This window comes from Roseovarius sp. 217 (assembly GCF_000152845.1).
Classification (GTDB): Bacteria; Pseudomonadota; Alphaproteobacteria; order Rhodobacterales; family Rhodobacteraceae; genus Roseovarius.
The window spans coordinates 3,132,905-3,188,966 of sequence record NZ_CH902584.1 but is presented as its reverse complement, the minus strand read 5'-3'; the positions used below and the strand labels follow the sequence as shown (position 1 = coordinate 3,188,966).

The following is a 56,062-nucleotide window of genomic DNA, read 5'->3' as shown; positions in this document are numbered from 1 at the left end:
GGGGAAGTTCTGGCGTATTCGGCTTGAAACCGACCAACCGGGACGCCAGCAATGAACGACGTTACTTCCGACATTCTTACGGGTTTAGGTTTAGTTATCACTCTGATTGGTGCTTGGATAACTGCCCGCGCTGTTATCTTGAAGGAAGACGACGCAATTAACATTGGGCTTGCTAGGTTTTCCGGCGAAACACGGGAAGAAAATTTGGGCCTTCCAATGGTGCAAAACTTGCTTGCGTCGTCACGCGGGGCACGGCGCGGCTTGCTGTTTATCGCGGGCGGCACTGCGCTGCAAATTGTGCCTGTTGGTATCCGGCTAGTTTCATTGGCATTCGCATAAAAAAAGCCCCGGCGCTTCGCAGCAACCGGGGCAGTAGTTCCCAATTTGGCCCTTGGGATTTCAGAAACAGTTTTCCGGGATGCCCACAATTAAGCGGTCGGCGTCGGGATCAATGCCCGCAGCGACAGCCGCTTGGCGTAATGACTGGCCTTCGGTGACGCGAACCACATGACAGGCCGGGAAGCCCCGCAGCGGGTCGTGTATCGCGGCCCCTGACAGCCAAACAACATGCGCGGCCCGTTCGTCTAGGTTGGCTTGCCCCTCAATCGCTGCAAAGGTCGCTGCGGGCGCTTCGTGCGTGGTTAGCAAGGGCAGACAGCCCAAGGCGATAGCCGCAGACAGGTCGGGCGCAGGATCGTCAAGGGCGACGGTCACAAGCTGCGCGTAGTCGTCGTGCCGAATGAAGTCGTTCCCCAATGGGGATTTTTCATCCTGCGAACTTGCGACAATCCATGCCGACAGTTCTTTCAATTGCGTTTCGGCTAGTGTGGGCATGGTCATTCCCCCGTTGCCAGTGGCGCGTTTACGTCAACGTAAGTCGCCATGCCTTTTTCAATGTTACCGTCGTAAAAGCTGCGGGGCACTTCGGCGGCAACGCTGGCAAGTTTGCGGTCTAGTTCGCCGACTTCGGATGCAAGACGAACCCGTTCCGCAGCTTCGGGCGCATGGGCGACGGCGGCTTGTAAGCGAAGGGTTTGCAAGCGTTCTTGCGACATACCCGACAGCGCGGCGGGGGCTTCGAACAAGGCCGTTGCAAACCGTAGGTCGGTTTCGACAAGACTGCGAAGTTCTGCGGCAAATTCAGGTTCGCCCTTCTTCGACAGAACGAAGGCGCGGATTTCACTACGCATTACTTGCGCAGCCGTGCCAATGTCGGGGGCAAGCGCGGTGTTAATTTCGTCCATAGCTGCGGCGTTTTCTCTCTCAACCCAACTTTTAAGTTCGGCCCGTGTCTTGTTGATTTCCGCAACCGTTGCTTCGGCAATCTTGCGCCCTGCGGAATGTTGCTGCGGCGGGGTTCGCGTCTTATCCCATTCAAGGGCGCTTACACGCTTTACGGCGTCGTCAACGGCATGATGCAGCTTTGCAAGTTTCGTGCCCGGCGTAGTGTCGTATTTCGTCCAATCGCCCATCATGGCTTTGCGGCCTGAATCGGTTGAAAGGAATTGCATCGTTTGTAGTGCGTGAGTGGTATTCACTAGGGCCATTTGGTTAGTTCCTTTGTATTTTGATTTCGGTGCCGTCGCGCAAATGCACAAAGTTCGGCTGTTTCTGTCCCGGCTTTAGCGGCGCGGCGTCGTTCACAATGCCCACATTGGTCGGGGCTTTTGCTTGCGGTGCGTCGTCGCCCAAGATTGTGCGAAGTTCGGCTTGCAAGGCGTTCTGTTGACTGCGGGCATATTCGGCGAAGCCGCCCGGCGGTTCGGAAAACTTCAAATAACCGGGCTTGTCGGGGTCAACGATCAACCGACCGTATGCGCCCCCAATCGTGCCCTTCGGTTTCCCCGCTGCGGCCTTGTGTTTTGCTTCAAGCTTCAAAACGCGTGCTTTCAAAGCGGCGGTCATTGGGCCAAGCCTTCAAGCTGCGCTAACCGTTCTTCAAGGTCTGTTGCTTCGAAGGTCTTGCCGATCAACATAAGGATATGGGTTAGGCGGGATGCATCTTCGATTTTCAGCTTGCCGTTGCGGGCTTCGCGATAAAGCTTTGTCATTTCGCCCCTGCAATCCAAGACTGACGTAAGTTTGATCCGCTTTTGCGGGGGGGTGGGTGTCGGCGACTTCGGCCATGCGGGGCTTGGGGTTTCCATCGAATTACCATGCAAATTTGAACGTTTAAGGCGGGGTTAAGGGCCACTTAGGGCGGCTTGTTTCAAGCTGGCAAGGGGGCAAATTTGGGGCAGACAACGACAGACAAATGCGGACAAAAGAAAGTTTTCACAGTCTATTCCGCTGCCAATTTCAGCTTGCGCAGTTCCGCCCGGCGTTGCCGATACGCCAAGTTGCGGGCCGCGTCGCGTTCGGTGTCGTGCCTGCATTGACCCCCTGCATTTTCCAGCCGTCTGCGGCGCTTGTTTGCCTGCGCAGCATCCTTACCCATAGCGGCGACAAGCGCGGCAACGTCGTCGTCTGTGAGCGCAGCAGGGTTACGGAAGGCATTTGCGATACGGTCGTTCATGTCAGCCCCGCATGGTCAAGAAGGTCGGCCATTGTGTGAATGCCTGTCAATTCCCGCCAAGACAGAACTTCGGCCCATTTTTTCGCTTCGATTGTTTCGCCGGGTTTCAACCGTCCATCCGTGCCAGTGTGAAAGTATTGAGGCATAATGTTTGCAACGCGGTTCAATGCATAAACTTGGGCAATGCGGGGGATGTTGCGTTCGTAAGTTTCTGACCTGATTTCTTTCAAACGCTGCATATCGTTCAAGTATCGCGTGAAGGTCACGCTTGCCGCTTCTTCAAGATAAGCGCGGCCCATGACGACGACATAATCGCGGGGCTGAAAAAAGCAGTCACGTTCCATTTCAAGCATGACGTTCAAAGTCGGCCAAAACCGAACGCAAAGCGGCTTCAACGCTTCGGCGACTTTTTCGACTTCACGGGCCTGCATATGGCAAGCGCCATGTTTTTGAGAGCGGAAGGCGATCAGCTTCCCGAAGTTGTCGCGAACAATAGTTTCGCAAACGTCGTTTAGCAGGGCGTCGTGTTTTGCGGCGGTTGGCATTTCACGGCTTCGCGACAACAGCCGATTACACAAGTAAACGTCAAAGGTTTCGCCTACCATTTCGATAAGGTCTTCGGCTAGGTCGTCATACACATTACGATATTTCATCTGGGTTCCTTTCGTTTGTTTGCCCACATGGGGCGAATAAGGGGCGTAAGGTGTTTTCCATTGAACCGCCTTACAAGTTAAGTCTTTGTTTTTGTTTGTATAAATAGAGTATGTAAGTAGTAAGTAGAGTAAGTAGGTAGTAAGATTTCCAAGTTTTTGCGCTGATATGTGCTTTGACCTACTTACCTACTTACACGCCTTATTCTTGTGATTTCAGTGACTTAGCCAACTTACACCCGCCTTGCGCTACTTACAGGCCGAAGCTGCGGGGGTTGCCGATCATCCAACCTTCAACGCTGTGCCCTGTTTCCTTGAACATTTGCACTTTGTTGATTTCGATTAGGTCGCCTTTTTCCACCAAGACTTTGAGGCTATCGCGAATTAAATCGCGTGGCTCTTTGTAACCGTTCTTTCGAAACGGCGCGGTGTTCCCAAGCTTGTTATGCAGGTAGGTGAAAGCGACGATGCGTCGTTCATGTAGGTCGCTGCTTACGCGGTATCCTTTTGACAAAAGGTGATGTTCGGTCAGGACATAATCAGCGAAGGCTTTTGTGACGCGACCAAGCCTAACGTCTTCGGTGCTTTCGCCAACTTCGCCGCTTTCCATTTCGGCAAGAAGCTGTTCGACATTGTGCCGTTCTACTTTGATTGCCCAACGCATTACGTCGGCTTCAATATGTGGGCAGTAGGGGTTAATCCCCGCCGCAATCGACGCGGCAAGTTTCAAGGCTTTCAAATGGCTTCGGTTCCAAATGATACCTTCGGGGCGATCACCGCCCATATTCATCAGGTCAGTCGTTTCGCGGTCAAAACAATTGTGAAGGTCTTCGGCTTCGGGGGAAAATGTTACGTTTACCCCGCGCAACGGGTTTGAATTAGCCTTTGTCGCGCAATACCAACCCGCAAGCTTTTCGACCAAATACGGGTCAAGTCGCACTTCGCTTGCCGACGGGTTGTCGTATGGCCTATCCGCTTTAGTCATTACGATGAGAAATCGCGGCGTGAAGCCTTTCTTTACACTGTCATAGGCAAGAAGCGCGTCAACGGCCCCGAACGTGCTTTCAGTTACCAACGTGAAACATGGCGACGCGATTGACCCAACGCTTTCTTCGACCCTCGCTTTGCGATAGCCGGGCATCGACGCTTGAAAGCCCGATTTATGATACAGGTCTAGAAGTGTCTGCAAAACGTCCTGTTCGTTCTGCGAAGCCTTCGGGCTTGTGATACGGCGGAAAAGGTATTCGCCTTCGGCCTGTATCGAAAGCGTCGCGGGGAAGTTCTGCAAATGTTGCAAAATCGCTTGTGACGAAGCGAACCGACCTGACACTAAATTCCGTGCCTCTGGAACGGTTTGCGCTATGGCTTCAATAATCTTGCCAATCCCTTTTGAGATTGTTTCTTTCCCGCGCCCGGTTCCTGCGACAAGCAAGACGTATTGGTTTAAACCTTCGCCAGATACGTTAACGTTCCTGCCTACAATACCAGCCCAAAGGGCAATTGCCGCGACCGACGCAATGGTTAGGTTTTGGCGATGTGATTGCGCATATAGAAATTGCTGGATTTCATAGACTACGCTGTTCTTTGGTATGTCGTGAATTGGGTGCCATTCTTCGGGTTTTGGCGGTGCAAGCGTCTTGCCTTCGGTTTCGTCAAACGGGGTTATCAATTTCGCCATGATTTTGGGCCTGTTTGTTAATACGAAGTCATTAGAATGCGCTTCGATTGTATTTAGTGAATAATTTCAATGAAGTTTGGCGGACGGTATGACCGCCCTAGACGCAATTCTTGCGGGCTTCGGTCAGTTCAATGACCAATGCGCGAATTTGATCGTCGGTCGCACCGCGAACCCTAGCCGCATTAATTTGCGCAACTTCGTCTTTGGGCCAAACGGCAAGTTTGGGCGCAAGCTTGACGGGCCGAATGAAGGTGCCCTTCGCCATATGTTCGTATAGCGTCGGGCGCTTCATGCCAGTGGCGGCGCAAACGTCGGGGGTTTTCATAAGGATTTGCATGTGGGCACCTGTAGGTTTCTGTATTCGTTAGACCTACGGGCACCCGCCATGCAGAAACTAATGGGCTTTCTGCATGGCCGTTTGGGCAATATTATTCTGCGGTTCTTTTTCGGACTAAGTTGGCAAGCCCGTTGTTGGACATAATTTCTTGCATCATTTCGTTTGCGGCTCTGACTTCGGCAATGCGCTTTCGTGCTGTTCGTTCGCTAATCCCGTGTTCTTCCATAAGCCGCCCGGCCAAACGGTCTTCGTCGTTAGCCGACGCCTTTATTACGTCGATTGGACCAAGCTTGCGCGGGCGCTTCGCTTCGCCAACAATTCCCAAACATTCGCCAATGGTTTTTGCACGTTCTGAAAGGTCGGCTTGCGCCGTAGCTTCGAACGCCTGCGCCAAGTGGTTGCGAAGGTTTTCGGGCATTGCTTCGCCGTTGCGAAGGTAAGTCGCTGCAATTGCCAGCAATTCAATTCGGGCTTCGGGGTCGATACCGGGTCGCGATAGAAGCGCGTCAACTTTACGATTGTCCATTAAACTGCGCCCCGCATTGGCACGACGACGCCGCTTGCCATATCGCCGCGACAAGCCGCAGCCCAATCGGCCAACATTGCGCGACGACGTTCAAGCATGTCACTTCGACGGTAAGCGCGTTCGACTTCACTGCCCACATTATGCGCAAGACTGATTTCGGCCATATCCCGGTCAACGCCGCGTTCCGCCGTCCAGTCGCGGAAGGTCGAACGCAAACCGTGAGGCACCGCAGGACGGCCCGAACGCGGGTCAAGCCACCCCTTCCCGCCCTTGGTCGCTGCGGCTTCCTGCATACGGCGCATGACCGCCGATAGGCTCATATCGGACAGGGCACCGCCCCGCGCCGCAGGAAACACATAATCGGACCCGGCAACACGCGGCAAAGCCTTCAACAGCGCAATGGCTTCGGCGGTCAAAGGAACCCGGTGTTCGCGCTGCGCCTTCATGCGTTCTTTCGGGATAATCCAAAGCTGCGCTTCAAGGTCAATTTCCGACCATACCGCCCCGCGAACTTCGCCCGACCGGGCCGCGCAAAGGGTTAGAAATTCGACCGCCCGCGCCGAAATGCCGTCGCGTTTGCGAAGGGCTGCGAACCATGCCGGAAGATCGGCCAAAGCCAAGGCGGGGTGATTGTCTTTTGTCGCTACCTTCGACGGCTTCGGCAACAGTTCCTTTAAGTTGCCAGCCCAACGCGCCGGGTTGTCGCCCGTCCGATAGCCTGCGACTGTTGCCCAAGACATAACGTTTTCAATGCGACCGCGAAGGCGCGACGCCGTTTCGGTTTTCGTTGTCCAAATAGGTTCAAGAACGCGAAGAACGTCTTGCATGGTAATGTGGGCAACGTTCATTTCGCCGATAATTGGCGCGGCGTAGGTATCCAGCGTCGAACGCCATTGCTTGCGGTGCTTGTCGTTCCGAAATTCACCTTCCTTCTTCGCCAAGCACTTTTCGACGGCTTGCGCGAACGTAAGCTGTTGCTTGTCTTCAACGGTGTTTTTCAGGCGCAGTTCGTCGCGCTCGGCGATAGGGTCGCGGCCTTCGGCAACAACCTTCCGCAGTTCGCCAGACTTTTCGCGGGCTTCGGCTAAGCTGTAGGTATGGATTGGGCCTAGCCCCATGCCCCGCCGCTTACCGTTAACGGTGAACTTGAACACCCAAGATTTCGTTCCGCCGAACTGACTGACTTGCAGGTAAAGCCCGCCGCCGTCGCTGTAGAAGCCCGGCTTCGTTTCCGTCCGAACCTTCGCCGCCGAAAGCCTATGAATGCCTCTTGCCATGTCGTCACCTATACCCGTTCTATTGCCAATTATTGGCAGAACAAGGCAGGCGCGTAAAGCCTAATACAGACAGATAGCCAGAACAAACTGTTGATATAGCTTAACTAATGCAGAACCTTGCCGACCTATGCGGAACATACAATGGCGGCCTGTCTCTCCGCCAATTGCCTTTGTATTAATGGGGAATACTATTCTCACTCCAGTATTGCCCTACACCCAACACAAGCAAACCGATTGCGGGTGATTTGTGGCCATTGGGTTTCTTGCTTCAAGTTGACTGCGAGAAAAACTCTTTACCCACGTCGCCTGAACCTTGCCCACTATAGCTGGCTCGCCGTCTGACACATTCATGTGTTGCACCACCGCCGTTTGTTTGCCGCCCGGTCGATGCTCTTTCAGCGCCTAGACCTAGGCGGCAAATATTAGCGCCAGTTTGCTGACACCAGTGTAATGCGTCTGCTCCTGCGGGATGTTGTCAGGATGCCTAGGTCGCGGCTAGCTTAAACAGTTCGTTCTGTCGGTCACCTGCCAGAATTGGAACTCGGCAAGTCACTGCGGCGACTGGGGCGCGTGCCGGGGATTTCATGCGGCGGGACAGCCAAACACCTGTATGATGCCATAAAATCGCCGTCTTTGATTCTTTGGAGGTTAACATGCGTTTTCTGGTTGGCTGTTTTGCTCTTTTGGTCGCCACTCAAGCTCCGGCATCGACGCTCAGTTTCTCGGGTCAGGATGCTGCCGCACCTTCTTGTAATACCTATGCATTGGGCGGAAGCCTACTCTACGCTGAATCAGGGTTCCACTACTCAAACAACAATTACGCCCGTGATGATTTGGAAATCAGCCCTGACGGCGGAGAGATTTTTTCAGGCCTTGTCCACGAGACGTGCGGCACATTCAGCGTCTTGTCTATAGAAGGTGCCCACTATTACGAACAAGGGTTTACTGAACTTTTCAGCGGTTTGAACTTTGGCATTAACGGATATCGAGAAGGGAGCTTGGTTGCATCGCTCGCGCTGGAATTGCCGACGTATCCCGGCGCTTCGTTCGCATTCGGATCTATTTTCAGCAACATCGATATGCTCGAAATGGTCTTGCTTAATCCGAGATTCCAAGGTGATTTTGAAGAGGGCTGCTCGTTCGAAGGCCTTTGTTATAACGGTGTTGTAATTGACTCGATGAGCGTGATACCGCCAGCTCCTATCCCTCTGCCAGCCGCATTCCCTATGGTGTTAGGCGCACTTGGGGCTTTAGGGTTCTTCGCACGGCGCCGCATCTCGATTTAACTTGGGGACGCTATGATTTGGTGGGAAAAGTTGATACCCAACCGGCATTCTACCCAAAGCACAAAAAGCAAGCCACCGCCCGCGATCAGCGCCCCGCGCGCTCGATCTTTTCCCCGAACAGAACCGCGTCGCATGTGCGCTAGATAAGCGCTCCTCAAAGCCATCTCCGAACTACAATCCCTCCACACACCGCCAACACCCTCCACGTTACACCCCCGTTACAAATCCCACAAACCCATGTCACAAACGGCCTCTATCGGTTCCGGGCAATATTCCTAAACCCGGGTGGACCCTCCTATGGCCTATACGCTTCAACTTCTGCATGCCAACGATCTCGAGGGCGGCGTTGCCGCGCTGGACAACGCGCCGAACTTTGCCGCGATCGTCGACACGTTCGAAGATACGTTCGAGAACACGATCCTGCTCTCCGCCGGAGACAATTACATCCCCGGCCCGTTCTTTTCGACCGCAGCAGATTTCTCGATGGGGGCCACACTGACCGCCGCTTATGAGCGGTTCTACACCGAAGTCCTCGGGCAGGACCTGACCGGCGTGACGCTCGACATCACCGAAGGTCCGGGCCGCGTCGACATCACCATCATGAACATTCTGGGCTTTGACGCCTCGGCGGTTGGCAATCACGAATTCGATCCCGGCACCAATGCTTTCGCGGGCATCATCAATGCCGCTGGCGGCGATGGCACGATCGACTGGGTCGGTGCCCTCTTCCCCTACCTCTCGTCCAACATCGACTTTTCCGGCGACAACAGCCTTGGTCGCCTCTTTACCGATGAAATACTGACCTCGGATATCTTTGCGGAATCGCTGGCCGATCTGGCCGCGCGCAACATCGGCCCGGCCATCGCCCCGGCCACCCTGATCGAAGAGGGCGGCGAGTTGATCGGCGTCGTGGGAGCCACCACCCAGATCATCGAGACCATTTCCTCGACCGGCAGCACCAATGAGATCACCGGCGGGACCAACAACATGGCCGCCCTTGCCGCAGTCATCCAGCCGCAGATCGACGCGCTGATCGCAGCGGGGGCCAACAAGATCATCCTCACCTCGCATCTCCAGCAGATTTCGCTGGAAAAGGAATTGGCGGGCCTGCTCGACGGGGTCGACATCATCATCGCGGGCGGCTCCAACACGTTGCAGGCCGATGCCAATGACCGCCTGCGCGACGGCGATGAAGCCGCCGAAGGCTATCCCTTCCTGACCGAAGACGCGAGTGGCAACGCCGTGGCCATCGTCTCGACCGATGGCGAATACAGCTATCTGGGCCGCCTCGTGGTGGAATTCGACGATGCCGGCAACCTGATTGCTTCCTCCATCGACGACACCGTATCCGGCACCTTCGCCACGGATACTCAAGGCGTGCTCGACGTGACCGGGGCGGCCAGCCTCGATGAGGCGCTCACCACCTCGGCCAAGGCCAGCATCGTGCAGGACCTGACCGACGCGGTGCAGGTCATTGTGGACGAGGCCGACGCCATCGCCTTTGGCAACCATGACGTGTTCCTCGACGGACGCCGCGAAACCGTGCGTACCGAGGAGAGCAACCTTGGCAACCTGACCGCCGATGCCAATCTCGCGGCGGCCCGCGATGCCGATAACACCGTCAACGTCTCTTTCAAGAACGGCGGCGGCATCCGCGCCGAAATCGGCTCAGCCACCAACACCGGCACTGATGCAGGCGACGGCGTGCTCTCGCAGCTCGACCTGCAAAACTCGTTGCGGTTCAACAACGGCTTGGCCGTCGCCACTGTGACCAAAGAGGGCTTTCTCATGCTGCTCGAGCATGGCGTGGCCGATACGGACACCGAGGCAGGCAACACCCCCGGTCGGTTCTTCCAGATCGGCGGCTTCCGTGTCAGCTTTGACGAGACAGGCACCGCCCAGGAACTCGTCACCGACGAGAACGGCGATTACGTGGTCGATCCGGCCACCGACCGGCCGCAAGTGGCCGTCGCGGGCGACCGGGTCAAGACTGTTGCTCTGATCGACCCCGAAACCGGCGATGACATCGTGATTTTCCGCGATGGCGCCTTTACCGCTGAGGCTCCCGAAACCATCCGCATGGTCACGCTCGACTTCCTCATGCAGAGCAATGGCGATGGCTATCCCTTCCAGGAACTGATTTCGGACGTGCAATTCCTGACACCTGACGGGACCATCACCTCCGACACCGAGGCCGACCGCCTTGGTGAACAGCAGGCCTTGGGCGATTTCATGTCCGAGAACTTCCCCGACGAAGACAATGCGTTTGCCAACGCCGAAACCGATGTGACCAACGACCTGCGCATCGTGCAACTGGCGCGCAACGGCGGGAATGACCGCATTCTGCTGGACGAAAACACCTCAACGCTTGAGGTGTCCATCGCGGCCGAACTGCTCAGCGGCGAGACCGAGCTTTTCACCGGCGGCTCCGAGGTGGTTTCGGTCGACGCAGGCCGCGCCTATGTCACCAACGGCGCGCAAAACCGGATCGACGTGTTCGATGCGGCCACGGGCGCGAAACTCGGCGAATTCGATCTCGGTCAAGTTCAGGGCTTTGCCAGCGTGCAATCCGTCGCAGCCAAGAACGGCCTTGTCGCCGCCGCCCTCTCGGTCACACCGGCCGAGGCCAATGGCGTTGTGGCGCTCTTCGATCTTGAGGGCAATCTGCTCAACACCGTTGAGGTGGGCAACCTGCCGGACATGGTGACCTTCACCCCCGATGGCACGCGCATCCTCGTGGCCAACGAAGGCGAACCGCTGGACGCAACCGATCCGCTCGGAACCGTTTCGATCATCGACCTGAGCGGCGGCGCGGCCAATGCCACCGCCGTCACGCTCGACTTCTCCGCCTTCGACGGTCAAGAGGACGCGCTGCGCGAGGCGGGCGTTCTGATCCAGCCGGGCAATGCCGCCTCTCAGGATCTGGAGCCGGAATATATCACCGTCCTGCCCGATGGCGTCACCGCATGGGTCAGCCTGCAAGAGGCCAATGCCTATGCGGTCATCGACCTCGCGACCAACACGGTGACGGACATCCGCAGCTTCGGCCTCGTGGACCGTTCGCTTGCCGGTAATGAGATCGACGCCTCCAACCGCGACAATGCGATCAACCTGCAAAACTACGACAATCTCTTCGGCATGCGCCAGCCCGACTCGATCACCTCGATCGAAATCGGCGGTGAGACCTATATCTTCACCGCCAACGAAGGCGACGCACGCGATGCGACCGAGGCCCGGATCGGCAGCCTCACGCTCGATCCCACGGCCTTCCCCAATGCCGATATCCTGCAACTGAATGAGAACCTTGGCCGTCTCAATGTCCGCAGCGATCTGGGCGATACCGATGGCGACGGCGACTACGACCAGCTTTTCCATTATGGCTCGCGCTCCTTCACCATCTACAATGCGGCGGGCGAGATCGTCTATGACAGCGGATCGCTCTTTTCGCAGCTCATCGCCGAAATCCGCCCCGAGCTTTTCAATCAGGACGAGGGTGAATTCGATGGTCGCTCTGACGACAAAGGCGTTGAGCCCGAGGCCATCGCCGTCGGCGTGGTCGAAGGCAAGCCCTATGTCTTCATCGGGCTCGAACGCGACAGCGGTATCATGGTGTTCGACATCTCGGACCCTGCCAACCCGGTGTTCGACAGCTACATCGACAGCGAAGTCAACGGTAACATCAGCCCCGAAACCATCGCCTTCATCCCCGCAGAGCAGAGTGCAACGGGCTTTGCCCAGATCGCCATCGCCCATGAGGGCGACGGCAATACGGTGATCTACAACCTCGACAACCTCGGCGTGGACAACAGCTCGTCCGCACGCAGCGATGGCGACGACATCTTGATCGGCGGCGACGGCGACGATGGTCTTGGCGCAGGTTTGGGCAACGATCTGGTCAGCGGTGGCGCCGGAAATGACAATCTCGGCGGCGGCTTGGGCGACGATACCGTCAACGGCGGCCTCGGCAATGACACCATCGGCGGCGGTTTCGGCGACGATCAGATCAACGGCGGCGCCGGCAATGACGTGGCCAACGGCGGCTTCGGCAACGATCTGGTGCAGGGCGAGGGCGACAACGACCGCCTCGGCGGCGGTCAGGGCGCTGACACGATCGAGGGCGGCACCGGCGACGACAACCTCGGCGGCGGCGCAGGCACCGACCTGCTCGACGGCGGCGAGGGCAACGACAGCCTCGGCGGCGGTTTCGGCGACGACACTGTTCTGGGTGGCGCAGGCGATGACTTCCTGGCTGGCGGCGGTCGCGATGACGTGCTCGATGGCGGCGCGGGCAATGACACGCTCAACGGCGGTGACGGCAATGACCTGATGACCGGCGGCGAGGGTGTGGATGTCTTTGTCTTCAACACGCTCATCAGCGGCGAGGCCGACATCATCACCGATTTCGACAGCACTGCCGAGACCGTGATCCTGCGCAGCGTCGCCAATTTCGACGCGCTCGAGATCGCCGATACGGTTGCTGGTGCGGTGGTGACAGTGGACGGCCAATCCATCACCTTCGAGGCGGTTCTGGCGGCAGACCTTACCGTCGACAACTTCGTCTTCGGCTAAATATCGACTTAGACAAAACCTTCACCGGCCCCGGTCAACACCGGGGCCGGTACTTCTTATGACACAGACACCAACAGAAAAACGCCCCCGGTGCTGAACCGGGGGCGTTTTGTCTTGTCTGATCAGAAAGGGGCTGCGCGTCTTAATGCGCCACGGCACCCCGGCCCTCTTCGCCGGATTTCAGCGCGGCCTCGGCGGCGGCGGCCTCTTCGGCCTCTTCATCCCACTCCACCGGCTCGGGTGCACGCACCAGCGCCAGCTTGAGCACGTCCCGCACATGATCGACGGGAATGATCTTGAGCCCCGCTTTCACATTGTCCGGAATCTCGACCAGATCCTTTTCGTTCTCACGCGGAATGATCACGGTCTTGATCCCGCCACGCAGCGCCGCCAGCAGCTTTTCCTTGAGGCCGCCGATGGGCAGCGCATTGCCGCGCAGCGTGACCTCGCCCGTCATGGCGATATCCTTGCGAATGGGAATCCCGGTCAGCACCGACACGATGGATGTCACCATCGCAAGGCCTGCCGACGGACCATCCTTGGGCGTCGCCCCTTCGGGAACGTGGACGTGAATGTCCCATTTCTCGAACTTGGGCGGCTTGATCCCCAATTCGGGTGCGACAGAGCGGACATAGCTTGACGCCGCATCAATCGACTCCTTCATCACATCGCCCAGCTTGCCTGTGGTCTTCATCCGGCCCTTACCCGGCAGGCGCAGCGCCTCGATGTTGAGCAACTCGCCGCCCACGCTCGTATAGGCAAGCCCGGTGACAACACCGACCTGATCGCTCTCTTCGGCCAGACCGAATTTGTATTTCCGCACGCCAAGGAAATCATCAATATTCTCTGACGTGACCGTTATCGTCTTTTCCGCACCCTTGATGATCCGCGTCACCGCCTTGCGGGCCAGCTTGGCAATCTCACGCTCAAGGCTCCGCACCCCGGCTTCACGGGTGTAATAGCGGATGATGTCCGTCAAAGCGCCGTCCGTCAGGGTGAACTCACCCTTCTTGAGACCGTTGTTCTTGACCTGCTTGTCCAGCAGATGCTGCTTGGCGATCTCGCGCTTTTCATCCTCGGTATAGCCCGCCAGCGGAATGATCTCCATCCGGTCCAAAAGCGGTCCCGGCATGTTATAGCTGTTGGCCGTGGTCAGGAACATCACGTTACTCAGGTCGTATTCCACCTCAAGATAGTGATCGACAAAGGTCGAATTCTGCTCGGGATCGAGCACCTCGAGCATCGCCGACGCCGGATCACCCCGGAAATCCTGCCCCATCTTGTCAATCTCATCCAAGAGGATCAGCGGGTTGGTGGTCTTGGCCTTCTTCAACGCCTGAATGATCTTGCCGGGCATCGACCCGATATAGGTCCGACGATGGCCCCGGATCTCGGATTCGTCGCGCACCCCACCCAGCGAAATCCGGATGAATTCGCGCCCCGTGGCCCGTGCCACAGACTTGCCAAGGCTTGTCTTGCCCACACCCGGCGGGCCGACAAGGCACATGATCGGGCCTTTCAGCTTCTGACTGCGCTGCTGCACGGCCAGATATTCGACGATCCGTTCCTTGACCTTTTCCAGACCATAGTGATCGTCATCCAGCACGTCTTGCGCCTTGTGCAAATCCTTCTTGGTGCGGCTCTTCACACCCCACGGAATGCTCAGCATCCAATCGAGATAGTTGCGCACCACCGTGGCCTCGGCGCTCATCGGGCTCATGTTCTTGAGCTTTTTCAGCTCGGCCTGCGCCTTTTCGGCGGCCTCCTTGCTCAGCTTGGTGGCCGCGATCCGCTCTTCCAACTCGGCAATCTCGCCCGCGCCATCCTCGCCATCGCCCAATTCCTTCTGAATGGCCTTCATCTGCTCATTCAGATAATATTCGCGCTGCGTCCGTTCCATCTGGCTCTTGACGCGAGTCTTGATCTTCTTCTCGACCTGCAAGACGCTCATTTCGCCCTGCATGAGGCCATACACCTTCTCCAGCCGCTCGCTCACGCTCAGCGTCTCAAGCAACTCCTGCTTGCGGCCCACCTCGATTCCCAGATGACCCGCCACCAGATCGGCCAGCTTGGCGGGTTCCTCGGAATCGGTGACAGCCGCCATCGCCTCATCGGGAATGTTCTTTTTCACCTTGGCATAACGCGCGAACTCATCCCCCACCGTGCGCAACAGCGCCGCGATGGTGGTGGCATCACCCGGTATCTCGCTCAGATACTCGGCCTTCGCCTCAAAGAAATCGGAGTTGGCCAAATAGTCCGTGATCCGCACCCGCGCCACGCCCTCGACCAGCACCTTGACGGTGCCATCGGGCAATTTCAGCAGTTGCAGCACATTGGCCAAGACGCCGACGCGGTAAATGCCAGCTTCATTCGGATCATCATCAGACGGGTCGATCTGGCTCGACAGCAGAATTTGCTTGTCATCAGACATGACCTCTTCCAGCGCGCGCACCGATTTCTCGCGGCCCACAAAGAGCGGCACGATCATATGCGGGAATACCACGATATCGCGGAGCGGCAGAACCGGGTAAGAGGCGTTGAGGGTATCTTGCATGCTCGTTTTCCTGTTCTTGGCAAGAGAGCATCGGTCCCGCGCGGCGGCAACCACAGCCCTCTCCGTTTCGTTAAGCCTAACTTGGGGCGCGGCCCGTCAGGTTTCAACAGATTCGGCAAAGTTTGCCTGTTGATCCGCGCGGGCACAAGAGCGCATCACAGCCCGGTCGATCTTTCACAGCCGATCCGCCTCACGCAACGACGCCCCGATCCCGCAACAGGACCGTCACGGCGTCCTGAATCCGCTCCAGCGCCTCGCCCACCTGATCGTGAAATCGGTCCAACTGACCCAGAATGGATTGCAACCCGGCCAGACGTTCACGCAGAATCCCTGCCTCGACCCGCAAAACCACACGCACCATGGCCAGCCCTGTCACCATACGCCGGATCATTTCGGCATCCGCCGCCAGTTGCCGCACCGCGCGGTAGCTCTCTTGCGTGGCGCGGTCCGCCTCGCGCCGATACCGATCCCTCAACTCGGCAATCACAGCAACCTCACTGGTCTCGCCGTCGCGCGCGCACCCGGTGTCTTCCACACTGAAGAACTCGAACATTTCCGCCATGAGATCGGCCACGACAATCAGAAACACAGACCGCGCCTCGTCATTCACCTCCCAGGTGCCGCGATCCTCGCGCAGCGTGTAGACCACGCGCGGATGACTGCGGATTTCGCGCATCATCAATTCGTAGTTCTTGGCAATCTCATTGATCGGCCCACTGTCCGACCGCAGCTTGCAGGCTTGGATCTTCATATTCGTGGTGATCAACTCGGCCTCTTTGAGATTGAGGCAAAGCGACCGCAGTTCCGTGTCAATCTGCCGTTTGACGTCCAGAAGATGCCCAGAGGCCAGCAAATTATCGGCACAGACCGCGTGCTTTTGCGTCTCCCGCGCACCATGCTCGGACCGCAATGCGTCAATCTGGAACGCCCCGTAATTGGCAAACCCCGCCGCGACGATCTCGGCCTCGATCGACTGCGCGCTCTGCTCGGGCGTCAACCGCTCCAGCCGCTCCCGCTCCAGCGCGCGCGCGTAGACCTCTCTTACAGTGGCAAAGAGCGGGCTCGTCGGCTTCAACCGCACCGACAAATAGCCCCCCGCAACCGGCGACACCACGGCGAAGACCCAATAGAACCGGCCATCCTTGGCCCGGTTCTTGACATAGGCTCCGACGGAATGCCCACGCTTCAACCCGTCCCACATCAACCAGAACACGCCCTTGGGCATGTCCGGATGCCGGATCACCTTATGCGGGGCATGGGTCAACTGCGCCGCGCTATATCCCGCGACCCGGAGGAACACAGGATTGAACGCCTGAATCACCCCGCGCGTATCGGTGCGCGAAAAGAATAACTCACCAATCCCAAAGGGAACGTCTTGATCAATCACAATTGCATCGGCCCGTTGGCCGGAATCTGGGACGCTTGAGTGCATTTCCACCTCGTGCAGCATCGTTTCATGGACCGACAGCTCAGCGATAGCAGGCTGCGCTCTCGTATCAACGGTCATGCGCCTTACAACTTTAGGGCCACCCCGACGCGCGCAGACCTCCACGCGCATCGCCACGGCCCAGTCGTCCCAAGAGACATGCTTCGACACTGCATTTATCGCGCCAACTCTGCGCGCGGCCCGTGGGACCGCGCGCAGGCATCAGATCTCAGACGGTCTCAAGCGCCGGGTAATCAATATACCCTTCAGCCCCGCCACCATAATAGGTCGCCTGATCACCGTCATTGAGCGGCGCATCCTGCTCCAACCGCTCGGCCAGATCGGGATTGGCGATATAGGGCCGGCCAAAGGCCACAAGATCGACCTTGCCCCCCTCAACGCGGGTCAACGCCAGATCGCGGTCATAGCCATTGTTGGCCATGTAGACACCGGTCCATTTGGCGCGGAGCGCGTCAAACGCCCCCTCACGCGCCCCACCGGTGCTGCCCTCGATCAGGTGCAGATAGGCCAGACCGCGCCGATTGAGCTGCTCCACCACCCAGCCAAAGCTGGTATCGGGATCGCTGTCCGTCGCATCGTTGAACCCCGACCACGGTGACAGGCGAATGCCGATCCGCCCCGGTGCCCAGACCGTTTCCAGCCCGTCCAACACCTGGAACAGCAATCGCGCGCGGTTTCCGACCGATCCGCCATAGGCATCCTCGCGCGTATTCGGCCCATCCTTCAGGAACTGATCCAGCAAATAGCCATTGGCGGCGTGCAATTCGATCCCGTCAAACCCGGCCTCTTTGGCCGCTTTGGCCGCGTGGACATAATCCGCAACCACGCGCGACATCTCATCAGCACGCAGCGCGCGCGGCGTCGATGTGTCCTCGAACCCGGCGGTCGTAAAGGTCTGCGTCTTGGCCGCGACGGCCACGGGGGCGACCGGGGCCTGCCCATCCGGCTGCAAGGACGTGTGGCTGATCCGCCCCACATGCCAAAGCTGAATGACGATCTTGCCACCCTTGGCATGCACCGCGTCCGTCACCTTCTTCCACGCCGCCACCTGTTCGGGGCTGTGGATTCCCGGCGTCCCGACATAGCCTTTGCCCTCAGGGCTGATCTGCGTGGCCTCGGTGATGATCAACCCGGCCCCGGCGCGCTGCGCGTAATAGGTGACGTGCAGATCACCGACCTCGCCCGTCTCATTATCCGCGCGGTTGCGCGTCAGCGGGGCCATGACGACCCGATTGGCCAGATCAAGATCACCGGCCTTGGCGGGGGAAAACAGTTTGCGGCTCATGGAAAGCTCCTGCAGTGTTACGGTCACAGACTAGGGTGAGCAGTTCAACGTCACCCCTTGGACTGGTGATAAGTTAGGCACGCGCCGAACCCAACCCAAGAGGCGGCGCCGCGCCGTTGCCTCACAGGACGCCTCGCAAAAACGCACAACAGCGCCACTTGACAGCCGCCTGAACCCCAAGAAATGCGCCTCTGACGCCCTAATTCGACCATAGTTCGCTGCAATTATCGTTCTCAAATCCGGGACAATTGACCCAGTAATGGTATTATAGGAGCATAAGATGAACAGTCAGAATGCGATGTCCGCCGCTGCGCTCGACGAAAAAAGCTACCTCTCGGCCCGTGACAGCACCCATAAGGACTTGCTGATCTATGCGGCCCGCAAAAGCGGGCGCTCCGTGTTCCAGATTCAGCGTGAATTCAATCGCATGGCCAAGTCGCACAGCCGCCTCAACATGGTGGAATATGTCCGCAACGGGCTTTACCGTTACGACGATCACACCGACGCAGAGCGCGCGGCCTATATCTCCAACGACCTGCATTGGCCGATCACCCATGCCTGCAACAACCAACTCTGGGCCGGCGCAGCCGAAGACAAGGCCGTCGCGGGCACCCTGATGGCGCTTGGCGGGGTTGCTGTGCCGAACACGCTTGCGGTCATTGACCGGTCCGGGCGTCTCTATCCGGGGCTGACCAAGATTTCCACGCCAGAGGCTATGCGCAACCTTGTGCTCGCAAATCTCGACAACGGGCTTTTTGGCAAGATCGTCAACGGCATGGTCAGCTTCGGTGCCTTCCGGATTGAGACAGCGGACGCCACACACCTGTCCTGTACGGGCCATGCTCCGATGACCTATGAGAGCTTTCTCAACGACTTCATCGGCACCAATGCCTATCTCTTGCAGAGCACACTCACCAATCACAGTGACCTGTCAGACTACGCCTCAGCGCTCGCCACCGTGCGCATGGTCAACATGGTCTCTGATGACGGGGTTTATTGCCCGCTTGCGATCATCAAGCTGCCACAAGGCGCGAATATCGCCGATGCGTTCTGGCGTCCCGGCAACATTGCCTGCGAAGTGGATGTCGCAACCGGAAAAATCCTCACTGTTGCACAGCGTGACGGCCCCGAAGTCACCTTTCACCAAGACCATCCCCATACCCCGGGCCTTATGGGCCGCACCCTGCCGCATTGGGACAAGCTCATCGCGATCAACGCCCGCGCGGCCCAGATCTTTGCGCCGATCCGCTATCAGTCCACCGATATCGCGATCACCGAGGACGGGCCAGTCGTGGTTGAATTGAACTATGGTGGCGGCTTTGACCTGCCCCAATACGCAAGCGGACGCGGCATGCTTACCCCAAAAGTGCGCGCTTTCTTTGAATCCCACGGATGCAAGTTTGAACCCGTGCGGCGACGCGGCCTTTTGCGATTGGCCAAGGGGTGACCCAAGGCCGGACCAAGTGACAGATTGCTCCGCTTCGCGAATGTGCCGCCTCACAGCGGTTCAATATCCCCCTCGGCCCGCGCCGCGTGAAACGCCGCCTCCCAAGCGGAGAACCGCCCCTCGGAAATTGCCGCGCGCATCTCCGCCATGATCACTTGGAAATAATGCAGATTGTGCCATGTCAGCAGCATCGAGCTGATGATCTCCTGACTGCGGAACACATGATGCAGATAGGCGCGGGAATAATTGCGGCAGGCCGGACACCCACAGGCCTCGTCCAATGGCCTCGGGTCGTCCTGATGCCGCGCGTTCTTGATATTGACCACGCCATGTCGGGTAAACACCTGCCCCGTGCGCCCCGACCGGCTGGGCAGAACGCAATCCATCATGTCGATGCCGCGCTTGACGGCCCCCACGATGTCATCCGGCTTGCCCACCCCCATCAGGTAGCGCGGGCGATCCTCGGGCAAGAACCCCGTGGCGTAATCCAAAACGCCAAACATTGCCTCCTGCCCTTCCCCCACGGCCAGACCGCCCACGGCATACCCGTCAAAGCCGATGGCCTTCAGCGCCTCGGCACTCTCTTCGCGCAACTCCGGCGTGACACCCCCCTGCATGATACCAAAGAGCGCATGACCGGGACGGTCGCCAAACGCGTCTTTGGACCGCGCCGCCCACCGCATGCTCAGCCGCATACTTTCGGCCACGGCCTTGTCACTCGCGGGCAAGGCGGGGCATTCGTCAAAACACATCACGATGTCAGACCCGAGCAGCCGCTGTATCTCCATCGACCGCTCCGGCGTCAACTCATGCTTGGACCCGTCGATATGGCTCTTGAAGGTCACACCCTGCTCCGTCAGCTTGCGCAACCCGGCAAGGCTCATCACCTGAAACCCGCCCGAATCCGTCAATATTGGCCGCTCCCAGTTCATGAACCGGTGCAACCCGCCCAGCCGATCAATCCGCTCGGCCCCCGGTCGCAGCATCAGATGATAGGTATTGCCCAAGAGGATATCCGCCCCCGTGGCGCGCACGCTTTCAGGCATCATCGCCTTGACGGTCGCCGCCGTACCCACCGGCATGAAGGCCGGCGTGCGGATCTCGCCGCGCGGCGTGTGGATCACCCCCGCCCGCGCCGCCCCATCCTGTGCCAGTTTCTCGAACCCGAACCGCATGCCCCTGCTTCCCATCGCTTTAGCCCTTTTGCCCCCCTTTAAAGCGGTTTACCCTGCCTTGTAAAATGCCGTCTTGGCCGCCCCATTGCTGACCCATTGTGAGACTTCCCATGACCGAAGACATGATCCTAAACCTGATTTCCGCAAATATCGTCTGGCTCCTCATCGCGCTTCTGGGGATCATCGTTATCTTTCGCGGGGTCAAGATCGTGCCCCAGTCCGAGCAATATGTCGTCGAACGCTTTGGCAAGCTGCACAAGGTGCTTGGCCCCGGCATCAACCTGATCGTGCCCTTTCTCGATGTGGTCCGGCACAAGATTTCAATTCTTGAACGCCAGTTGCCCAACGCGAGCCAGGACGCCATCACCCGCGACAACGTGCTGGTGCAGGTCGAAACCTCGGTGTTCTACCGCATCCTTTATCCCGAAAAGACCGTCTACCGCATCCGCGAGGTCGACGGTGCGATTGCCACCACCGTGGCCGGTATCGTGCGCGCCGAAATCGGCAAGATGGACCTCGACGAGGTGCAATCCAACCGCTCGCAGCTCATTACCACCATCAAATCACTGGTCGAAGACGCAGTCGATGACTGGGGTATCGAAGTGACCCGCGCCGAAATCCTTGATGTCAACCTTGATCAGGCGACCCGATCGGCCATGCTGCAACAGCTCAACGCCGAACGCGCCCGCCGCGCGCAGGTGACCGAGGCCGAAGGCCACAAGCGCGCCGTCGAACTTCAGGCCGACGCCGAGCTTTACGCCGCCGAACAGGCCGCCAAGGCCCGCCGCATCGAGGCCGACGCCGAGGCCTATGCCACCGGCGTCGTCGCCGCCGCCATCGCCGCCAACGGGTTGGAGGCCGCGCAATATCAGGTCGCGCTGAAACAGGTCGAGGCCCTCAACACCCTTGGCAACAGCCCCTCCTCCAACACCATCCTCGTGCCAGCCCATGCGCTCGAGGCCTTTGGCAATGCCTTCAACATGCTCAAAGGGCGCGGCTGATGGCGGGCCTTGCGATTTGGGGTCTCTGGTGGGTCTGGCTGGCCGCCGCCCTCTGCCTTGCCATCCTTGAAGTGCTCGTGCCCGGCTTCATTTTTCTCGGCTTCGCCATCGGGGCCGCCGTGACCGCACTTCTGGTCCTTCTACCACTCCAGTTGGGGCTAACCGCTTTGCTCGCGGTCTTTGCGGGCCTGTCGCTGGTCGCTTGGGTGATCCTGCGCAGGCTCTTCAAATCCACTGATGATCAGACCCGCGTGATCCACGACGACATCAACAAGTAGTAGACTAGCACCAAGCCAGATAGCCACTCCGGCGCGCGGCATTCCGCCCGTGTGCTTGAGATTCAGGTTGAATAATGCTGTCATACTTCCCCCATACGGTCCGACACGACACCACCGACCCACCGCGCCCAAGACAAGGAGCCCGCCTCGATGACCGACGACCACCCCAAAATGCCCCAGCCCCTGCAATTCGGCTGGGAGGAATGGGTGGCCCTGCCCGATCTCGGCGTGCCTGCGATCAAGGCCAAGGTGGATACCGGCGCGCGCACCTCTGCCCTGCATGCCTTTGACATCGAAACCTTCGGCCCCTCGGCCCGCCCCAAGGTCCGCTTTACCGTCCACCCGATCCCTGGTCGCGACGATCTCATCATCCCCTGCTCTGCGCCGATCATCGACCGGCGTGATGTCACCTCGTCCAATGGCGAGCGCGAACTGCGCTATGTCATCGCCTCCAAACTTTCGGTGAATGGCGACACATGGCCGATTGAGATCACCCTGACCAATCGCTCCACCATGGCCTCGCGCATGCTCTTGGGCCGTCAGGCGCTCAAGGATCACATCTCGATCGTCGCCACTGACCGCTTTCTGCAACCCGAACTCAGCTATGACGTCTATCACACCTCGAAAATGCGCACCGCCCAACCCAAGCGCGCGCTGCGCATCGCCGTGCTCAGCCGCGAGGATAATTATTCCACGCGCCGCATTGTCGAAGAAGGCGAGGCGCGCGGTCACACCGTCGAGGTGATCGACACCACCCGCTGTTACATGGCGATCAACGCGCTGGCCCCCGAGGTGCATTACGACGGCAAACGCTTGCCGCGCTATGACGCGGTGATCCCGCGCATCGGCGCATCCGTCACCGCCTACGGTGCCGCCGTGATCCGCCAATTTGAGACCATCGGCACGTTCTGTGTCAACACCTCCGCAGGCATCATCGCCAGCCGGGATAAGCTCTATGCCCACCAACTGATGGCACGCGCGCAGGTCGGCATGCCCAACACCGCCTTCGCCGCCTCGCCCAAGGACACCGCCAACCTGATGGGCCTCGTTGGCACAGCACCGTTGATCGTGAAACTGCTCGAATCCACCCAAGGCAAAGGCGTGGTTCTGGCCGAGACCAAAAAGGCCGCCGAATCGGTGATCGACGCCTTTCGCGGCCTCAAGGCCAATTTCCTCGTGCAGGATTTCGTCAAGGAAGCCGCCGGTGAAGACATCCGTTGCCTCGTGATTGGCGGCAAGGTCGTGGCGTCCATGAAGCGGACCGGTGCCGAGGGCGACTTCCGCTCCAACCTGCACCGGGGCGGCACCGCCAAGACCATCCGCATCACCAAGGATGAACGCGACACCGCCATTCGCGCGGCCCGTGTTTTTGATCTCAACATGGCAGGCGTGGACCTGCTGCGGTCCGACAATGGCCCCAAGGTGCTCGAGGTCAATTCCTCCCCCGGCTTTGAGGGTATCGAAGGGTCGACCGGCAAGAATATCACCGGCGCGCTCTACGAGATGATCGAAACCCGCGTCCGCCCGGTTCCAGTCCGACGGCGCAAATCCAACACATCCAGCGACTAAGCAGATAGTCACTGCATGCCCCTACGGTATACCCGCAGATCCCTATGCCCTCTCCCGCTCCCCTCTGGACGCGGGCCATTATAAATCCTATATGTTTGGTCAGGATAACCGGCAGGAAACGATATGATGAACAGTTCAGAGCCGTTCGAGGGGGCACCCCTGATCGCCCCCTCAAGCACCGATCACCCGCTCTACGATCAGATCGTCGAGGCGTGCCGCACGGTCTATGACCCCGAGATTCCGGTGAACATCTACGACCTCGGACTGATCTATACCATTGATATTGATACCGAAAACACGGTCTCAATCACCATGACCCTGACCGCTCCCGGATGTCCGGTCGCCGGCGAGATGCCCGGTTGGGTGGCCGAGGCAATTGAACCCTTGGCCGGGATCAAGCAGGTCGATGTCGCCCTCGTATGGGAGCCGCCATGGGGCATGGACATGATGAGCGACGAAGCCAAGCTCGAACTTGGTTTCATGTAACCAAATCAACCGATTGAAAGGCAAACTTAATGTTTGGCATTCCCGGAAAACAAGCCGTCACCATGACTCCCGCCGCCGCGGAACAGATCATGCTCCTGATGCAACGCGACGCCCATCAGGGGCTGCGGATTGGCATCAAGAAAGGGGGTTGCGCGGGCATGGAATACACGATGGAGTATGTCAAGAACATCGACCCCCATGATGAAGTCGTCGAACAGGAGGGCGCGCGCGTGATGATTGCGCCCATGGCCCAGATGTTCCTCTTCGGCACCGAGATTGATTACAAGACCTCCTTGCTCGAATCCGGCTTTGTCTTCAACAATCCCAACGTGACCGAAGCCTGCGGCTGTGGCGAGTCGATCAAGTTTGCGGACACGTGAGCTTTGCCTCACTAGAATCTGATATTACTGGATAATACACGCATGAGACGCAAGCTTGCCGCTGGCAATTGGAAGATGAACGGGACCAACGCCAGCCTGACAGAGCTTCAAACTCTCATCGCCACTCATCCCGCCCCACAGATCGACATCCTGATCTGCCCCCCCGCCACCTTGATTGTGCAGGCTGCCGGCCTCTCTGCCGACAGCCCCCTCCAGATTGGCGCGCAGGACTGCCATAGCGCCGCCTCCGGTGCCCATACCGGTGATCTCTCGGCCCCAATGCTCGCCGATGCAGGGGCCACAGCCGTCCTCTTGGGACATTCTGAGCGTCGCCAGGGTCACAACGAATCCAATGGCTTGGTTGCCGATAAAGTGTCCGCTGCGCATGCCGCCCGCCTCATCGCCATCTTGTGTCTTGGCGAATCCTTGGCTCAACGCGAGGCGGCGCAAACCCTTGATGTGATCGCGGACCAACTCCGCCAGTCGCTGCCCGACACCGCCACCGCCACCAATACCGTCATCGCCTATGAACCGATTTGGGCCATCGGAACCGGCCTCACCCCCAGCACCGCTCAGATCGCCGAAGTGCACGCCTTCTTGCGCGCACAACTTGGCGACCGTTTCGGCCGCGATGCCGCCATGGGATTTCGCCTGCTCTATGGCGGATCGGTCAAACCCGGCAATGCCGCCGACATCTTTGCCATTGCCAATGTCGACGGTGCGCTCGTCGGCGGCGCAAGCCTGACCGCTCACGACTTCTCGCCAATCATCACAGCGCTTGAGAACGCCGTGTAACCCTTTCATTCATATCACTAAATCGCGACCGTGGACTCCACGAAACATAGACGGTAGCCGTCCCACAACGTCCCGCTCAGAGCGGCAACATGGTGGTCGACTTGATCTCTTCCATCGACAAGAGTGCTGTCACATTATGCACCTTCACCTCTGAAATCAGGGCCTGATAGAACACGTCATAGGCCCGCGCATTGGCCACCCGCACCTTGAGGATATAGTCGATATCCCCTGCCAACCGATGCGCCTCCTGCACCTCGGGTCGCTCCTTGAGTGCCTTCAGAAACGCCGCCTGCCAGCCTGCATCATGCTCTGATGTGCGGATCAGCACGAAAAAACAGGCCTCAAACCCAAGCGCTTCGGGATCGAGCAGATAGGTCTGTTGCCGGATCACCCCCGCCTCACGCATCTTTCGAATCCGGTTCCACACCGGCGTCTTGGAACTGCCCACATTCTTGGCGATGTCGTCCAGCGACTGCCCGCCATCCTCCTGCAACTGAATGAGGATTTTCCGATCCAGATCATCAAGGCGAACAGCCATTCTCATTTCTTCCTTATGTCGAAACATTCCATCCAACTCTGATACAGAATGGAACGCATGTCCTTATTGACGCCAGCATATGGCGCTCAGGTGGGAATATTTCCTATATTACAGGTGAAGTCAAACCGATCTCGGGACCCGTCAGATGAAACATTTTCCGATTTTTCTCGCCGTAGAAGGCCGCCGCATCGTCCTGTCGGGTGGCGGCGAGGCAGCGCTGGCGAAACTGCGCCTCCTGCTCAAGACCGAGGCGCATCTGACCGTTCTCACACCAAATCCTGCACCCGAGATCGAGCAATGGGCATCCGAGGGGCGTCTGCACCTGATCCGGCGCGCCATGCAGCCCGGCGATACCCTCTGCGCCGTTCTGTTTTACGCCGCGGATGAGGATGCCGTCGAGGATGCCCGCACCTCCGCCCTCGCCCGCGCAGATGGTGCCTTGGTGAATATCGTTGATAATCTGATGGATAGCCACTTCATCACCCCCGCCATTGTCGACCGCGACCCGGTCACGATCGCCATCGGGACCGAAGGCGCGGCGCCGGTGCTCGCCCGCGCGATCAAATCCGATCTCGAGGCGCGCCTGCCCGCCACCCTCGGCCCCCTTGCCCGCCTCGGCAAGGCCTTCCGCAAGGCCGCCGATGTGCTGCCCATGGGCCGCCGCCGCCGCGAGTTCTGGGCCGACTACTATTTCAACGCCGGTCCTCGCGCGATGGATCAGGGGGGTGAGGAGCACGTTAAAGTCGCGCTTCAAGCCATTCTTGAAAAACACAAAAATGAGGAAGAACGCGAGGGGCATGTGGCCTTTGTCGGTGCCGGTCCCGGTGATCCGGAACTCTTGACTCTCAAGGCCCGCAAGGCACTCGACACCGCCGATGTGGTGATCCACGACCGGCTCGTGACGCCCGAAATCCTCGAACTCGCCCGCCGCGAAGCGATCCTGATTGACGCGGGCAAAGAGGGCTTCGGTGCCTCGATGTCGCAAGACGCCATCAACGCGCTGATCGTCGAACATGCCGCCACCGGCGCGCAGGTCGTGCGCCTCAAGGGTGGCGATCCCACCGTCTTTGGCCGCTTGGACGAGGAAATCGAGGCCGTCACCGCCGCCGGTATCTCGTGGCATGTGGTCCCCGGCATCACCGCTGCCTCTGCTTCGGTCGCCAGCATCGGTCAGAGCCTCACAAAACGCGGCCGCAACGCCTCGGTACGCTTTCTCACCGGCCATGACATGAAGGGCTTTGCCGATCACGACTGGCACGCGCTGGCCCGTCCGGGCGAAGTGGCGGCGATCTACATGGGCAAGAAATCTGCCCGCTTCATCCAAGGTCGCCTGATCATGCACGGGGCCGACCGCGCCACCCCCGTGACCGTGATCGAGAACGCCAGCCGCCCCGATCAACGCATCGTGGCGACGACGCTTGACCGTCTGCCCGCTGATCTGGCCCAGGCCGCGATCACCGGCCCCGCACTCACCTTCCTCGGTCTCGCGCCCCGCGCGGCAGAGGCCCAGATTGACCAATCGAAACAGGAGCTTGCCTGATATGGCCCGCGAATTTATCCCCAAGGTCGTCACCGCCAATGCCCTGATCGAGGGCGATGTCGTCTATCTCACCGCCGCCGACACATGGGCGCGCGATCTGGCAGAGGCCGAGGTGCTGACCGACGAGGCCGATGCCGATTATCGCCTCCTGCAGGCACAGGCCCGCGTGGGCGAGATCGTCGGTGCCTATCTGGCCGAGGTCAATCCCGGCCAGAACGGCCCGGAGCCCACCCATTTCCGCGAGGATTTTCGTCGCAAGGGCCCCTCGAACCTCTTTCACGGCAAACAGTCCGAAGGACTGTCCCGGGCTTGACCCGGGACCTCCTAAGGTAAGGAACCCAGAAAATGTATCAATACAACGACTTCGACGCCGCTTTCATTGCGGAACGCAACCAACAGTTTCGGGCTCAGGTGGACCGTCGCATCAACGGAAACCTGACCGAGGACGAGTTCAAGCCGTTGCGCCTGATGAACGGCCTCTACCTGCAACTGCACGCCTATATGCTGCGCGTGGCGATCCCTTACGGCTCGCTCGACCCGGCCAAGCTGCGGCAACTGGCCTATCTGGCAGAGCGGTGGGACAAGGGCTATGGCCATTTCACCACCCGGACCAATATCCAGTACAACTGGCCGCAGCTGCGCGACGTGCCCGACATGCTCGATGCACTGGCAGAGGTGGGGATGCACGCCATCCAGACCTCCGGCAACACCATCCGCAACGTGACCTCGGACCATTTCGCAGGCGCCGCGGCGGATGAGATCGAAGACCCGCGCCCGGTGGCCGAACTGATCCGGCAATGGTCCACGGATCACCCCGAATTCCAATTCCTGCCGCGTAAATTCAAGATCGCCGTAATCGCCTCGGACAGCGACCGTGCGGTGATGAAGAGCCATGACATCGGCCTCAAGATCGTCGAGCGCGACGGCGTGCGCGGCTTTGAGGTCTGGGTTGGCGGCGGCATGGGCCGCACGCCGATGGTGGCCAAGCTCTTGCGCGACTTCCTGCCGCGCGCCGACCTGCTGCCCTATCTCGAATCCGTGCTCGCAACGTATAATCGCATCGGACGGCGCGACAACAAGTATAAGGCGCGCATCAAGATCACCGTGCATGAGAACGGTCTTGATGAGATCCGCGCATTGGTCGAGGAGGAATTCCCCCGCCGCCGTGCCGCCTTCACCGGTGTCGATCAGGACTGGCTTGCGCGTATCAACGCGGCCTTTGTCACGCCCAAGCTCTCCGAGCGGGACGCCGCCGCCTACTATGCCGCCCGCGATGCCGATCCGGTGTTCCGCGCTTGGGCCGATACCAACGTGACGCCGCATAAACACGCCGATCACGGCATCGTCACCATCAGCCTCAAGGCGCATGGCGAAACTCCCGGCGACGCCTCCGCCGACCAAATGCGCCTCGTGGCGGATCTGGCAGAGCGCTATGGCCATGATGATATCCGCGCCACGCACGCGCAGAACCTCGTGCTGCCGCATGTGGCTCTGGCGGACATTCCCGCAGTGCACGCAGCGCTTAAAACCGCCGGGCTTGCCACTGCCAACATCGGCCTTGCCTCGGATATCATCGCCTGCCCCGGCATGGATTACTGCGCGCTGGCAACCGCCCGCTCGATTCCCGTGGCCCAAGGCATCGCCACCCGCCTCGAAGAGCTCAAGATCGAGCATGAGGTCGGCCATCTTCAGATCAAGATTTCGGGCTGCATCAACGCCTGTGGGCATCACCATGTCGGCCATATCGGCATCCTTGGCCTCGACCGCGCCGGGGTGGAGAACTACCAGATCACCCTTGGTGGCGATCCCTCTGAGCGCACAGCCATCGGAACCCGCACCGGGCCGGGCTTTGCCTATGACGAAATTGTGCCCGCGATAGAGCGCCTGATCTTCGCCTATCTCGACCTGCGCGACGGACCGGAGGAGACCTTCCTTGAAGCCTATAATCGCCTCGGCATGGCCCCCTTCAAATCCGCGCTCTACGACCAAGAGGCCCGCGCCCATGCCGCAGAGTGACCTGATACCACGGGTTCACGCGCTCAATGACCGATACCGCCATCATTCGGCGGTGTCGGTGCTCGAGCATGCGTTGCGCGATCCACAGGCGGGCAAGCTGGCGCTTGTCTCGAGCTTTGGCGCGGAATCCGTCGTGCTCTTGCACATGGTCTCAGTCACCCGCCGCGACACGCCGGTGATCTTCATCGACACTCAAATGCTCTTTGCCGAAACGCTGGTCTACCAACAGGAACTGGCAGAGCGCCTCAACCTGAGCGATCTGCGGATCATCCGCGCGGATGCAGGCGATCTCAGGGCCCAAGACCCGGACGCCACCCTGCATCAGCGCGACACCGATGCCTGTTGCGCCCTGCGCAAATCCGCGCCGCTGCAACGCGCGCTCACGGGCTTTGACGGCTGGATAACGGGGCGCAAACGCTATCAGGCGGGCACGCGTGCCGCCCTCGATTTCTTCGAGGTCGAGGACGATACTGGCCGGATCAAGGTCAATCCGCTGGCGCATTGGACGCCCGAGGATATCCGCACCTATATGGACGAAAACCGCCTGCCCCGGCATCCGCTGGTGGCGCGTGGCTATCCGTCTATCGGCTGCATGCCCTGCACCACGCCCGTCAAACCGGGCGAAGATCCCCGATCGGGCCGCTGGCGCGATCAGGACAAAACCGAATGTGGCATCCATTTTGTCAACGGCAAGATGGTGCGAAGAGGAGTTTCCGCATGACCGTACTCGTCACCGACCGGGGCTTTGGCCCCGACGATTGGACCACCGCCATCACGCCCTTGGCCGAGGCGGGCACCGAGGCAAATGCGCTCGATCTGCCCAATGACACCAATGCCGCCACGCTGGCCGGGCGGCTGGACGGACTTGAGATGATCCGCGTCGATTTCCCCTCTGCCGCTGATGGGCGCGGCTTTTCCATCGCACGGCAATTGCGCTTGATGGGCTTTACCGGACGGCTGCGCGCGCGCGGCCATGTCATCGCTGATCAATATGCGATGGCCCGGCGTTCGGGCTTTGATGAGGTGGAAATCTCTGACGCCCTCGCCACCCGTCAGCCTGAATCCGATTGGCTCTTTCGGGCCGATTGGCAGGCGCATGATTATCAGGCGCGGCTGCGCGGCTGATTATTACCTTCACCTGACCTGAATCAAAGATTAGAAGAGGATGTCGGTTTAATTCACCGGCAGATGACCCCATGAATGAGATGACCGCCGTGACCCAAGCGACCGCGAAAGCACCTAAAACCCTTGCGATTCCCGATGCGCAGATCGTGACGCAGGTCACGCATTGGACCGACCGGCTGTTTTCGTTCCGCGTGACCCGGCCCGCCTCGTTGCGCTTTCGTTCCGGCGAATTCGTGATGATCGGCCTGATGCAGACCGACGAGAAAACTGGCAAGGAAAAGCCGCTCCTGCGCGCCTATTCCATCGCCTCGCCCTCTTGGGATGACGAGTTGGAATTCTACTCAATCAAGGTACAGGACGGCCCGCTGACCTCGCGTCTGCAACATATCGAAGTGGGCGATGAAATCATTCTGCGCCCCAAACCCGTGGGCACGCTGGTGCATGACGCGCTGCTTCCCGGCAAACGCATCTGGTTTTTTGCCACCGGCACCGGCTTTGCGCCCTTCGCCTCGCTCCTGCGCGACCCGCAGACCTATAGCGATTATGACGAGGTGATCATCACCCACACCTGCCGCGAACTGGGCGAGTTGCAATATGGGGCCGACCTGATCGAGAGCATCCGCAACGACGAAATGTTGGCCGAACTGATCGGCGAGGGCTTTGCCGACAAGCTGCGCTATTATCCCACGACCACACGCGAAGAGAGCCCCAAGATGGGCCGCATCACCGATCTCATGCGCTCGGGCGAGGTCTTTGCCGATCTGGGCGTGGCCCCGCTCAGCCCCGAGACCGACCGCGCCATGGTCTGCGGCAATCTCGCCTTCAACCTTGAAATCAAGGACATGCTCGAAGGTTACGGCCTGCGCGAAGGGGCCAATTCCGACCCCAAGGAATACGTCGTCGAAAAGGCGTTTCTGGACTGAGAAATCAGAACAACTGACATAAAAAACCCGCGCAAAGCCAAAGCCTTGCGCGGGTTTTTTCATGTGAAGATATAGCTCAGTATCCAAGCGCCGCGCGGGCCGCTTCAAGCGCCGCCTGCAGCAACTCGGGATTGTCCTGCGCCACCCGGACGCCTTCAACCAGCATTGTCTTTTGCAACGCCCCAAGATCGGACTCTTCAATCAAGGTCTCGACTTCGCTCATGTCGAACCCCTCAACCGTCAATGCCTCGGGCGCCACTTCGGCTGCCGTTGCCGGTTGATCCGCCGTCGCGGACACAGCATCCGTTGCCGCCTCCGTCGCGGTCTCCGTCGCCTCTGCTGCCGCATCCTGCGCTGCGTCCGCCGCCTCCGTCGCGGTCTCTGTAGCCGTGTCCGCCGCCGCCGCTGCCGCATCCTGCACAGCGTCCGCCGCCTCTGCCGCGGTCTCTGTAGCCGTGTCCGTCGCCTCTGCGGCCGCATCCTGCGCAGCGTCCGATGCCTCCGTCGCGGTCTCTGTGGCCGCATCCGTCGCCTCTGTCGCCGTCTCTGTGGCTGCGTCAACAGCCCCTGTCACGGTGTCGCTGACGGCCTCAACCGCCTCTGTTGCGGTCTCGGCAACTGCGGCTGCGGCATCGCTCGCCGTCTCGGCAGCGGCCTCAGCGGCCTCACCAACCGCAGCTGCGGCATCTTCCAATGCCGCCGGGGCCTCGACCTCTTGCGTGCTCTCGCTCACGCTGTCCACGACCTCTGTCACCGATTTGCCGCTGAACAGCAAATATCCGCCACCCAGAACAACGGCCGCGACCAAAATCCAAATCAGGTTTTTCATAACCGTCTCTCCAAAACTGTCGGACACGCACGCTCACCGCACGGCCCATCGTGTCAACGTCTCTTCAAATGTAGGTCTATAGCAAAAGGCGCAAGGGGAAATTGACCGGCTTTCGGCTCAGATCGGCCGATTTGCAGCTTGAAAGCCCGCCTTCCCGCGTTTACCTTGCAGCGTCGAATTCACCCATACCCACAAACGATCGAAGGAACAAAGCCATAGCCCGCAGACCCCACAACGCGCCTCCCACGCGCGAAACCGGCCCCCGTATCAATGACCGCATTCGCTGTGATGAAATCCGCCTGATCGGCGCAGATGGCGAAAACGTCGGGGTTGTGACCCCGCAACGTGCGCTCGAAATGGCCGAAGAGGCGGGGCTTGATCTGGTCGAAATCTCACCGAGCGCCACACCGCCGGTCTGCAAGATCATGGATTTCGGCAAATATAAATACGAACAGCAGAAACGCGAAGCCGAAGCGCGCAAAAAGCAGAAGGTGATCGAGGTCAAGGAAATCAAATTCCGCCCCGGCACCGATACGCATGACTATGACGTCAAGATGCGCAGCGTCGTGAAATTCCTGCAGGGCGGCGACAAGGTCAAGATCACCCTGCGTTTCCGTGGCCGAGAGATGGCGCATCAGGATCTGGGCCGCCAGCTTCTTGAACGCATCGCCGAGGATATCAAAGACGTCGGTCGGATCGAGAATATGCCCAAGATGGAAGGGCGTCAGATGATCATGGTGATCGGACCGGGCCCCAAATAACCTGCTCCGACGACCAAAGACACCAGGAAACCCCGGATCAGTGGTCCGGGGTTTCGTCTTTCGCTTGCACCCCCGGCCCAGTCGCGTAGGATATGGCGCCTGCCCCAGACCGGAGCCGTTCATGCCCCTTTACGAATACAAGGTCCTGCCCGCCCCCACACGCGGCCGCAAAGCCCCCGGCGTCAAGACCCCCGAGGCGCGCTTTGCCTTGGGTGTCGAGGATCTGCTCAATGACATGGCCCGCGCAGGGTGGGAGTATCTACGCACCGACATCCTGCCCAGCGAAGAACGTCAGGGGCTCACGTCAACCCATACTGTCTATCGCTCGGTCTCGGTCTTTCGCCGCGAGGTGCTGCTGCCCGAGGGTTCACCCCCGCCCGCACCACTCCGCGAGACCGTGTCGACCGAGGAATAGGACGCTGATCTCTCCGAGACCTCTTAACCCGACGGCACAATCAGAGGATCGACCACCCCAAGGACAACGGCCAGTTTCAAGGACCGATCCTGCCCGCCTGACCCGGAATATTTTTCCGCCCGCCCCTTCAATTTGCCGCGTTTTGGCATACACTCTCGTCTCCGACTCGCAAAGGTTTGCCCCATGTCCAAATCAGATCCCTTCGGTTTCGATATGTCCGTGTCCTCGGCCAAAAAGAAAAATCCGCGTGGTCGGCGCGGGATGTCCGGTGCATCCGAAACCTCGACCCGGCTCTGCGACCATGACGGCTGCCAAGAAGCGGGAAAATACCGCGCGCCCAAAGCCCCGGATGTGCTCGACGACTATTTCTGGTTCTGCCAGCAACATGTGCGCGAGTATAACCTCAAGTGGAATTTCTTTGACGGCACCACCGAGGCCGAACTCAATGCGCAAATGTCCAAGGACAAGGTATGGGAGCGTGAAACCCGCCGCATCACCGATCCCGAGGCCCGCGCCTGGGCCCGCTTGGGCATCGAAGACCCGCATCAGGTTCTGGGCGTCAATGCCACTCAGAACCCCGGCAAGAAAAAGGGTGGCACGCGGAAATTGCCCCCCACCGAGCGTCGCGCCATCGAGATCCTCGAGGCAGAAGACACCTGGACCAAGGCGGACCTGCGCAAGGCCTACAAATCGCTGATCAAGGTGTTGCATCCCGACATCAACGGCGGCGACCGCAGCCAGGAAGAGCAGCTGCAACAGGTCGTTTGGGCCTGGGAGCAGATCAAGGAAAGCCGCAACTTCAAATAACGGCTGCCTCTGTGACCAGATCACAGACCACGCGACCGAAGGCAGGGCATACTGACCACATGATCCCGGGCTATTCCGCCCCTTCATGTCAAAGGTGTTCCCATGCTCAAGAAAAACGTCGGCTCCATCGACCGCGCCCTGCGCATCCTCCTCGGCCTCGGCCTGCTGATTGGCTTCTTTCTCAACCGTGACAGTGCCTATAGCTGGCTCTACCTGATCGGTGTGATCCCGCTGGTGACAGGCCTGATGTCCAGTTGCCCGCTCTATTCGATCCTTGGCCTCTCCACCTGCCCGCTCAAGAAGTAACGGCGGCGTTTCGCGCATCTGTCACGCCCGGCCTTGGCATCGGGCGTGACAAGGGCCATGTCTTACGGTGAAACGAAAGGACAGGCCATGAAACAAATATTAGCCCTTTTGCTGATGGGCATCACGTTGGGCGGTACGCCTGTTATCGCCGGCGGCCGCGACTGCCCGCCCGGTCTTGCGAAAAAGCACAATGGCTGCCAGCCCCCCGGTCAGGCCAAAAAGCAGGGCTACTATCGCGTCGGCGACCGGATCGGCGATGACTACATCATCATTCGCAATCCCGGGCGTTACGGCCTCGACCGTGACAGCACCTACTACCGCGTCGGCGATGAGGTTTACCGCGTCAACCGCGAAACCCGAGAGGTTCTGGACCTGATCGGTGCAGCAGCAGCGGTGTTGAACTAACACGTCAGAAACAAAGAGTTACGCAATGTCACCATGTGAGGCATCGCGCAGCTCTAATCGCGCCACCCCTCACGCAGCAGTCGCGAATATTCCACGCCACTCAGCCCGGTCACCGGACGGCGTGGAACGGCAGCGCGCTCTTTCAGCACGTCCAGCGGCTCGGTGCCTGCACCAGGCAGGACACCCAAGTCATACAAATAACCCGGCAGACGGCCCGATAGAATGACACGTGGATCAAACACCACCTGATCAGACACCCGCCGCACAAGCCGATAAGGCATCGTCGTGCAATTGGTCCAGAGCGTGTGATACCAACGCGGCTCTTGGGCCAAGGCATTGCCATACTCCAGGAACGCCCGAAACAACGCCGTCCGTTGCGCAGCAGGCATCGCCACCGGATAAAGCGACACCGTCTCGCCCCGCGCATCCGTTCGCAAATGCACGATGTCGCGCTCGTCAGCGGCAATCAGCACCAGCTCATACTTCTTAAAGAACCCACCGAGTGCCGAAAACTCCTCGCCCACCTCTTTGCGAATCTCTCCAGAAAACACGATGTGCCGCCCGTCAGAAAAACCGAAACTGACCAGCGTATGGGCAATCTCCGGACTATCCCAAATCGACATGATCATATCCACTGACTGAATTGCCGTTGGATCAAGGTCTAGATCGTACCAGCCTTCAACCGCCTCAGTCGGACTCGACCATCGAAAACTTCGGATGTTACGGACACGGACCAGATCACCGACGCCCTGCTCAGACGTGACACCGCGCGCGACCTCCGCCATCCAGTCGCGATCCTGACGCGGCTCGATCGTCACCCACCACAGCCCCCAGACCGCCAGCACAGAAATGCACAGCCCCCAGACCCGGCCCCACTCCCCGCGCGTCATGAACCGAGCCATCACAAGACAGCAGAGCGCCAAGGCGAAATAGAGCAGATAGACAAGCGGGGCGGTGATCTGAAAATGCACACTCAGGCCAATCCAGAGCGCGAGGAACAAAAGGAACACGAGACGTACGATCCGCCCGCACAACCGTACGATCCGCCCCACCACCCTACTCCGCTGCAACTCGGCGCGCGGCCAGAATCTCCTTGAGATAATGCCCGGTGTGACTGCGCGGTTCGTCTGCCACCTGTTCCGGTGTCCCAACGGCCACAATCTCACCCCCGCCATCGCCCCCTTCGGGACCAATGTCGATGACATGATCGGCGGTCTTGATCACGTCGAGATTATGCTCGATTACTACGACAGAATTGCCCTGATCGACCAATTCATGCAATACTTCCAAGAGCTTCTTCACATCCTCAAAGTGCAATCCCGTGGTCGGCTCATCCAGAATATAGAGCGTGCGCCCCGTCGAGCGTTTGGCCAATTCCTTCGACAGTTTGACGCGCTGCGCCTCACCACCCGACAGAGTCGTCGCTTGCTGGCCAACCTTGATATAGCCAAGGCCAACGCGCATCAGCGCATCCATCTTCTCGCGGATGGATGGGACCGCCTTGAAAAACTCCTGCGCCTCTTCAACCGTCATATCAAGAACGTCGGCTATGCTCTTGCCTTTAAAGCGAATTTCCAACGTTTCACGGTTATAGCGCGCGCCTTTGCAGGTCTCACATTCCACATATACATCCGGCAGGAAATGCATCTCGATCTTGATGAGACCGTCGCCCTGACAGGCCTCACATCGCCCGCCTTTGACGTTAAAGCTGAATCGCCCGGGCTTGTAACCGCGCGCCTTGGCCTCGGGTAGCCCAGCAAACCAATCCCGGATTGGCGTAAAGGCCCCGGTGTAAGTGGCTGGATTTGAACGAGGAGTTCGCCCGATGGGCCGTTGGTCGATGTCAATCACCTTGTCGAGATGCTCCAACCCCTTGATCGTCTCGCAGGGCGCAGGCGTCTGCCGCGCGCCGTTCAGACGCATCGAGGCGGTTTTGAACAGGGTCTCAATGGTCAGAGTGGATTTCCCCCCACCCGAAACCCCTGAAACGCAAACGAATTTTCCAAGCGGAAACTCTGCCGTCATCTCTTTGAGGTTGTTTCCGGTCGCCTTGACCACCGTCAGTTTCTTCTTGTTGCCCTTGCGACGCACCTCCGGCACCGCGATTTCACGCGTCCCCGATAGATATTGTCCCGTGATCGAGGCGGGATCATTGGCCACGGATTCAGGCGTGCCATGGCTAACCACCCGCCCGCCATGCACGCCCGCACCGGGACCAATGTCAAAGACGTAATCCGCCGTGCGAATGGCCTCTTCGTCATGCTCAACCACGATCACCGTATTGCCCTGATCGCGCAGATTGCGCAGCGTTTGCAAAAGCCGCCCATTGTCCCGCTGATGCAAGCCGATAGACGGCTCATCGAGCACATAGAGCACGCCGGTAAGGCCACTGCCGATCTGGCTGGCGAGTCTGATGCGTTGACTCTCGCCCCCCGACAGCGTGCCTGCATTGCGGCTAAGTGTCAGATAATCAAGGCCAACATTGTTGAGAAACCCAAGCCGCTCGCGGATTTCCTTGAGAATGGCACGGGCGATTTCATTCTTCTGCTTGCCCAGATGATCCGGCACCGTCCCGCACCAGTCCAGCGCCTCACGGATCGACATTTGCACCACTTGCCCCACATGCAGGCCTGCAATGCGCACCGCCAGCGCCTCGGCCCGCAGGCGATATCCACCGCAGGCACCGCAGGGGCGGTTGTTCTGATAGCGCTCGAATTCCTCACGCACCCAGTTCGAATCCGTCTCGCGATAGCGCCGCTCCATATTAGGAATGACCCCCTCGAATACGCGGCTCACCTGATAAACGCGCCCGCCCTCATCATAACGGAACGGGATCTCTTCCTCGCCAGAGCCATGCAGAAAAATTTGCTTCACATGTGCAGGCAGGTCTTTCCACAAGCTATTCTTGTCGAATTCGTAATGCTTGGCGATCGAGTTGATGGTCTGCGTGAAATACGGGCTTTTGCCCTTGCGCCACGGCGCAATCGCGCCATCCGCCAATTTCAACGCCTCATCAGGGACAACCAGTCGTTCGTCAAAGAACAGTTCCGCCCCAAGCCCGTCACAGGCGGGACACGCGCCAAACGGGGCATTGAAGGAAAACAGTCGTGGCTCGATCTCTGGAATGGTGAACCCACTGACCGGACAGGCAAATTTCTCGCTGAAGGTGATCCGCTCCGGTTCACCGTCCTTGGGTGCGGTTTCCAGCACGGCAATCCCGTCGGCCAGATCGAGCGCGGTGCGGAAACTGTCCGCCAGCCGCGTCTCCAACCCCTCTTTCACGACGAGGCGATCCACCACCACGTCGATGTCATGGCGGAATTTCTTGTCGAGCGTGGGTGGTTCGTCCAACTCGTAGAATTCGCCATTCACCTTGACCCGCTGGAACCCGGACTTGCGCAGCTCCAGAAACTCCTTGCGATACTCGCCCTTGCGGTCGCGCACGATCGGGGCGAGCAGATAGGCGCGCGTGCCCTCCTCCATCGCCATCACACGGTCGACCATATCCTGCACCTGCTGCGCCTCGATCGGCAGGCCGGTGGCAGGCGAATAGGGTGTGCCGACGCGGGCAAAGAGCAGCCGCATGTAGTCGTAAATCTCGGTCACGGTGCCAACGGTCGAACGCGGATTCTTCGAGGTCGTCTTTTGCTCAATGGAAATTGCAGGGGATAGCCCGCTGATGTGATCCACATCCGGCTTTTCCATCATGTCGAGAAATTGCCGCGCATAGGCGCTGAGGCTCTCTACATAGCGCCGCTGACCCTCGGCATAGATCGTGTCAAACGCGAGCGACGACTTGCCCGACCCCGAAAGCCCGGTGATCACAACCAACTGATCGCGCGGAATATCCACGTCGATGTTCTTGAGGTTGTGCTCGCGCGCGCCGCGCACCTCGATATACTTCAGATCGGCCATTCTGACCCCCGGGGTTCATATCCCCCACACATAGGCGAGACGCGCGCAGCTTCCAAGCCAATTTTGCGAACAGAGCGCGAACATGCAACAATCCACTGAACCAGCCCGCCACGTGGCCTTGGCCACCAATAGTTCCGCTTACAAGTGCGGCACATCTTGTGCGGGAAAATTTAATTTGACCTGCGCGGGTTGCGTGCCCAGCTATATGGAAGAGTGAGAAAGGAGCCCCCCATGACCCTGACACGCCGCTTTATCACAGTCGCCCTGCCCGCCCTTTTGATCGCGTGGCCCGTAAATGCCCATCATGGATGGCGCTGGACCGATGATGGCAGGTTCGAATTGACCGGCGTGATCACCGAGACCCGGCTTGGCAATCCGCATGGGGTGTTGACCCTCGACGCCGAAGGCGAAATCTGGAAGGCGGAGGTTGGTCAGCCTTGGCGCAATGAACGCGCAGGTCTAAGCGACGCGATGCTCGCGCCCGGCACCGAGGTTACGATCATCGGCAAACGCGCAGCCGATCCGAACGAGCTTTTGGTCAAGGCAGAGGCCGTCGGGATTGCGGGCAAACTCTATGAACTTTATCCCGAACGCCTCTGATGGAGTGGGCCGCCGCGCTTGAGGCACAGCCATTTGCGCAGGCCTTGCGCGCCTCGCGTTGGACCTACCCATTGGTGAATACAGGCCACATCTTGGGCCTTGCGATGCTGATTGGCGCGATCATTCCAATGAATCTGAGGCTCTTGCGGGGCGATTTGCGCGCCGTGCAGCTTCTGCGAAGCTATGCGATTATCGGCCTCTCCATTGCGGCGGTTTGCGGGGGCCTGCTCTTTTCTGTGCAAGCGACAGACTACGTAGCGAACAGCTGGTTTCGCGCAAAGATAGCGCGCCTGGTGCTCGCTCTGCTGAACGCGGCTCTGCATTTGCAGATCGCCGATCAACCCCTGCCACGGCAACGCAGAGTGGCCGTTGGTTCGCTTGGGCTATGGACCGCAGTCTTGCTCTGCGGTCGCATGATAGCCTATTCCTGAGACGTTCCGGCCAAAGTGCTGTGACGCTCCGTGACGGCCACGCCACGTCGTCCAGCGAGATCTGTAAAATATTGCCACGCCACGCGTCCCGAGCGCGCACCGCGGGTCGCCTGCCATTCAATCGCCTCGGCGCGCAGCGTTGCCGCGTCAATCTCGACGCCGTAGGCATCGCAATACCCCCGGATCATCGCAAGGTATTGGTCCTGATCACAGGGATGGAAACCCAACCAGAGACCAAACCGATCCGAAAGCGATACCTTCTCCTCGACCGCCTCGGACGGGCTGATCGAAGACGACCGCTCATTCTCGATCATGTCACGCGGCATCAGATGGCGTCGGTTCGAGGTGGCATAGAACACAACATTGTCGGGACGTCCCTCAATACCGCCATCCAGAACCGCTTTCAGCGACTTATAATGCTGATCATCATGGCTAAAGCTGAGGTCGTCACAGAACAGCAGGAACCGCGTCTTGCTGCCCCGAAGCAGATTGAGCAACCGGCTGACCGAAGGTAGATCCTCGCGCTGCAATTCCACAATCTTAAGCGGTAGACCCTCAGCCCGCACGGCGGCATGCACCGCCTTGACGAGGCTCGACTTTCCCATGCCCCGCGCGCCCCAAAGCAGGGCATTGTTGGCAGGCAGACCGCGGGCGAATTGCAACGTGTTCTGCAAGAGCGTATCGCGAGACCGGTCCACCCCGACCAAAAGACTCATGTCAACCCGACTGACCTGCGCGACAGGCTCTAGCCGGTCCGGTGCCACATGCCAGACAAAGGCATCCGCCACCTCAAACTCGGGAGCCGTAAGCGGCGCCGGGGCCATCCGCTCAAGCGCGGCGGCGATACGGTCCAACGGGTCAACAGTCATTCAGCTCTTGCCTTTGTTCTCGGCGGCGTCGGTCAGCGGGTCGTCGACATCGGTATCCGCCTCGTCTTCGTCGTCAAACCACAGCCCTTCAGCCCGCAACGCCGCCTCGCGCTTCTTCTCGACCCATGAAACAAGTTGGATGGAGATTTCATAAAGGCCATAGACCACGACGAAGAGGATCAATTGCGTCATCACATCAGGCGGCGTCACAAGCGCCGCAAGGATCAGGATACCGACCACCGCATACTTACGCACCGATTTCAGGCCGCCAGAACTGACCAGCCCCGCCTTGCCCATGAGCGTGAGCAACACCGGCAATTGAAAGCACAGGCCAAAGGCGATGATGAATTTCAGCGTAATATCGAGACTTTCGTTGACCTTGCCAAAGAAGGTGATGCGAATGCCTTCACTCGTATCGGGCGCGGTCGCAACGGCACCCGGCAGGTCCTCTGAGCTGACCAGTCCAGTCATCAGATCGGCGATGATCGAGGGCACATCGGCAAAGCCCAGAAAAAACGCCATCGCCAGAGGCGTTACCACGAAATGCGCAAAGGATGCCCCCAACAGGAACATCACCGGCGACGCGATCATGAACGGCAAAAACGCGTTCTTTTCCTGCCGGTAGAGACCGGGCGCAACAAAGCGCCACATCTGAAAGCCGATCACAGGAAAGGCCAGAGCAAAGCCGAACACCATCGAGATACGGAACAGAGTAAAGAGGTATTCCTGCGGGCTTGTATATTGCATGGTCGGGGACGGATCGCCCAACTCACGCAGGCTGGCCTCGATCGGTTCGAGCAGGAACTGCAAGATCGGCTCAGCCACGATAAAAGCCAGCACAATCCCGATGAGAAAGGCGATGACCGACCGGATCAGCCGCGTGCGCAACTCAGCCAAATGCTCGATCAGAGGCGCGCTGCTGTCGTCGATCTCTTCGCGCGGGCTCATGCCTGATCCTCTGCCTTGGTCTTTTTCTTCGGCTTGGGTTTCGGTTTCGGTTTGGGGTTCACCTCAGCAGGAGCTGTGGCAGGTGAGACTTCGGCTTTGGCGGCCTTGCGCGTCGCGGCCATCTCGGCGGTCTTCTCACGCGCCGTCTCGGCCGCGGCCTTTTGCTCTTGGGTGAGCGGCGGCTTGGCCGCGTCTTTGACATCGCGGCTGACGCTATCGGTGGTCTTGCGCACCTCATCCATCGCGGTTTTCATGGGGTTCGATGCCGACTTGAAGGTCTTTTGAATATCGCTCACCCCGGATTGTTCGGCGGCGTCATTCATCGCGCGGCTGAATTCGCGAGCCATACCCTTGGCTTTGCCAATAAACTTTCCGACTGCCAGAAACATTCCGGGCAAGTCCTTGGGCCCCACCACGATCAAGGCCACGATGCCGATGAGCAATAGCTCCGTCCAGCCTAGATCGAACATTTAGGGATCAGACCTTGTCTTTGTCTTCGGCCGGGGTCACGTCACGCGCACCTTCGGCGGAATCCTTGGTGGTGTCATCCAGTTCTTTGGTGCCCTCTGCGACACCCTTTTTGAAAGAGGTGATGCCTTTGCCCACCTCGCCCATCAGCGACGAGATCTTGCCGCGCCCAAACAGCACGAGCACGACGACCGCGATCAGAAGAAGCCCCGGAAGGCCAATATTGTTCAGCATTTCAATCTCTCCCTTTCTCGGGGGTCGGTTGGTGCGCCCCCGGGAATTTCATTTTCATTACCTAGTCGCTCACATCGCCAGTTGGAAGCAGCAATGCAGCACGGTTCCCTAGATTTCGCCGCATTTTTTTCGACTATACCCTAAGCAGGGCGACCGGGCCGGGTCAATCACCCCCCTGAGCCTCGGCGCGGCTCTTACCGCTGACATTCATGGCCAGAGTAGCGGCCATGAATTCATCGAGATCCCCATCCAGCACCCCTTTGGTGTCCGAAGTCTCGACCCCCGTCCGCAGATCCTTGACCATCTGATAGGGCTGCAACACATAAGACCGGATCTGATTGCCCCAGCCTGCGTCCCCCTTGGCGTCATGCGCTTCGTTGATGGCGGCGTTTCGACGGTCCAGTTCTTGCTGATAAAGCCGAGATTTCAAGGCTTTCATCGCGATGTCACGGTTCTGATGCTGTGATTTCTGTGAGGAGGTGACCACGATCCCAGTTGGAATATGCGTGATCCTCACCGCCGAGTCGGTGGTATTCACGTGCTGCCCACCCGCACCGGAACTGCGGTAGGTGTCAATACGGATGTCCGACGGGTTCACTTCGATTTCGATATTGTCGTCCACAACCGGATAGACCCAGACCGAACTGAACGACGTGTGCCGCTTGGCGGCGGAGTCAAACGGCGAAATGCGGACCAAGCGATGCACACCCGATTCGGATTTCAGCCAGCCATAGGCATTGTGGCCGCTGATTTTGTAGGCAGCAGATTTGATCCCCGCCTCCTCGCCCGCCGATTCCGACTGCAACTCGACCGTGTAGCCACGCTTTTCGGCCCAGCGGACATACATACGCGCCAACATAGACGCCCAATCACAGCTTTCGGTGCCGCCCGCACCTGCGTTGATCTCAAGGAAGGTGTCATTGGAATCTGCTTCGCCGTCCAACAGCGCTTCCAGTTCCTTGGCGGCCGCCACTTTTGCCAGAGCCTTGATCGCGGCCTCCGCCTCAGACACGACTTCGGTATCATTCTCCATTTCGCCCAACTCGATCAGGCCAAGATTGTCCTCCAGCTCCTGCTTGAGACTGTCATGGGTGTCGAGCGCATCCACCAGTGCCTGACGCTCGCGCATCAACGACTGTGCGCGGGCGGGATCATCCCAAAGCGTAGGATCTTCGACGCGGGCATTGAATTCCTCAAGGCGGTGCCGAGCGGTCTCCCACCCCAGCCGCTGGCGCAACAGCTCCAACGACTTTTCGATCTCGGCCACGAGGTTCTGGGTTTCTGCACGCATCGGGGTGTCCTTGTCTGGTCAGGTGCGGGTGATAGCGCAGCGCGCCGGGCCGGGCAAGAGAGCCCTAGTACAAGCCACCCGAACTCATCGAGCCAAAGCTGGCTTTGCCCCCGACCTGTGCCTTTTCTCCGGTCGAGGTGGTCACCTCTTGCACGCGCTCACGCTCGCCGGCACTGAACAGCTCCAGATCGTTGCCCATGGCAAAGCCACCATCATACGCCAAGCCAAATACCGGCTCCTCACCATCACGGAAATACTCGGCCACAACGTTTGCACCTTCGGCATCATCCGACAGGCGCGCCCCGGTGAAGCGGTCGATCTTGATGAAGTGGCCACCCGGAGGGACATCAAACGGCCCGCCCCCGTATTTCTTGACAGCCTCCGTCATGAACTCTTGAAAGACAGGGCCGCAGAGCGACGACCCATAGGCTGATTTGCCCAAGCCGCGCGGCTGATCATGACCAATGTAACACCCTGCGGCGATGTTGCTGGTAAAGCCCACGAACCACACATCACGCGCATCATTGGTTGTCCCGGTTTTGCCCGCAACAGGCACCGGCAGATTGATTGCCCCCGAGGCCGTGCCACGGTCCACAACACCTTTGAGCATCGAGGTGAGCTGATAGGCCGTGACGGCATTCATCACACGTTCACGGTCTGAAACGATGCGCGGGCCACGGTTTTCCGGAATACCGGGATCGTCGCAATTCACGCAATCGCGTTCGTCATGGCGATAAATCGTCTTGCCGTAACGGTCCTGCACCCGGTCCACCAATGTCGGACGCACGCGCTCGCCGCCATTGGCGAACATCGCGTAGGCGGCGACCATGTTATAAAGCGTGGTCTCTTCCGAGCCGAGCGAATTGGCCAGAAACTGGCCCATGTTGTCATAGACGCCGAACCGTTCGGCATAGTCGGCGATCACATCCATGCCCACCTCCTGCGCAAGGCGGATGGTCATCAGGTTCCGCGATTGCTCGATTCCGGTGCGCAGAGGCGTGGGGCCATAGAACTTGTTGGAGGAATTGCGCGGCCGCCACAGGCCCTGCGGCGTGTTGATCTCGATCGGAGCATCGATCACGATCGTTGCCGGGGAATACCCGCTGTCGAGCGCCGCAGCATAGACGAACGGCTTAAAGCTTGATCCCGGCTGACGCAGCGCCTGTGTGGCGCGATTAAAGACCGAGGCCTGATAGGAAAAACCGCCCTGCATGGCAATTACCCGGCCGGTGTTCACGTCCATCGCCACAAAGCCGCCCTGCACCTCAGGCACCTGCCGCAGGGACCAGTTGACAAAGGCCCCGTCTTGCCCGGTCACGCGGCGCACATGCACCACATCTCCAAGCTCGAAGGTGGAATTGAAATCGCCGGCCAACCATTTGATATCGCTGCGCGGAACCTCTTGGATGCCCTCGACCCCTTCGACGCCAACACGCATGACTTGCTCGCCTGTTTCAAGCACGACAGCGGGATACCAAGGACCGTCCAGATCAATGTCCCGCGCGACACTCACCTTCCCAAGCGCTTCACGCCAATTCGCCTCTGTACCAAGCACCTCCTGCGGAAGTGTTTGGCCAGTCCCCCGCCAACGCCCTTGCCCCCGGTCGTAGAGTTCAAGCTGACGCCGCAACGCATGCGCGGCCTGCACCTGCATTTCAGGGTCGATTGTGGCGCGGACAGACAGACCACCGGTGAAAAATTCGCCTTCGCCAAAGTTCTCACTCAACTGGCGGCGAATTTCATCCGTGAAGTAGTCACGCGGCGGAAGTTCCGCACTGAACGGTTCAAAGTCTCCGTTCTGTACGCTGCGCAACGGAGTTGCGCGTTCTTCCTCATAGGCGGCCTCGGTCAGATACCCATTATCCCACATTTGCTTGAGCACGTAGTTACGGCGCTCCAACAACCGTTCCTTTTCACGCACCGGATGGTAATCACTGGGCGCTTTCGGCATCGAGGCGATCGTCGCGGCCTCATGTGGGGCCAGTTCCCTCAGGGTCTTGTTGAAATAGGTCTGGGCGGCGGCAGCCACCCCATAGCTGTTCTGACCCAGAAAAATCTCGTTGAGATAAAGTTCTAGAATCTTATCCTTGCTCAGCGTCTCTTCGATCCGCGTGGCAAGGATGATTTCCTTGATCTTGCGTTCCATCTGGCGATCACCCGAGAGCAGGAAATTCTTCATCACCTGCTGCGTGATGGTCGAGGCGCCACGCACGTTCCGCCCCCGCGATTTCACGGCATCCACCACCGCCGAGGCAATGCCGACGGCATCATAACCACCATGCGTGTAAAAATTCTTGTCCTCGGCGCTGATAAAGGCCTGCTTCACCAGATCGGGAATATCCTCCGCAGGCGTAAAAAGACGGCGCTCACGCGCGAATTCATCAATGATACGTCCTTCGCCCGAATAGATACGACTGATGGTCGGAGGCGTGTAATTGGCAAGCGACTCGTGACTCGGCAAATCCTTGCCATAAATATGCAACACGGCACCAATGCTGAGGCCAACAACCACCACGATCAGGGTGATCAGGCTAAAGACAGTGCCCAAAAGGCTTAGAATCGGACGTAACACCACGGCCCCCGCATGCTTGGTGTGCCCGATATAGGCATCGAAGGCGTCCGGGTCAAAAGGGAAAGGGCGCAGGTCAACGCCACGTCCCACCAGACAAAGCGTTCACGGTGGATCATTGCCGCACCAACCCGGCACGCGCTGCATCGGCATCGCGCCATGCCGATAGTGCCACGCGCAGGGCCGTCGCAATCCGCGCTCGTCCCTCCGCATTCCGCAGCCGAGCCAAATCTCGGGGACTGGAGAGAAAGCCAAGCTCGATCAGCGCAGAGGGAATATCAGGTGCCTTGAGTACCGAAAACCCGGCGTGACGCAGAGGACGCGACAGCAGCGGCAGCTCATGCGCGGCAAAGCTCTCGATCAAGGCACTGGCCAACTGTTCCGTCCGCGGGCGCGTCTCGATTCGGGCGAGATCCATAAGAACATCAGCTACGATATCATCCTTGCCGCTCAGATCGACGCCCGCCAACATATCGGCGCGGTTGTGCCGCTCTGCCAAGGCTGCACTGGCCTCGTCCGAGGCACTCTCGGACAGGGTATAGACTGAAAGACCCCGCGCCTGCGCCCCTGTGAGCGCATCGGCATGCAGGGATAAAAACACATCTGCCCCCGCCCAATGGGCCAATGCGACACGCCGCTCGAGGCTGACAAATTCATCACTGTCCCGCGTGAGGATCACATCGAAACCGCCCGCGCGCAGCAACTCCTCGCGGAGCTCTTGGGCGAATTGCAGCATCAACGTCTTTTCAGCCAATTCGCCCTCCTGCGCACCGGGATCAATACCCCCGTGCCCCGGATCAAGCACCACCATCAACGGACCCTCACCCGGCACCCGCCCCGGTGCCGCAGCAAGCCCGCTCTGCGGATCGGGCATAGCCCAGCCGGGCAGGTCCGGCGTGCCAGCCGTCGCAGCGAACCGCGTCGCATCCGCCGCCCCCAGACGGACGCGCAAGTCGGCGGCACCGCTTGCGTTGTCGATATCTAGCCCGGCCCGTGCGAGCGGATAGGGAGCATCGAGATCGGCCACCATGCGTGACCATCCCGGCCTAATCTGTCCAAGGCGCAGCCCTTTGACACGCTCGCCGCGGATCAGATCGGCAGCCCCGACCCCTTGCCAATCGACCTCCTTGAAGTCGAGCACAAGGCGGGCGGGATCCGACAGCGTATAGACCCGGTAGGGCACACCTTGGCTAAGGCGCAGGTGGAAATCGACGCCCTGCCCCGCATCGGTGATCGCACTGGCGGTAACATCCAGCCGCGCAAGACCACTGAATGTCGCGTCTTGCGCCCGCGCGCCTGTCAGTCCGGCAAAGGCCAGAGCCATCGCCAGCACTATTCCAAGGGTCCTGCTCATTCACCGTTTCCCGGTCTGTTCTATGGCTCAAGATACACGACAGCGCTCAGACGCAACAGCCCCATTCCCCTGACCGTCTTCTTTACCGATTGTGATCAAAACCAACGCGGCGCATAAAACAGAAGTCAGGGCTTGATCCCACCATGTAATCAATCATGGTTTTTAATCCTAAAGTTACAGTCTATAGAATCGCCATGACCGAACAGACTTCACGATCCCAACCGACCATCACGCCTGACGGCGCAACAACCGTGTTCGAGATTTTCGTTCAGCGCAAGTTCTGTGATCTTGAACTCGCTTCTGTGATTCACACCTTACAGACTGCGAACATGGTTCACGGCAGCCCACGCTTTGTCTGGCGGATCGTTTCGGACAATCCTGGCTTTGTTCAGGGCACCGGGGCCTGCATCGTGCGGGCAGAGCCGGTCATTCCAGATCACTGCCTTGCTGATTATCTGATCGTGATCGCCTCGAAAACGGCAGACACGTCAACGTGGATGGCGCGTATCCGCAGCATGCGGCGCCTAGGCAATGCTGTCATCTTGCTCGCGGATGCCGCAACACGCTTCATCGCCCGAACCCAAATCAGCACCGGGGCCGTCACGACCCATTGGGCCGATGCCGTCGTCCTGCGCGAGACCCAAGACCTCCCGCGACTGACTGAGAGCCTGTCAGAGCTGTCCAATGGGATCATTACTGCTGCGGGCCGTGCCGCCACGGCCGAACTGGTCATTGGTCTCTTGGCCAAGGATCTCCCGGTTTCCGAGATCACCGAAATTGGCCGACATCTCCTGCTACCGAGCATACGGACGAGCTCCAGCACACAGCCCTTCGCGCCAGCCGCCTTTCACAAATTCTATGACAAGGCGGTGTCTGATGCGCTGGCCATCATGGAGGATAACTTGTCAGAGCCTCTGTCAATCACCGAGATTGCGGACCAGGTTGACACCTCGCAGCGCTGTCTTGAACGGCGGTTTCGCGCGGTGTTTGAAACCTCACCGGGCCATTATTACAAACAGCTGCGCGTCAGGCGTGCACACCATCTGATTCAGGACACCAAGCTGCCCTTGATTGATATTGCCACCGCCACCGGCTTTGGCTCGACCGGCACGTTGTCAACCGCCTTCAAAAAGTTCTACGGCCTGACACCCTCGGATTTCCGCGGCAAACACAGAGAGCGCGTGCTCGACTATTCAGCCGAGGTTTGAGGGCTCAAAGAGCACACCCTCAACCACGCGGGCTGCAGCATTCCAATCCCCGAGATGAGAGGCAGCGCGCCGCGCCTCCAAGGCGCAGCCTGCCTGAAAGCCCGCATCCTCCAGCACTCTGCGCAACGCTGATGCAAATGCCGCGGGGTCTTCAGGCGGCACCAGAACACCTGCCCCCGGCGCGACCGTATCCGGCACCGCCCCGACATCGGTGCTGACAATGGGCAAGCCGTGTCCCATCGCCTCGTCAAAGACAATGCCATATCCCTCGTAACGCGTCGCGAGCGCAAAAAGTGTCGCACGCGCGTAAAGCTCATCAAGTGCCGATTGTGAAATCTCGCCCGCAATCTCGACCCGCGTGCTCAGACCCAAATCGGTACGCAGCATGTGCAAGGCGCGCACCGTACCAGGCTCATGCGCACGACCGACAATCACCGCCCTCCACTCCAGGTCGACAATCTGCGCCAAGGCTTGCAGCAGAACGTCATGCCCCTTGCGCTGAGCAACTATCCCCACCGAGAGAATGAGGGGCGGGCTATCGCGCTCATGCACGGCGGCAAGCGGGCGCATGAAACCCGGTCGCGCGATGTGGACACGGTGAGGGGGCACCCCATAGGCATCGCGCAACAAGCCCGCGATATGCCCGCTCGTAACCACAATCTGCTGCGCCAAGGCAAGGTTGGCGGTCTCGCGTGCGGCCATGTCACGCGCCTGCACTGCGCCCAACCCCGGCTCGAGCGCCAGTGGATGATGAACCAGAGCCACCAGCGGCGCGCGCAGGTCGCACAAGGCCGAGGTTTCAAGCGCTCCATAAGCCAAACCGTCAACGAGCGCCGGGCAATCTGACGGCAATGCCTGCAACTGCTTGACGGCGTCCTGCATGTCAATCGGCGTCGGCTGCGGAAAGCTGTCGCCGAACCTCAGATGCCGCACCTCGATGCCGCGCGCCTCAAGAGCTTGGGCCAGTCGGCGGTCATAGAGATAGCCGCCGGTTGTCGTGTTGATATCCCCCGGCACGGCGAACGCCATGCGCCGCAAAGGGCGTTCAGGCTTAGTCGCCATACCGAACCCGGTGACACAGCGTGCCCGGCGCATCAAGGATGGCGGCATAGTCGCGCGGCAGATCCTCGAACCGGCTCTCACCCGAAATAAGGGCATCGAGTGCTGGATCGGTCAACAGCCCAAGCGCGGTCTCCAATCGCCTGCGATAGGTCCATCTGGCGGCGTGATTGGCCGGAATGCGTCCAACCTGAGAGGCCACCAACCGCAACCGCCGCTGATGAAACGCACCGCCAAGGCCAATTGCGGTTTGCCCTGTGCCATACCAGCTTGCTTCGACAACCACCGCCTCACAGCCAGCCAAGGCCAACGCACTTGCCAGACCGGCATCGGTCGCCGAGCTGTGGATGACCACATCCGCCTCACCGCCTAATGTCTCTTGGGCATGGGGTGGCAGCGCAAACCGGCACCCCAGACTTTCCGCCAAGCCAGCGCGGGCCGGATCAATGTCCACCAGACAGACTTGTGTGCCGGGCATACGCGCCGCCAGATATCCGGTCAAAGCTCCGACCGTCCCTGTCCCGACGACCGCAACCCGATCACCGGGCATCACGCCGGCGTCCCAGATGATATTGAGCGCCGTTTCCATATTCGCCGCCAGAACGGCCCGACCGGGTGGCACGGCATGCGGCACGGGTACCGCCGCGGCAAGAGGACAGACAAACCGCTCCTGATGGGGATAAAGGCAAAAGACCACCTGACCGGCCTGCGCCCCCGACATCACCCGACCGACAGAACTATAGCCATATTTCACAGGAAAGGTGAACGCGCCCTCCTGAAACGGCGCGCGCATGGTTTCATGCTCACTCCGGGGCACGCGACCCTGAAAGACCAGACGCTCTGTCCCACGGCTTATGCCAGAGAACAGTGTCTCGACCACGCAATGATCCGGAAGATCCTCGCAGGATGCGGATAAGATCTCTGCCCGGCCCGCCTCGGTGATCCAGAGCGCGCGGCTGTGCTGCACCATGTCTTTCACCCGTGCCGCAAGGCGGTAGCCTGTTTGGCGTGGGGCCAGACCTGCGCCTGTGCGCGTGTCCCCATCAGACAATCAAACACCACATCCGAGCCCAGACCATAGACCTGTGTTTCGGGGCGACGCGCCTGCGCCAGCTTGGCAATGGGCTGGGTCGTCAATCCCTGCGGTCCGGCACCAATCAGCAAAGGGGCAACGGCCACATGGAGCCGCGACAGAAGATCCGCTTCGATAAATCGGGCGATGGTGATGGCCCCCCCTTCGACCAAGAGGTGATTGAGGCCGAGTTTGCGCAGGGCGGCGACGATGGCGGCTGGGGAAATCCACTGGCTTCGCGGCAATGTGATCACTTCAACTCCGGCCGGACGAGACTTCTCCACGGTTTGAATGACCACACGTCGCGCCCCATCATCGGCGAAGAGTCGCGCATCATTGGGCAAACGTCCCGAAGGATCGATCACAACGCGCGCCGGATTCTGGCCAGCCACGAGGCGCACGGTGAGGCGCGGATCATCCTGCAACGCGGTCTTGACCCCCACAATCACGGCATCCACCAAGGCCCGCATGCGGTGCAGATGCGCCAACCCGTCCGGCCCAGAAACATCCGCGGCATCTCCGCTGACGGTCGCCACCCGGCCATCGAGCGATTGTCCGATCTGTGCCACCACATGAGGTGATCCGGGGGCCGCAATCATCGAACCATAGAGCGTCATCGCCGCGCGCTCCCCTGTTTCCCAATCGCCGCAACACAAGCACGACCTGCCCGCGCGGGCAGCGAGGATCCGATCCCAAACCTTGGGAGTTACTTGGGCGGTCTGCATCCGGGTCTCCGTTCAACGACTGGCTATGGCCATGGAGGTGATCCATTCGACTGTTCCGTCAAGGCCATGGCAAAGATAGAGGCATTCTCAAAAATGTCACCTATGGGACATCAAGACGGAGGCAGAGCCAAGAGGTCCATATGACCAATCTCCGCCCAACCCTCAGACAGATGCGCCTTTCGCCGCCCAATCCATTGATCGGCCGTGGCGTGGCCCATCTCGAGCGCGGCCTGTGCAATACCGTGCAAAAGAGCGCGCTGCATGTCTGCCGCAGTCGCTCCCAGGCGCCATGGACTCGGAGCGAGACTGACGCTGTATCCCCTCGCACCGAGTATTTGCGCGACGCTTTCAGCGGCATCCGGGCCGAGCGCGGGTCCAAACCCCTTGTCTCCGCGTTGATGCGCATTGAACCGTTCTGTTATGATTGCATCTTCTGGATCAAGCGGTGTCCAGTTCATGACCCCATCATAACTTAGCGTGGCATAGAGGGCGACACGCTCACTGGCGAGACGCGCTGCAAAACGCTCCATCCAATCGCGTGACACCAGATCAAGCAGCGCCGAGGCTGTCACAAGACGAACCCCGGCAAGGGGCAATTCGTCGATATCAGCCAAATCACCTTGGATGATTTCAGCCTGAGGATGGCGCGCAGCGGCACGTTTCAAAAGCTCAGCATCATTGTCGAAGAAACGCCACCGGATATCTTGCGCACCCGCGCTCTCAAAGACCCGCGCGGTCGCGCCGGTTCCGCATCCCAGATCTAGGAGTGTACCCCCTGATCCTGCATAGGTCATGGCCTGTGCCAATAGATCGGCATCTCGCGCCACCACATCCGACGCCTCGCGCAGCGCCAACCACTCCGCGTCAAATCCCATCTCAGATGTCAGCCTCATACCACCCGCGCGCCACATGGCTCTCATGCAGCGTCACGCGGATCTTGCGCAGGCGCCCATGATCTCCCAGGCCTTCTGCCTTGGCAATATCGCGCAGCCCGCTCCAGATATGATGAGATAGAAACTCGGTCGTGGTGAATTTGCCCGCAAACTCGGGCTTGTCGTCCAGATTTCCGTACCGCAACGGGGCCAGAACCCGTGCCAGAGCCTCTGACGCCAGACCAATATCCACCACCAGCCCATGCGCATCTATGTCCTGCGTGAAAAAGGCAGCGTCGACGACAAAGGTCGCGCCGTGAACACCCTGAGCCGGTCCAAACACCGGATCAGGAAGAGAATGTGCGATCATGATGTGATCACGGACTTCGACGGCGAACATATTGGATTCCTTTTTCAATCTCGCGAAAGAGTTAACACGCGACCTCAACGCGTCAAGGCGCGGCAGACTTTCGGCAACTTCCCGCATATGCAAAAGATTTCAGTGGACGGGTATTCTTTGGACAATATCTGTATGCACTGCATTATGGCGCTGAGCGCGACTGCGGCAGAGATTATCGCAAGGAGATACTGTGAATACGTCTGGGAATACGTCTGGATCTGATCGCGCAAAGCCAACAGATGGGGCGATCCGCCTGCCACGCGCGCGGCGTGGGATGCCCCTGCCCGCCCGTCGCCGCTGTGTGCTCGCGCTCAACACCGCCACGGTCATCGGACTGTTCTGGGCAATGTATACGCTCTTTGCCCCAACCGGCATCACCTTTGGAGAAGGCGCAATGCTGGGCGCATTTCTGCTGACCCTGCCTTGGCTGTCCATTGGTCTGTGGAATAGTGTTCTGGGTCTTTTGCTCGATCTGCGCCACGGGGCCGGTGCCGCAGCGCGGGTAACACCCGCCATCACACGGGTCAGAGGCGACGAGCCGATCACGGCCCGGATTGCGGTGGTAATGCCGCTTCGCAACGAGGATCCCGACGCCTCGATTGCCCGGTTGCGCAGGTTGGAGGAAGAGCTGGCGCTCAGCCCTTGGGCCGGGCGCTTTTCTTTCCACGTCCTTAGCGATACCAATGACGCCGGCATCGCCCTCAAGGAAGAGGCTCGGGTCGCGCAATGGCGCTCCTCCCGGCCTCTCGCCACAATTCACTATCGCCGCCGCACCGACAATGCCGGCTACAAGGCTGGCAATATTGCCGAGTTCCTGCACAGCCCCGAAGGCCAAAGCGACTTTTTCCTGCCGTTGGACGCCGATAGCGAGATGGGTGCCGAAACGGTGCTACACCTGATCCGCGTGATGCAAGCCAGCCCCGAGATCGGAATGCTGCAAAGCCTCGTCACGGGACTGCCCTCACGCAACTTTTTCACGCGCGCCTTCCAATTCGGCATGCGTCACGGCATGCGATCCTACACACTCGGCTCGGCTTGGTGGCAGGGGGATTGCGGCCCGAACTGGGGCCATAACCTTGTGATCCGCACCACCCCGTTTCGCGAACACTGTATGCTACCGCTGCTGCCGGGGCGCGGCCCCCTGTCCGGTGCGATCCTCAGCCATGACCAGGTCGAGGCGGTGCTCATGCGCCGCGCGGGTTACGAAGTGCGCGTGCTGGCCGAGGAATCTGACAGCCACGAGGACAATCCGCCCAGCCTTGTCGATTTCATTCGCCGCGAATTGCGCTGGATGAACGGTAATTTGCAGTATGTCCGCCTGCTTGGCCTGTCGGACCTAAAACCCGTTAGCCGCATCCAGCTTGTGCTTGCCATCTTGATGTATATCAGCGCGCCGGCATGGATTGTCTTCATCCTGATCGGTGCCTCTCTTGCGGGAACCGTGGATCAAATGAGCGCCGTGCCTTTGGGACCGGGGCTTACGCTCTTTGCCGTTCTCATGACACTCAGCCTCAGCCCCAAACTCATGGGACTGGCGCAGGTGCTTTTCTCACAGAGCCGCAGCCAGGACTATGGCGGACGGCTACGGGTCGTTTCGGGCGGTTTGGCCGAGATCCTGTTTTCGATGCTCACATCCCCGATCGTCGCGGTCGCACTCACCCAATTCGCCCTTGGCCTCGTCTTCGGTCAGCGGATCGGCTGGAGCGCGCAACAGCGCAGCCGTGACCGGTTGGGCTGGGATGAAGCAGCGCGTGTGCTCTGGCCGCAAACTCTCTTGGGTTTGGGTCTCTGTTTCTGGCTGGGAACCAACGCCCCATGGGCCTTGATTTTCGGCGCGCCCGTTTTGCTCGCCTTGGTCTTTTCGATCCCGATCGCCGTGGTCTCGACCCTGCCTCGGCTCAGCCGGTGGTCCATGGACACGGGCCTCTTTGATATTCCCGAAGATCGTGCCCCCAGAACGACTGACACCCCTGCAATCCACGCCAACACCGCGTGACATAGGAGAAACAGCATGACCGGACTAAGACTGACCGCACTCGGCACCACGCTTGCCTTCGAGCTCGCTCACCCCGTGCAGGCAGAACCCGCTACATGGCAGATTGACCCGGAACATGCCGTTGTGGCCTTTACGATCATGCACGCGGGATATGCCAAGGTTCTCGGGCGATTTTCCCAGATCGAGGGCAGTTTTACCTATGATCCCGAGACGCAGGACTTGGGCAAAGTGACCGCAACGATTGGCACGCCGAGTGTCGATACCGACCACGAGCAGCGTGACACCCACGTCCGCTCGCCTGACTTTCTGGATGCCGAGGCGCATCCGATGATCACGTTCACCGCCGAGGGCGGAACCCCGATTTCGGACACCGCAGGCACCGTGTCGGGGGATCTGACCATCCGCGGCGTCACGCAGCCAGTCACCCTCGATGTGACGCTCAACAAGCGCGCCGACTACCCCTGCTGCCATGGCAAGGAAACGCTGGGTATCTCCGCTACCGCCGAAATCCTGCGCAGCGCCTTCGGAAGCACCTACGCCCTGCCCGACTTTGTTGGCGACTCGGTCAACATCATTCTCGAATTCGAGGCGATCCGCGCCGATTAGGTCCGCGCGCGCCGTGAATTTGAAGCAGAGTCCGATTTGCGACCTGCTTTGTCCGAATTCGATATTACATAGCGGCTCTTTTTCCCTGAAATTAGGGAAAAGGAGTCGGATTCCATGCGCTATTCAGGTTTCAAGGTCATCAAAGAGGCCCTCACCGGACATCGGGGTTGGGGCCCTGCATGGCGCGATGCAGCGCCAAAGGCGTCTTATGACTATGTGATCATCGGCGGCGGCGGCCACGGGCTTGCCACGGCCTATTATCTGGCCAAGGAATTCAAACAGGCGCGGATTGCCGTGCTGGAAAAGGGCTGGATTGGCGGCGGCAACGTCGGGCGCAATACCACCATCATCCGCTCCAACTACCTGCTTGATGGCAATGAGCCGTTCTACGAATTCTCGCTCAAACTCTGGGAAGGGTTAGAGCAGGACCTGAATTACAACGCCATGGTCAGCCAGCGTGGCATTCTCAACCTGATCCACACCGACGCACAGCGCGACGCCTTCATCCGGCGCGGCAATGCGATG

Annotated in this window: 58 protein-coding genes (2 of these 58 cut by a window edge); 28 read left to right on the top strand and 30 right to left on the bottom strand. The window is 59.5% G+C overall.

Features of this window, described 5'->3' with window-relative positions; genetic code table 11:
- Positions 1-55: the final stretch of a DUF6953 family protein gene (locus ROS217_RS15245; RefSeq protein WP_009818679.1), read on the top strand. 203 nt of this gene lie to the left of the window's left edge; only the last 55 of its 258 coding nucleotides appear in the window; the start codon falls outside the window, past its left edge; the stop codon is at positions 53-55.
- Positions 52-339, top strand: coding sequence for a hypothetical protein (locus ROS217_RS15240; protein ID WP_009818678.1), 288 nt, complete (start codon positions 52-54; stop codon positions 337-339). The genes ROS217_RS15245 and ROS217_RS15240 overlap by 4 nt, the downstream gene beginning before the upstream one ends.
- Positions 340-399: 60 nt before the next feature.
- Here ROS217_RS15240 and ROS217_RS15235 read toward each other — a convergent pair whose 3' ends face one another.
- The 10 genes from ROS217_RS15235 to ROS217_RS15190 form a co-directional block, all read right to left on the bottom strand.
- Complete coding sequence (locus ROS217_RS15235; RefSeq protein ID WP_157046621.1) at positions 400-834, bottom strand: hypothetical protein; 435 nt, start codon at positions 832-834, stop codon at positions 400-402.
- A 2-nt stretch (positions 835-836) separates the two neighbouring features.
- Positions 837-1,547 carry a hypothetical protein gene (locus ROS217_RS15230; RefSeq protein WP_157046620.1) on the bottom strand — a complete coding sequence of 237 codons (711 nt, stop codon included), beginning with the start codon at positions 1,545-1,547 and terminating at the stop codon, positions 837-839.
- 4 nt (positions 1,548-1,551) lie between these two features.
- Positions 1,552-1,905: a hypothetical protein gene (locus tag ROS217_RS15225; RefSeq protein WP_009818675.1), complete on the bottom strand. Its 354-nt coding sequence runs from the start codon at positions 1,903-1,905 to the stop codon at positions 1,552-1,554.
- A complete protein-coding gene (locus ROS217_RS24395) occupies positions 1,902-2,051 on the bottom strand; it encodes a hypothetical protein (protein WP_009818674.1) in 150 nt (49 codons plus the stop codon). Before ROS217_RS24395 ends, ROS217_RS15225 begins: the two co-directional genes overlap by 4 nt.
- 230 nt (positions 2,052-2,281) lie before the next feature.
- On the bottom strand, positions 2,282-2,515 hold the full coding sequence (locus ROS217_RS15215; RefSeq protein ID WP_009818673.1) for a hypothetical protein: 234 nt from the start codon (positions 2,513-2,515) through the stop codon (positions 2,282-2,284).
- Positions 2,512-3,168, bottom strand: coding sequence for a hypothetical protein (locus tag ROS217_RS15210; RefSeq protein WP_040650635.1), 657 nt, complete (start codon positions 3,166-3,168; stop codon positions 2,512-2,514). The genes ROS217_RS15215 and ROS217_RS15210 overlap by 4 nt, the downstream gene beginning before the upstream one ends.
- A gap of 250 nt (positions 3,169-3,418) precedes the next feature.
- Entirely contained in the window at positions 3,419-4,843 is a 1,425-nt protein-coding gene (locus ROS217_RS15205; RefSeq protein ID WP_009818671.1) for a DUF3987 domain-containing protein, read from the bottom strand.
- 97 nt (positions 4,844-4,940) lie between these two features.
- Entirely contained in the window at positions 4,941-5,168 is a 228-nt protein-coding gene (locus ROS217_RS15200) for a helix-turn-helix transcriptional regulator (RefSeq protein WP_198134894.1), read from the bottom strand.
- A gap of 103 nt (positions 5,169-5,271) precedes the next feature.
- On the bottom strand, positions 5,272-5,706 hold the full coding sequence (locus ROS217_RS15195) for a hypothetical protein (RefSeq protein ID WP_009818669.1): 435 nt from the start codon (positions 5,704-5,706) through the stop codon (positions 5,272-5,274).
- Entirely contained in the window at positions 5,706-6,983 is a 1,278-nt protein-coding gene (locus ROS217_RS15190; protein ID WP_040650631.1) for a tyrosine-type recombinase/integrase, read from the bottom strand. The genes ROS217_RS15195 and ROS217_RS15190 overlap by 1 nt, the downstream gene beginning before the upstream one ends.
- A gap of 653 nt (positions 6,984-7,636) precedes the next feature.
- Here ROS217_RS15190 and ROS217_RS15185 point away from each other — a divergent pair.
- Complete coding sequence (locus ROS217_RS15185) at positions 7,637-8,269, top strand: hypothetical protein (RefSeq protein WP_009818667.1); 633 nt, start codon at positions 7,637-7,639, stop codon at positions 8,267-8,269.
- Between the two features lie 297 nt (positions 8,270-8,566).
- Entirely contained in the window at positions 8,567-12,838 is a 4,272-nt protein-coding gene (locus ROS217_RS24900) for a choice-of-anchor I family protein (RefSeq protein WP_009818666.1), read from the top strand.
- 142 nt (positions 12,839-12,980) lie between these two features.
- Here ROS217_RS24900 and lon read toward each other — a convergent pair whose 3' ends face one another.
- The 3 genes from lon to ROS217_RS15165 all read right to left on the bottom strand — a co-directional run bounded on the left by lon (position 12,981) and on the right by ROS217_RS15165 (position 18,124).
- Positions 12,981-15,392: an endopeptidase La gene (lon, locus tag ROS217_RS15175; RefSeq protein WP_009818665.1), complete on the bottom strand. Its 2,412-nt coding sequence runs from the start codon at positions 15,390-15,392 to the stop codon at positions 12,981-12,983.
- Between the two features lie 190 nt (positions 15,393-15,582).
- A complete protein-coding gene (locus ROS217_RS15170; protein WP_009818664.1) occupies positions 15,583-16,899 on the bottom strand; it encodes a PAS domain-containing protein in 1,317 nt (438 codons plus the stop codon).
- 148 nt (positions 16,900-17,047) lie between these two features.
- Positions 17,048-18,124: an alkene reductase gene (locus ROS217_RS15165; protein ID WP_009818663.1), complete on the bottom strand. Its 1,077-nt coding sequence runs from the start codon at positions 18,122-18,124 to the stop codon at positions 17,048-17,050.
- Between the two features lie 280 nt (positions 18,125-18,404).
- Between ROS217_RS15165 and ROS217_RS15160 the strand changes: the two genes are divergently transcribed.
- Positions 18,405-19,571 carry a sugar-transfer associated ATP-grasp domain-containing protein gene (locus ROS217_RS15160; RefSeq protein ID WP_009818662.1) on the top strand — a complete coding sequence of 389 codons (1,167 nt, stop codon included), beginning with the start codon at positions 18,405-18,407 and terminating at the stop codon, positions 19,569-19,571.
- Positions 19,572-19,621: 50 nt separating this feature from the next.
- Here the strand turns inward: ROS217_RS15160 and tgt are convergent, their stop codons facing one another.
- Complete coding sequence (gene tgt / locus ROS217_RS15155; protein WP_009818661.1) at positions 19,622-20,746, bottom strand: tRNA guanosine(34) transglycosylase Tgt; 1,125 nt, start codon at positions 20,744-20,746, stop codon at positions 19,622-19,624.
- Between the two features lie 110 nt (positions 20,747-20,856).
- Here tgt and ROS217_RS15150 point away from each other — a divergent pair, with 110 nt between their 5' ends.
- The 6 genes from ROS217_RS15150 to tpiA all read left to right on the top strand — a co-directional run bounded on the left by ROS217_RS15150 (position 20,857) and on the right by tpiA (position 25,255).
- Entirely contained in the window at positions 20,857-21,747 is an 891-nt protein-coding gene (locus ROS217_RS15150) for an SPFH domain-containing protein (protein ID WP_009818660.1), read from the top strand.
- On the top strand, positions 21,747-22,025 hold the full coding sequence (locus tag ROS217_RS15145) for an NfeD family protein (protein ID WP_009818659.1): 279 nt from the start codon (positions 21,747-21,749) through the stop codon (positions 22,023-22,025). The genes ROS217_RS15150 and ROS217_RS15145 overlap by 1 nt, the downstream gene beginning before the upstream one ends.
- 150 nt (positions 22,026-22,175) lie before the next feature.
- On the top strand, positions 22,176-23,594 hold the full coding sequence (rimK, locus tag ROS217_RS15140; RefSeq protein WP_009818658.1) for a 30S ribosomal protein S6--L-glutamate ligase: 1,419 nt from the start codon (positions 22,176-22,178) through the stop codon (positions 23,592-23,594).
- Between the two features lie 123 nt (positions 23,595-23,717).
- The gene (locus ROS217_RS15135; RefSeq protein WP_009818657.1) at positions 23,718-24,080 is read left to right on the top strand and encodes an SUF system Fe-S cluster assembly protein; all 363 of its coding nucleotides are present in this window, start codon (positions 23,718-23,720) and stop codon (positions 24,078-24,080) included.
- A 29-nt stretch (positions 24,081-24,109) separates the two neighbouring features.
- A complete protein-coding gene (locus ROS217_RS15130; protein ID WP_009818656.1) occupies positions 24,110-24,460 on the top strand; it encodes a HesB/IscA family protein in 351 nt (116 codons plus the stop codon).
- Positions 24,461-24,502: 42 nt separating this feature from the next.
- Positions 24,503-25,255, top strand: a complete 753-nt coding sequence (gene tpiA / locus ROS217_RS15125) for a triose-phosphate isomerase (protein WP_009818655.1) — start codon at positions 24,503-24,505, stop codon at positions 25,253-25,255.
- Positions 25,256-25,331: 76 nt separating this feature from the next.
- Here tpiA and ROS217_RS15120 read toward each other — a convergent pair whose 3' ends face one another.
- On the bottom strand, positions 25,332-25,793 hold the full coding sequence (locus ROS217_RS15120) for an Lrp/AsnC family transcriptional regulator (protein WP_009818654.1): 462 nt from the start codon (positions 25,791-25,793) through the stop codon (positions 25,332-25,334).
- A 145-nt stretch (positions 25,794-25,938) separates the two neighbouring features.
- Here ROS217_RS15120 and cysG point away from each other — a divergent pair, with 145 nt between their 5' ends.
- The 6 genes from cysG to ROS217_RS15090 all read left to right on the top strand — a co-directional run bounded on the left by cysG (position 25,939) and on the right by ROS217_RS15090 (position 31,397).
- Positions 25,939-27,333, top strand: coding sequence for a siroheme synthase CysG (gene cysG, locus ROS217_RS15115; protein ID WP_009818653.1), 1,395 nt, complete (start codon positions 25,939-25,941; stop codon positions 27,331-27,333).
- 1 nt (position 27,334) lies between these two features.
- Positions 27,335-27,646: a DUF2849 domain-containing protein gene (locus ROS217_RS15110; RefSeq protein ID WP_009818652.1), complete on the top strand. Its 312-nt coding sequence runs from the start codon at positions 27,335-27,337 to the stop codon at positions 27,644-27,646.
- Positions 27,647-27,678: 32 nt separating this feature from the next.
- On the top strand, positions 27,679-29,349 hold the full coding sequence (locus ROS217_RS15105; RefSeq protein WP_009818651.1) for a nitrite/sulfite reductase: 1,671 nt from the start codon (positions 27,679-27,681) through the stop codon (positions 29,347-29,349).
- Positions 29,336-30,070, top strand: coding sequence for a phosphoadenylyl-sulfate reductase (locus tag ROS217_RS15100; RefSeq protein WP_009818650.1), 735 nt, complete (start codon positions 29,336-29,338; stop codon positions 30,068-30,070). Before ROS217_RS15105 ends, ROS217_RS15100 begins: the two co-directional genes overlap by 14 nt.
- Positions 30,067-30,474: a DUF934 domain-containing protein gene (locus ROS217_RS15095; RefSeq protein ID WP_009818649.1), complete on the top strand. Its 408-nt coding sequence runs from the start codon at positions 30,067-30,069 to the stop codon at positions 30,472-30,474. The genes ROS217_RS15100 and ROS217_RS15095 overlap by 4 nt, the downstream gene beginning before the upstream one ends.
- Positions 30,475-30,545: 71 nt before the next feature.
- Positions 30,546-31,397 carry a ferredoxin--NADP reductase gene (locus ROS217_RS15090; RefSeq protein WP_009818648.1) on the top strand — a complete coding sequence of 284 codons (852 nt, stop codon included), beginning with the start codon at positions 30,546-30,548 and terminating at the stop codon, positions 31,395-31,397.
- Between the two features lie 76 nt (positions 31,398-31,473).
- Here ROS217_RS15090 and ROS217_RS15085 read toward each other — a convergent pair whose 3' ends face one another.
- Positions 31,474-32,226 (bottom strand): hypothetical protein, encoded by a 753-nt coding sequence (locus tag ROS217_RS15085; RefSeq protein WP_009818647.1) that lies wholly within the window; start codon positions 32,224-32,226, stop codon positions 31,474-31,476.
- 101 nt (positions 32,227-32,327) lie between these two features.
- On the opposite strand from ROS217_RS15085, the gene infC reads away from it, so the two are divergent.
- From infC to ROS217_RS15060, 5 genes are all read left to right on the top strand, one after another.
- Complete coding sequence (gene infC / locus ROS217_RS15080; RefSeq protein WP_009818646.1) at positions 32,328-32,987, top strand: translation initiation factor IF-3; 660 nt, start codon at positions 32,328-32,330, stop codon at positions 32,985-32,987.
- Positions 32,988-33,108: 121 nt separating this feature from the next.
- A complete protein-coding gene (locus ROS217_RS15075; RefSeq protein WP_009818645.1) occupies positions 33,109-33,402 on the top strand; it encodes a hypothetical protein in 294 nt (97 codons plus the stop codon).
- A 183-nt stretch (positions 33,403-33,585) separates the two neighbouring features.
- Positions 33,586-34,209 carry a J domain-containing protein gene (locus tag ROS217_RS15070; RefSeq protein WP_009818643.1) on the top strand — a complete coding sequence of 208 codons (624 nt, stop codon included), beginning with the start codon at positions 33,586-33,588 and terminating at the stop codon, positions 34,207-34,209.
- A 102-nt stretch (positions 34,210-34,311) separates the two neighbouring features.
- Entirely contained in the window at positions 34,312-34,515 is a 204-nt protein-coding gene (locus ROS217_RS15065) for a YgaP family membrane protein (RefSeq protein WP_009818642.1), read from the top strand.
- Positions 34,516-34,602: 87 nt separating this feature from the next.
- Positions 34,603-34,920 carry a hypothetical protein gene (locus ROS217_RS15060; protein ID WP_040651547.1) on the top strand — a complete coding sequence of 106 codons (318 nt, stop codon included), beginning with the start codon at positions 34,603-34,605 and terminating at the stop codon, positions 34,918-34,920.
- A 53-nt stretch (positions 34,921-34,973) separates the two neighbouring features.
- On the opposite strand, the gene ROS217_RS15055 is transcribed toward ROS217_RS15060, so the two are convergent.
- Together ROS217_RS15055 and uvrA are read right to left on the bottom strand one after the other, a co-directional pair.
- The gene (locus tag ROS217_RS15055) at positions 34,974-35,972 is read right to left on the bottom strand and encodes an Lnb N-terminal periplasmic domain-containing protein (RefSeq protein WP_254656436.1); all 999 of its coding nucleotides are present in this window, start codon (positions 35,970-35,972) and stop codon (positions 34,974-34,976) included.
- Positions 35,973-35,976: 4 nt separating this feature from the next.
- Positions 35,977-38,835 carry an excinuclease ABC subunit UvrA gene (gene uvrA / locus ROS217_RS15050; RefSeq protein WP_009818639.1) on the bottom strand — a complete coding sequence of 953 codons (2,859 nt, stop codon included), beginning with the start codon at positions 38,833-38,835 and terminating at the stop codon, positions 35,977-35,979.
- A gap of 231 nt (positions 38,836-39,066) precedes the next feature.
- Here uvrA and ROS217_RS15045 point away from each other — a divergent pair, with 231 nt between their 5' ends.
- Both ROS217_RS15045 and ROS217_RS15040 read left to right on the top strand, forming a co-directional pair.
- Positions 39,067-39,435, top strand: coding sequence for a DUF6152 family protein (locus ROS217_RS15045; RefSeq protein WP_009818638.1), 369 nt, complete (start codon positions 39,067-39,069; stop codon positions 39,433-39,435).
- The gene (locus ROS217_RS15040) at positions 39,435-39,866 is read left to right on the top strand and encodes a hypothetical protein (RefSeq protein WP_009818637.1); all 432 of its coding nucleotides are present in this window, start codon (positions 39,435-39,437) and stop codon (positions 39,864-39,866) included. The genes ROS217_RS15045 and ROS217_RS15040 overlap by 1 nt, the downstream gene beginning before the upstream one ends.
- On the opposite strand, the gene ROS217_RS15035 is transcribed toward ROS217_RS15040, so the two are convergent.
- The 7 genes from ROS217_RS15035 to ROS217_RS15005 form a co-directional block, all read right to left on the bottom strand.
- Positions 39,857-40,735, bottom strand: coding sequence for an ATP-binding protein (locus ROS217_RS15035; RefSeq protein ID WP_009818636.1), 879 nt, complete (start codon positions 40,733-40,735; stop codon positions 39,857-39,859). The two genes, ROS217_RS15040 and ROS217_RS15035, sit on opposite strands and share 10 nt — an antisense overlap.
- Positions 40,736-41,683 carry a twin-arginine translocase subunit TatC gene (gene tatC, locus ROS217_RS15030; RefSeq protein ID WP_009818635.1) on the bottom strand — a complete coding sequence of 316 codons (948 nt, stop codon included), beginning with the start codon at positions 41,681-41,683 and terminating at the stop codon, positions 40,736-40,738. It lies immediately after the preceding gene.
- The gene (gene tatB, locus ROS217_RS15025) at positions 41,680-42,153 is read right to left on the bottom strand and encodes a Sec-independent protein translocase protein TatB (RefSeq protein ID WP_009818634.1); all 474 of its coding nucleotides are present in this window, start codon (positions 42,151-42,153) and stop codon (positions 41,680-41,682) included. Before tatB ends, tatC begins: the two co-directional genes overlap by 4 nt.
- Before the next feature lie 7 nt (positions 42,154-42,160).
- Positions 42,161-42,385: a twin-arginine translocase TatA/TatE family subunit gene (locus ROS217_RS15020; protein WP_009818633.1), complete on the bottom strand. Its 225-nt coding sequence runs from the start codon at positions 42,383-42,385 to the stop codon at positions 42,161-42,163.
- A gap of 163 nt (positions 42,386-42,548) precedes the next feature.
- Positions 42,549-43,676, bottom strand: coding sequence for a peptide chain release factor 2 (gene prfB, locus ROS217_RS15015; protein ID WP_009818632.1), 1,128 nt, complete (start codon positions 43,674-43,676; stop codon positions 42,549-42,551).
- Between the two features lie 64 nt (positions 43,677-43,740).
- The gene (locus ROS217_RS15010) at positions 43,741-46,248 is read right to left on the bottom strand and encodes a penicillin-binding protein 1A (RefSeq protein WP_040651545.1); all 2,508 of its coding nucleotides are present in this window, start codon (positions 46,246-46,248) and stop codon (positions 43,741-43,743) included.
- A gap of 112 nt (positions 46,249-46,360) precedes the next feature.
- Positions 46,361-47,599: an N-acetylmuramoyl-L-alanine amidase gene (locus tag ROS217_RS15005; RefSeq protein ID WP_040650626.1), complete on the bottom strand. Its 1,239-nt coding sequence runs from the start codon at positions 47,597-47,599 to the stop codon at positions 46,361-46,363.
- A gap of 194 nt (positions 47,600-47,793) precedes the next feature.
- Between ROS217_RS15005 and ROS217_RS15000 the strand changes: the two genes are divergently transcribed.
- Positions 47,794-48,807, top strand: a complete 1,014-nt coding sequence (locus ROS217_RS15000) for a GlxA family transcriptional regulator (RefSeq protein ID WP_009818629.1) — start codon at positions 47,794-47,796, stop codon at positions 48,805-48,807.
- On the opposite strand, the gene ROS217_RS14995 is transcribed toward ROS217_RS15000, so the two are convergent.
- The 5 genes from ROS217_RS14995 to ROS217_RS14975 all read right to left on the bottom strand — a co-directional run bounded on the left by ROS217_RS14995 (position 48,793) and on the right by ROS217_RS14975 (position 52,935).
- Positions 48,793-49,869 (bottom strand): glycosyltransferase family 4 protein, encoded by a 1,077-nt coding sequence (locus ROS217_RS14995; protein ID WP_157046618.1) that lies wholly within the window; start codon positions 49,867-49,869, stop codon positions 48,793-48,795. The two genes, ROS217_RS15000 and ROS217_RS14995, sit on opposite strands and share 15 nt — an antisense overlap.
- Positions 49,859-50,836: a zinc-dependent alcohol dehydrogenase gene (locus ROS217_RS14990; protein WP_009818627.1), complete on the bottom strand. Its 978-nt coding sequence runs from the start codon at positions 50,834-50,836 to the stop codon at positions 49,859-49,861. Before ROS217_RS14990 ends, ROS217_RS14995 begins: the two co-directional genes overlap by 11 nt.
- 5 nt (positions 50,837-50,841) lie before the next feature.
- Positions 50,842-51,555: a RibD family protein gene (locus ROS217_RS14985; RefSeq protein ID WP_009818626.1), complete on the bottom strand. Its 714-nt coding sequence runs from the start codon at positions 51,553-51,555 to the stop codon at positions 50,842-50,844.
- A gap of 218 nt (positions 51,556-51,773) precedes the next feature.
- A complete protein-coding gene (locus ROS217_RS14980) occupies positions 51,774-52,556 on the bottom strand; it encodes a class I SAM-dependent methyltransferase (protein ID WP_254656435.1) in 783 nt (260 codons plus the stop codon).
- On the bottom strand, positions 52,540-52,935 hold the full coding sequence (locus ROS217_RS14975) for a 6-pyruvoyl trahydropterin synthase family protein (RefSeq protein ID WP_040651543.1): 396 nt from the start codon (positions 52,933-52,935) through the stop codon (positions 52,540-52,542). Before ROS217_RS14975 ends, ROS217_RS14980 begins: the two co-directional genes overlap by 17 nt.
- A 190-nt stretch (positions 52,936-53,125) precedes the next feature.
- On the opposite strand from ROS217_RS14975, the gene mdoH reads away from it, so the two are divergent.
- The 3 genes from mdoH to ROS217_RS14960 all read left to right on the top strand — a co-directional run.
- Positions 53,126-54,931, top strand: coding sequence for a glucans biosynthesis glucosyltransferase MdoH (gene mdoH, locus ROS217_RS14970; protein WP_254656434.1), 1,806 nt, complete (start codon positions 53,126-53,128; stop codon positions 54,929-54,931).
- A 15-nt stretch (positions 54,932-54,946) separates the two neighbouring features.
- Positions 54,947-55,537, top strand: coding sequence for a YceI family protein (locus ROS217_RS14965; RefSeq protein WP_009818621.1), 591 nt, complete (start codon positions 54,947-54,949; stop codon positions 55,535-55,537).
- A 114-nt stretch (positions 55,538-55,651) separates the two neighbouring features.
- Positions 55,652-56,062, top strand: partial view of a sarcosine oxidase subunit beta family protein gene (locus ROS217_RS14960; protein WP_009818620.1) — the beginning only. It continues 840 nt past the right edge of the window; 411 of the gene's 1,251 nt are visible here — the first part of the coding sequence; its start codon is at positions 55,652-55,654; the stop codon falls past the right edge of the window.

Coding starts and splice junctions, on each gene's coding strand:
- ROS217_RS15240 (WP_009818678.1), top strand. CDS start 52: ATGAACGACGTTACTTCCGACATTCTTACGGGTTTAGGTTTAGTTATC.
- ROS217_RS15235 (WP_157046621.1), bottom strand. CDS start 834: ATGCCCACACTAGCCGAAACGCAATTGAAAGAACTGTCGGCATGGATT.
- ROS217_RS15230 (WP_157046620.1), bottom strand. CDS start 1,547: ATGGCCCTAGTGAATACCACTCACGCACTACAAACGATGCAATTCCTT.
- ROS217_RS15225 (WP_009818675.1), bottom strand. CDS start 1,905: ATGACCGCCGCTTTGAAAGCACGCGTTTTGAAGCTTGAAGCAAAACAC.
- ROS217_RS24395 (WP_009818674.1), bottom strand. CDS start 2,051: ATGACAAAGCTTTATCGCGAAGCCCGCAACGGCAAGCTGAAAATCGAA.
- ROS217_RS15215 (WP_009818673.1), bottom strand. CDS start 2,515: ATGAACGACCGTATCGCAAATGCCTTCCGTAACCCTGCTGCGCTCACA.
- ROS217_RS15210 (WP_040650635.1), bottom strand. CDS start 3,168: ATGAAATATCGTAATGTGTATGACGACCTAGCCGAAGACCTTATCGAA.
- ROS217_RS15205 (WP_009818671.1), bottom strand. CDS start 4,843: ATGGCGAAATTGATAACCCCGTTTGACGAAACCGAAGGCAAGACGCTT.
- ROS217_RS15200 (WP_198134894.1), bottom strand. CDS start 5,168: ATGAAAACCCCCGACGTTTGCGCCGCCACTGGCATGAAGCGCCCGACG.
- ROS217_RS15195 (WP_009818669.1), bottom strand. CDS start 5,706: ATGGACAATCGTAAAGTTGACGCGCTTCTATCGCGACCCGGTATCGAC.
- ROS217_RS15190 (WP_040650631.1), bottom strand. CDS start 6,983: ATGGCAAGAGGCATTCATAGGCTTTCGGCGGCGAAGGTTCGGACGGAA.
- ROS217_RS15185 (WP_009818667.1), top strand. CDS start 7,637: ATGCGTTTTCTGGTTGGCTGTTTTGCTCTTTTGGTCGCCACTCAAGCT.
- ROS217_RS24900 (WP_009818666.1), top strand. CDS start 8,567: ATGGCCTATACGCTTCAACTTCTGCATGCCAACGATCTCGAGGGCGGC.
- lon (WP_009818665.1), bottom strand. CDS start 15,392: ATGCAAGATACCCTCAACGCCTCTTACCCGGTTCTGCCGCTCCGCGAT.
- ROS217_RS15170 (WP_009818664.1), bottom strand. CDS start 16,899: ATGACCGTTGATACGAGAGCGCAGCCTGCTATCGCTGAGCTGTCGGTC.
- ROS217_RS15165 (WP_009818663.1), bottom strand. CDS start 18,124: ATGAGCCGCAAACTGTTTTCCCCCGCCAAGGCCGGTGATCTTGATCTG.
- ROS217_RS15160 (WP_009818662.1), top strand. CDS start 18,405: ATGAACAGTCAGAATGCGATGTCCGCCGCTGCGCTCGACGAAAAAAGC.
- tgt (WP_009818661.1), bottom strand. CDS start 20,746: ATGCGGTTCGGGTTCGAGAAACTGGCACAGGATGGGGCGGCGCGGGCG.
- ROS217_RS15150 (WP_009818660.1), top strand. CDS start 20,857: ATGACCGAAGACATGATCCTAAACCTGATTTCCGCAAATATCGTCTGG.
- ROS217_RS15145 (WP_009818659.1), top strand. CDS start 21,747: ATGGCGGGCCTTGCGATTTGGGGTCTCTGGTGGGTCTGGCTGGCCGCC.
- rimK (WP_009818658.1), top strand. CDS start 22,176: ATGACCGACGACCACCCCAAAATGCCCCAGCCCCTGCAATTCGGCTGG.
- ROS217_RS15135 (WP_009818657.1), top strand. CDS start 23,718: ATGATGAACAGTTCAGAGCCGTTCGAGGGGGCACCCCTGATCGCCCCC.
- ROS217_RS15130 (WP_009818656.1), top strand. CDS start 24,110: ATGTTTGGCATTCCCGGAAAACAAGCCGTCACCATGACTCCCGCCGCC.
- tpiA (WP_009818655.1), top strand. CDS start 24,503: ATGAGACGCAAGCTTGCCGCTGGCAATTGGAAGATGAACGGGACCAAC.
- ROS217_RS15120 (WP_009818654.1), bottom strand. CDS start 25,793: ATGGCTGTTCGCCTTGATGATCTGGATCGGAAAATCCTCATTCAGTTG.
- cysG (WP_009818653.1), top strand. CDS start 25,939: ATGAAACATTTTCCGATTTTTCTCGCCGTAGAAGGCCGCCGCATCGTC.
- ROS217_RS15110 (WP_009818652.1), top strand. CDS start 27,335: ATGGCCCGCGAATTTATCCCCAAGGTCGTCACCGCCAATGCCCTGATC.
- ROS217_RS15105 (WP_009818651.1), top strand. CDS start 27,679: ATGTATCAATACAACGACTTCGACGCCGCTTTCATTGCGGAACGCAAC.
- ROS217_RS15100 (WP_009818650.1), top strand. CDS start 29,336: ATGCCGCAGAGTGACCTGATACCACGGGTTCACGCGCTCAATGACCGA.
- ROS217_RS15095 (WP_009818649.1), top strand. CDS start 30,067: ATGACCGTACTCGTCACCGACCGGGGCTTTGGCCCCGACGATTGGACC.
- ROS217_RS15090 (WP_009818648.1), top strand. CDS start 30,546: ATGAATGAGATGACCGCCGTGACCCAAGCGACCGCGAAAGCACCTAAA.
- ROS217_RS15085 (WP_009818647.1), bottom strand. CDS start 32,226: ATGAAAAACCTGATTTGGATTTTGGTCGCGGCCGTTGTTCTGGGTGGC.
- ROS217_RS15075 (WP_009818645.1), top strand. CDS start 33,109: ATGCCCCTTTACGAATACAAGGTCCTGCCCGCCCCCACACGCGGCCGC.
- ROS217_RS15070 (WP_009818643.1), top strand. CDS start 33,586: ATGTCCAAATCAGATCCCTTCGGTTTCGATATGTCCGTGTCCTCGGCC.
- ROS217_RS15065 (WP_009818642.1), top strand. CDS start 34,312: ATGCTCAAGAAAAACGTCGGCTCCATCGACCGCGCCCTGCGCATCCTC.
- ROS217_RS15060 (WP_040651547.1), top strand. CDS start 34,603: ATGAAACAAATATTAGCCCTTTTGCTGATGGGCATCACGTTGGGCGGT.
- uvrA (WP_009818639.1), bottom strand. CDS start 38,835: ATGGCCGATCTGAAGTATATCGAGGTGCGCGGCGCGCGCGAGCACAAC.
- ROS217_RS15045 (WP_009818638.1), top strand. CDS start 39,067: ATGACCCTGACACGCCGCTTTATCACAGTCGCCCTGCCCGCCCTTTTG.
- ROS217_RS15040 (WP_009818637.1), top strand. CDS start 39,435: ATGGAGTGGGCCGCCGCGCTTGAGGCACAGCCATTTGCGCAGGCCTTG.
- ROS217_RS15035 (WP_009818636.1), bottom strand. CDS start 40,735: ATGACTGTTGACCCGTTGGACCGTATCGCCGCCGCGCTTGAGCGGATG.
- tatC (WP_009818635.1), bottom strand. CDS start 41,683: ATGAGCCCGCGCGAAGAGATCGACGACAGCAGCGCGCCTCTGATCGAG.
- tatB (WP_009818634.1), bottom strand. CDS start 42,153: ATGTTCGATCTAGGCTGGACGGAGCTATTGCTCATCGGCATCGTGGCC.
- ROS217_RS15020 (WP_009818633.1), bottom strand. CDS start 42,385: ATGCTGAACAATATTGGCCTTCCGGGGCTTCTTCTGATCGCGGTCGTC.
- prfB (WP_009818632.1), bottom strand. CDS start 43,676: ATGCGTGCAGAAACCCAGAACCTCGTGGCCGAGATCGAAAAGTCGTTG.
- ROS217_RS15005 (WP_040650626.1), bottom strand. CDS start 47,599: ATGAGCAGGACCCTTGGAATAGTGCTGGCGATGGCTCTGGCCTTTGCC.
- ROS217_RS15000 (WP_009818629.1), top strand. CDS start 47,794: ATGACCGAACAGACTTCACGATCCCAACCGACCATCACGCCTGACGGC.
- ROS217_RS14995 (WP_157046618.1), bottom strand. CDS start 49,869: ATGGCGACTAAGCCTGAACGCCCTTTGCGGCGCATGGCGTTCGCCGTG.
- ROS217_RS14990 (WP_009818627.1), bottom strand. CDS start 50,836: ATGGTGCAGCACAGCCGCGCGCTCTGGATCACCGAGGCGGGCCGGGCA.
- ROS217_RS14985 (WP_009818626.1), bottom strand. CDS start 51,555: ATGACGCTCTATGGTTCGATGATTGCGGCCCCCGGATCACCTCATGTG.
- ROS217_RS14980 (WP_254656435.1), bottom strand. CDS start 52,556: ATGAGGCTGACATCTGAGATGGGATTTGACGCGGAGTGGTTGGCGCTG.
- ROS217_RS14975 (WP_040651543.1), bottom strand. CDS start 52,935: ATGTTCGCCGTCGAAGTCCGTGATCACATCATGATCGCACATTCTCTT.
- ROS217_RS14965 (WP_009818621.1), top strand. CDS start 54,947: ATGACCGGACTAAGACTGACCGCACTCGGCACCACGCTTGCCTTCGAG.